This is a genomic window from Comamonas sp. A23 (genome assembly GCF_004522605.1).
Taxonomy (GTDB): domain Bacteria; phylum Pseudomonadota; class Gammaproteobacteria; order Burkholderiales; family Burkholderiaceae_C; genus Comamonas; species Comamonas thiooxydans.
In genome coordinates, this window is record NZ_RSDT01000001.1 from 452884 (window position 1) to 510325 (window position 57442).

Sequence of the window (57442 nt, forward strand, 5' to 3'; positions counted from 1 at the left end):
TTCAGCAAGATGCAGGTCTATGACGGCGAAAGTCTCAAGGACACTGATCCGCGCGCCAAGAGCTATCAGGAATACCGTGACTACGCGGGCGTGGACGAGGGCATGGAGGGCATCTCCACCCGCTTTGCCTTCAAGATACTGGCCAAGGTCTTCAATTACGACAGCACCGAAGTGGCGGCCAATCCCGTGCACCTGATGTATGTGCTGGAGCGGCAGATCGAGCGCGAGCAATTTCCGGCCGAGCTGGAGACCAAGTACATAGGTTTCATCAAGGAATATCTGTCCCAGCGCTATGCCGAGTTCATCGGCAAGGAAATCCAGACTGCCTATCTGGAGAGCTATAGCGAGTACGGTCAGAATATCTTTGACCGCTACGTCACCTACGCCGATTACTGGATTCAGGACAGCGAATACCGCGACACCGATACCGGCGAGGTGTTCGATCGCAATGCGCTCAATGCCGAGCTGGAGAAGGTGGAAAAGCCGGCCGGCATTGCGAACCCCAAGGACTTCCGCAACGAGATCGTCAACTTCGTGCTGCGGGCCAGGGCCAACAACCAGGGCAAGAACCCCAGCTGGACCAGTTACGAGAAGCTGCGCGTGGTGATCGAGAAGAAGATGTTCTCCAACACAGAGGAGTTGCTGCCGGTGATCAGCTTCAACGCCAAGGCCAGTGCCGAAGATGCGCGCAAGCATGAGGACTTCGTCACTCGCATGGAAGCCAAGGGCTATACGCCCAAGCAAGTGCGTCTGCTTTGCGAGTGGTATCTGCGCGTGCGCAAGAGCAGCTGACAGCGGTGTCGGTGGCCCGGCACGGCCACCGACAGGACGGTTGAGTTGAGAACAGCCCCTGGAGATGGGAGCACAGATGGCACTGCATATCATCGACCGCAGGCTCGCAGGCAAGAATAAATCGGTGGGCAACCGCGAGCGGTTTGTGCGGCGTTTCAAAGAGCAGATCGCGGAGGCGGTGCGCAAAGCCGTGTCTGCGCGCGACATCCGCCATATCGATCAGGCGGAAAGCATCACCATTCCGAAAAAGGACATTCAGGAGCCGGTCTTCAGGCATGGTCAGGGCGGTATCCGCGATATGGTGCTGCCTGGCAATCGCGAGCATGTGCGCGGTGACCGCATTGCCCGGCCGCCTGGTGGGGGCGGCGGTTCGGGGTCGCAGGCCAGTGATAGCGGTGAGGGGCAGGATGACTTCACTTTCACCTTGACCAAGGAAGAGTTCATGGAGCTTTTCTTTGAAGATCTGGCGCTGCCGCGCCTGCTGCGCAACCACATCGGCAATACCTTGCAATACAAGACAAGGCGCGCCGGCTACAGCCATGACGGCACGCCCAGCAATCTGGCGCTGGTGCGCACGATGCGCGGCGCCCTGGGGCGGCGCATTGCGCTGACCAAAGCTCCGCACCGTGAGCTCAAGGTACTGGAAGAACAGCTTGAAGCTCTGCTGGCGCAGGATGACGGCACCAGTGAGTCAGTCGCCGAGCTGCAACGCCGTATCGATACCTTGCGTGAGCGTATCGGCGCAGTGCCTTTCCTGGAGCAACTGGATCTGCGCTTTCGCAATCGCAGCAAGGTGCCCGTGCCCAGCAGCCAGGCCGTGATGTTCTGCGTGATGGACGTGTCCGGCTCCATGGATCAGGAGCGCAAGGAGCTGGCCAAGCGCTTTTTCATCCTGCTGTATCTGTTTCTCACAAGGCATTACGACAAGATCGAGATTGTTTTCATCCGCCACCACACCCAGGCGGCGGAAGTCACCGAAGACGAGTTCTTTCACTCCACGGAAAGCGGCGGCACGGTAGTCAGCAGCGCGCTGGTCCTGCTCGAACAGATCATCAGGGCCCGCTACCCGGTCAACGACTGGAATATCTATGTCGCCCAGGCCAGCGATGGCGACAACTTCAGCGACGACGGCGGCAAATGCCACAGCCTTCTGGCCGAAAGAATATTGCCGCTGGTGCGCTACTACGCTTACCTGCAAGTGGTGCTCGAGGAGCAGAGTCTCTGGGAAGAGTACAGCCGCCTGCTGCCGCTATTCCCCCATTTCGCCATGCGCAAGGTATCGGCGGCCAACGAGATCTACCCGGTGTTCCGCGATCTCTTCAAGAAGGATGGGGTATCGATATGAACCTCAATCTCTATCCCGTGCTGGATCTCAGCGCCAGCAGAAAGGCCGGAAATTCGCATGCCCAGGGGGAGCCGCGCTTTCGCGATGTGCCGCAGGCACCTTTGATGGCATCCCAGCGACCGGCGTCTCCCTTGCCCGACCCCAGCGACTGGACTTTCGAGCTGATCGAACAGTATCACGCGGCGATTGCTGCCACGGCTGAGCGCTACGGCCTGGATACCTATCCGAATCAGCTGGAGATCATCACGGCCGAGCAGATGATGGATGCCTATTCCAGCGTGGGCATGCCGGTCAATTACCGGCACTGGAGCTATGGCAAGGAGTTTCTGGCCACGGAGCGCCGCTACCGACGAGGCCATATGGGATTGGCCTATGAGATCGTCATCAATGCCAACCCCTGCATCAGCTATCTGATGGAGGAGAACAGCACGGCCATGCAGGCCCTGGTGATTGCGCATGCGGCCTATGGACACAACAGCTTTTTCAAGAACAATTATCTGTTTCGCATGTGGTCCGACGCGGGCAGCATCATCGACTATCTCGTCTATGCGCGCGACTATGTGGCGCAATGCGAGGAACGCTATGGCTTCGACACCGTGGAGCAGTTGCTGGATTCCTGCCATGCGTTGTCGAACTTTGGTGTGGACCGCTATTGCCGTCCCTCGCATAAAAGCCTGTCGCGCGAGCGCGCCGAGAGAGAGGCACGTGAAGCCTATGTGCAGCAACAGGTCAATGTGCTGTGGCGCACGCTTCCTGCCCGAAGGGACAAGGACAAGGACAGCACGACGCAAGGCAGCGAGCGCTTTCCCAGAGAGCCCGAAGAGAACATCCTCTATTTCATCGAGAAGAACGCTCCCTTGCTCGAACCCTGGCAACGAGAGATCGTGCGCATCGTGCGCAAGATCGCCCAGTATTTCTATCCGCAGCGCCAGACTCAGGTGATGAACGAGGGCTGGGCCACCTTCTGGCATTACACATTGCTCAACACTCTGTATGACGAGGGTTGGCTGACCGATGGCGTGATGCTGGAGTGGCTGTCATCGCATACCAATGTGATCTACCAGCCGCCCGCTGGCCACCGGGCCTTCAGCGGCATCAATCCTTATGCGCTGGGCTTTGCCATGTACCGTGATATTCGGCGGATCTGCGAAAAGCCGACCGAGGAAGATCGCCGCTGGTTTCCCGACATGGCTGGTACGCCCTGGCTGCCGGCGCTGCACCACGCCATGCGCAATTACAAGGACGAGAGCTTTGTCGGCCAGTTTCTGAGCCCGCACCTGATACGCGACATGCGTTTGTTCTCTCTGCACGATGACCCTGAGGAACGTGATGTTCTGGTCAGTGCCATTCACGATGAAGATGGCTACCGCACACTGCGCCAGTTGTTGTCTCAGCAATACGACCTGGGGACGCGCGAACCCAATATTCAGGCCTGGAGCGTGAATCTGCGCGGCGACCGCAGTCTTACTCTGCGGCATACCCAGTACCAGGGCAGGCCGCTGGCAGAAGATGCACAGGAGGTTCTCAAGCATGTGGCTCGCCTGTGGGGATTTGGCGTGCATCTGGAAAGCGTCAACGGCGATGGCGAGACACCGGTTTTGCTGCACTCGGTGCCTGCACCCTCGCATTGAGAAATCTCAAGTGGAAGTTGCTATAAACCCTTGCCTGTAAAGCGCTATAAGCTATCAAATCAAAAGAAAAAGCGCTGCAGAAGCAGCGCTTTTTTCTGAGTCAGGTCGTCAAGTGTGGCCGGCGGCCGGTTCTGTCCGGCCCCGGGGCCACAGCAGGTGCCTGTGCCCACCGTGCTCTTCGCAGCGCGACCGTCATCCCCTGTAGAGGATGGGGGGCACCAACATTTCTAAGGCCTTTGCGAATCAGAACGCGGGAACCACGGCGCCCTTGTACTTTTCCTGAATGAACTTCTTGGTGTCTGCAGAGTGCAGAGCGCTCATCAGCTTGGCAATGTCGGCGCCGTTGGCGCGATCCTTGCGGGCCACCACGATATTGGTGTAGGGCGAATCGGCACCTTCGATGAACAGGGCATCCTTGGTGGGGTTGAGCTTGGCTTCGATTGCGTAGTTGGTGTTGATCAGGGCCAGGTCGACATCAGCCAGTGCGCGGGGCAGCAAAGGCGCTTCCAGTTCCTTGAACTTCAGCTTCTTGGGGTTCTTGACGACGTCCAGAGCAGTGGGGGTCAGGCTCTTGGGATCCTTGAGCTCGATCAGACCATGCTTGGCCAGCAGAATCAGTGCACGGCCGCCGTTGGAGGGGTCGTTGGGAATGGCCACGGTAGCGCCATTCTTCAGATCCTTGATGTTCTTGATCTTGCTGGAGTAGGCACCGAAGGGCTCCACATGAACCTTGCCGTTGGGTACGGCCACCAGCGAGGTCTTGCGGTCCTTGTTGTAGCTGTCCAGATAGGGCTGGTGCTGGAAGAAGTTGGCATCCAGCTGCTTGTCTTCCACGGCAGCATTGGGCTGCACGTAGTCGCTGAACTCCTTGATTTCCAGATCGATGCCCTGAGCCTTCAGTGCGGGCTTGATGTGATTGAGGATTTCGGCGTGAGGAACGGCCGTGGCGCCCACCTTGAGCACGTCAGCAGCCTGGGCCGACAGCGCCAGAGTGGCAATAGCGATAGCAGAAAGAGCTTTCTTCAACATTGGTTCTGACCTTCTTCAGCAAGTTGCAATAAATTCCGGGCCTCATCTGGACCGCAGCGAACTAAGGTGCATAGTCTAGTGCCGTGTACCGACGTCTGCAGGACATTTTTCTTATTTGGTTATAAGAGCGTCGTTTTTTATACAAAATCTGATTTCGATTGACTGCCATGAATCCCGAAATGCTGGAGCGCCTGGTGCGCGTGCCTATGCCTTATGGCAAGTACAAGGGCCGTTTGATTGCCGATCTGCCCGGCAACTACCTCAACTGGTTTGCCCGCGAGGGCTTTCCCAAGGGCGAGATCGGTCAGTTGCTGGCCTTGATGCAGGAGCTTGACCACAACGGACTCAGCGCCTTGCTGGAGCCCATTCGCAAGGCTGCAGGGCTGCCGCCAAGAGCACAGGAATAGGCAAGAGAGGGCTGGCTGCGGTCGGCCAGATGAATATGCGGCAGGCGGGCCTGCAAAAGCCCTGGCAGTTTGCCTTTGGCCGGAAGCGGGTGACTGGCCCTTGGGCTTGGCCGACTGCGGCCAGGCCGCGAGTCTCCAAAATGACCTGCTTTGGCCTCGAAGGCGTTGTCAATCCTAGGCTCTGGATATGTATAGATGCAGCTGGTCGCAGGGTGCGGCCTCAAGCCTCGGAGTCCTGCGAGAGGTCCGAATGCTGAACAATGCGTCCCTTGCCTGCATGTTTGGCCGAGTACATGGCCTCGTCCGCACTCTGCATCAGGTTGGCCGAGGAACTATCTGCGGTGCTGATGGAGATACCGATGCTGCTGCCGACTTGCACCATCACTCCACCATTCAGTGCAATGGGCTGGCGCACGGCTTCCATGCAGCGCTTCATGACAGACATGGCCTCACCGGGAGTGTGCAAGCCCGATAGCAGCACCACGAACTCATCGCCGCCCAGGCGGGCAACGCAGTCGCCGGCACGGGCCTGGGCCGTCAGTCGGGCAGCTACCACACGTAAAACCTCATCGCCTGCGTCGTGACCCTGGGTGTCGTTGACCTGTTTGAAACCATCCAGATCCATGAAGCACACGGCAAGCATCTGGCCGTCTGCCAGCTCCTGGTTCAGCGTTTCCTCAAGTGCTCGGCGGTTCGCCAGACCCGTCAGAGCGTCGTGGTTGGCAAGGTGATTGGCGGCTTGTTCGCCTCGCTTGAGGGCGTCGATGTCCACCAGAATCCACAGCGACTCTTCGGCATTCAGCAGTGTGCCGGATGCATCCACCCACAAAAGCTTGCCCTCGGCATTCTGCACCTGGAACTGCGCGTGAAATTTGCCCCGAGCCAGCAAAGAGCCATAGGCTTTTTCGCCGATACGCCTGTAGGAGGCTTCGTCGGGGTAAAGCATGCGCGTGGATGCGCCCTGCAGTGCAGCTGCTGGCTGCTTGAGCAGACGGCGCATGGCGGGGTTGGTCCAGACGATCTTGCGCTCGCGCAGGCGAGCCATGCCGATCAGGTCATTGTTGATGACCAGTTCCTGCTCTTTGCGGATGCGGCGTTCACGCTGCTGCAGCCGGTACAGGGCTACCGAACCCAAAGCAATCAGGGCAATGCACAAGCCGGCGAGACCCCATGCACGCCAGGCGGAGGCGCGCCACATGACCATATAGGCTTCCGTACCCAGCCCGGTAAACACCGTCAGAGGATATCCGGGCAGCCGATGGTAGGCCGTGATGCGCTCCACGCCATCGATCAGGGTCGGTGTGATGTACCAGCCTTCCTCGCTGTTGCGGCTGATGGCCTGGTGATATTCGGACGAGACAGCGGCCTTGCCGATACCTGCGTCGGCATCCTGGCTTGCAGCCGGATAGCGCGCGACCAGCAGTGCCTGATCGGTGCGCAATGCCATGGCGCTGCTGGTGCCGAACGACTGGCGCTGGAATAGCTGGTGAAAATGTTCGGCCGCGACAATGGCATAGACGATGCCCTGAAACTGGCCGCCCTCGGCCTGAAGACGCCTTGCCAGCACGATAGACCATTTTCCGAAGGAGTGGCTGATCAGAGGCTCGGACACCACCATTCGGTCCGTTTCGCGGGCTTGAGCGAAATAGGCGCGTTCCGCCACTGAAAACGGCACATCAATTTCGCTGGGAGTGATGAGTACCTCGCCAGCACTGTCTGTGATGCGCAGGGCGGTGACAAAAGGAATCAGGGCACGCTGTTCCTGAAGCATTTCGTACAAGGCAAAGTTGGCCGCGGAAAGTCCGTCAAGGCTGCGTGCGCGGTAACGACTGGCAATCGATGACAGAGCGTTGTCCACCAGTCGCACCTCTGCAGCCAGCTCCAAGCTCAGGCTGCGCGCTTGGTGCCTGGTGACGGCTACTCCCAGGTCCATGTCCGCGCGGTAATTGGCATGCACGCCAAGCCAGGTGGCAAAGCACAGCAAGGCCGCTACCAGCAGGTTGCCGAGCACGATGCGATGCAAAAGCTTGTGAGAGCGAAAGCTTGTCATCTTGATTCTTGAGGTCCTTGAATACCAACCTGGGTCGGAAACGGCTCGGTTCCGGACACTTGCATCAACCACCTGCCGAGTAAAGCATCGCAGAGCTCAACAGCGCAATAGTCTTGCAATCATCCAGCAGGTGTCGGGAGCTTGCTGCGAGCATGCTCCCGAGAGGGGCGCCGCCTGCGCGAATGGCCAGAAGTGGGGCTCCAGGCATCGATGTGTTCCTGGTGCGTGATTGTGCAGGGGCGAGCCCTTTCTCCATGCTTGTCGCGGGCACAAGGCGATGCGTTCCGGCAGATGAGGGCTCTGAAGCATATGCGGAAATAGTGAAGGCCTTGAGAAAATCTGAAATGAGAATTGATATCATTTGAGGTCTTTTTGAGATCTATTCCCATTGCACCATGCCCGTTGTCGAAACAGCCTCCCATCGTGAAGTCGCAGCGCTTTACACAGATCATCACGGTTGGTTGCAGGGCTGGTTGCGCCGAAAGGTCGGCAATGCCTTTGACGCAGCAGATCTGACGCAAGACACTTTTGTCCGTATCCTGGGCGTGCGTGAGCCGCCGCGTCTAGAGTCGCCGCGTGCTTATCTGACCACCGTGGCCAAAGGGGTGCTTGTCAACTGGTGCCGGCGGCAGGCGCTGGAGCGTGCCTATCTGGAGGCTTTGGCCCTGTTGCCGGAACCTGAAGCACCGTCGCCGGAGCACCGGGCCCTGGTGCTGGAGGCCCTGCATGAGATAGATGCCATGCTTGATGCCTTGCCGCCGCTGGTACGGCGCACTTTTCTGCTTTCGCAGCTGGAGGACATGAAGTACGACGATATCGCCTCGCAGCTGGGCGTATCGCTGACCAGCGTCAAGCGCTACATGGCCCAGGCTTTCAGGCAGTGTCTGGCGTTGATGGAATGACTGCAATGGATGCACGTTTGCTGGACGAGGCTGCGGATTGGCTGGTCCGTCTGAACGATGAAGGCCTGACGGCTGCCGAACGCGTTGCCTTCGAGCGCTGGCGCCAGGCCAGTCCGGCCCATGAAGGTGCCTGGATGCGGGCCGAGCGGCTGATGGACAAGCTGGGCGGGTTGCCGCCGGCGCTGGCCATGCCGGCGCTGGGCCGATCACAGCGTCGCAGCCGACGGGCCGCTGTGGCCAGGCTGGCTGTTTTGCTGGCCGCCGTGCCTGGTGGCTGGATGAGCTGGCGTTTGGCACAGCAGCAGGGGTGGGCAGCCGACCTGCGTACTGTCGCGGGCGAGCAGCGCCTCGTGACATTGGCCGATGGCAGCCGTTTGCTGCTGGATACAGGAACGGCCGTCGATGTCCGGTTTGATGCTCATCAGCGCCTGATACATCTGCACCGGGGCTCGATCTTGCTGGAAACTGCTGCCGATCCCAGTGGCGTGGACCGGCCGTTGCTGGTGGCGACGGCCGTGGGGCGCCTTCGGGCGTTGGGCACACGCTTTTCGGTGCAGCAGAACAGCGAGGGCAAATTCGTGGATCTGGCCGTAACCCAGGGTGCGGTCGAAGTCACATTACTCGGAGCCTCTCAGCCCACGCTGGTGGTGCCCGCGGGCAACTGGGCGAGGTTGACTGCGCTGGGAGCAGGGGAGCTGCAGACGGTACGACCGCAGCAACTGGCCTGGGTGCACGGCATGCTGGTGGCGGACGCCATGCCCATGGCAGAAGTCTGCGCCCAGCTGTCGCGTTACCGGCCCGGCCTGCTGCACTGTGCCCCGGAGGTGGTGTCCATCAAAGTGTCGGGCGCGTACCCTTTGGCCGATACCGACCGGGCCTTGGCCATGCTGGCCGAAACCTACGCCGTGACGGTGCATCGGCGCTGGCAGGGTTACTGGGTCACGGTGGCGGCCCGCTGAGTTTACAAGCAAGGCATCTTCAAAAAAATGCACGAAGGTGAGACTTTCCGGGAAGTTGTTTGGCAAGCAAGGTGAACCACTCATTTTTGCTTCCAAAGGACTGTCTTTCATGCCTGCTTCCATGGCCTCCCGTTCTCTATCGAATCCTGTAATCAGCCCGGTTGCGCGCGCCGCCCAGCTTGCCTTGCTGGGCTGGGCGCTGGCGGCGACCACCGTGCAGGCTGCCGAGCCACCCGCAGCCGGGCAGGCTCAGGCTTACCGGATAGAAGCAGGGCCGCTGGGCCGGGTGTTGTCCGAGGTGGCAGCTACGGCCGGCATGGCACTGTCGTTCGATCCTGCGCTCACACAAGGTCGGCAAAGCCCGGTGCTTTCCGGCAGCTATACGCCGCGCGAGGCACTGCAGCGCCTGCTGGCTGGCAGCGGGCTGGAGCTGGTGTCGCGTCACGGCGGCAGCTACACCCTGCAAAGGCAGGCCGTGGCGCCCGTCTCGAGTGAGGAGGGCAGCACGCTGTCCGAAGTGCGCGTCACGGCTCAGGCCGAACGCAGCGGCACCACCGAAGGCACGGGCAGCTACACCCAGACGGGGCCCAGCCGCACGGCAACGGGTCTGGGCCTGACTCTGCGCGAGACGCCGCAGTCGGTAAGCGTGATGACACGCCAGCGCATGGATGACTTCAAGCTGGAGACGCTGGCCGATGTGCTGGAGCAGACGCCGGGCATTGGCGTCTATCGCCAGAACAACGCGACGGACTTTCAGGCCCGCGGCTCGGAGATGAATCTGCAGGTCGACGGCATGTCCCAGCTCAGCAACGGCTGGTACTTCGTCACCAGCACCATGTATGCACTGGACGATATGGCGGAGATGGACCGTGTCGAGGTGCTCAAGGGCTCGTCGGGACTGGTTGTCGGCAAGGGCGGCTATGGCGCCACCGTCAATCTGATCCGCAAGCGTCCCACGCGTGAGTTCCAGGCCAGCGTGCGCGCCAATGCCGGCAGCTGGGATACCTATCGAGCTCAGGCCGATATAGGCGGCTCGCTCAACGAGGCGGGGACGCTGCGCGGCCGCGTGGTTGCGTCCATGACGGATGCGGGCAGCTTTCGCGACAACGAAAAGAGCAACAGCAAGATGCTGTTCGGCACGCTGGAGGCGGATCTTACCCCCGATACCCTGCTGAACCTGGGCATCACGCTGCGCCAGCGTGAGGCACGCGGCTTCGGCACGACCCGACCCATCCAGCGCTACACCGCAGCGGGTGCCGAAGTGGGACTGATGCCACGCTCGTTCAACAACGGTGCGCCCTGGTCGGGCTATGAACAGGAAAGCACCGAGCTCTTCGGCAGCGTGGAGCAACGTCTGGCCCATGACTGGACGGCAAGCCTGAAGTTCTTCCATCAGAGCGTGAAGATGGACGACATGAAGCTGGGCTATCTCTGGAACAGCACAACCGCTGCCTATCTGCCATGGCAGGACGTGGAAAACCGCAACTGGTCGGTCAATCTCGACGTCAAAGGTCCTTTCACCCTGCTGGGCCGCACGCACGAGCTGCTGGCCGGCGTGGGCATGTCGCGCTACCACAGCGGCTTGCTCTACGGCAGCTCCAAGAACGTCCCGCTGGCCAACCTGGGCCTGAGTTACGCCCAGGGCGGCGGCGCGCTGGCCCAGCCCGACTTCGGCAACTGGAACTATGACCGGCATGTCTTCAACCAGCGCCAGCGCTATGCCTATGCGGCAGGGCGCTTCCGTCTCGCAGATCCGCTGCAGCTGATTGCCGGCATGCGTGTGACGCAGTACCGCCAGCATGATGTGACGCCCACCTGGTGGAATTACGATATGCGCGAAACCGTCACCACGCCTTATGCGGGCCTGGTCTATGAAGTGCACCCCCAGGTCTCGCTGTATGGCAGCTACGCGACCATCTTCAAGCCGCAAAGCGCCCAGGACGAGCAGGGGCGTACCCTCGATCCCGAGCAAGGCAAGACCTATGAGGTCGGGGCCAAAGGCGAGTTCTTCGACAAGCGGCTCAACGCCAGCATCGCCCACTTCTGGATGAAGACCGATAACTCGGCCGAGGAGACAGGCGGTTTCACCCCTGGCGGCGATATGGCCTACCGAGCTGTCAGCGGTGCCACGCGGCGTGGCTGGGAGCTGGAACTGTCGGGTGAGCTGGCACGCGGCTGGCAGGTGCAGGGCAGCCTGGTGCAGCAAAACAGTTCGCTGACCAGCTCCAGCCAGTATCCCAAATACCAGCTCAAGCTCGGCAGCACCTACCGCTTCGACGGCGGCTCGCTGCGCGGCCTGACGGTGGGAGCAGCCACTCGCTGGCAAAGCAAGACCTCGACCAGCGACAGCCGCAACACTCTGGCGCAGCAGTCCTATGCAGTGCTGGATCTGATGGCCCGCTACCAGGTCGACAAGCATCTGTCGCTGAGCCTGAACGTGAACAACCTGCTGGACAAGAAGTACTTTGCCGGCGTTAGCAGCCTGGGCGGCCTGTACTACACCTGGGGTGCGCCGCGCAGCGTGAATGTGGGCATGCGCTACGACTTCTGAGCGGAGGCAAGGGGCTATCAATAACCATAGCTATCATCGATTGATGCTATTACATTTCGGGTATTTTTATATCTGAAATCATATAGATGATGGTGAAGATAGCTATTGTTTTATTGCTCCAGTGCTAGAGCCTGCAATCTCTTGCGTTCCATATGCGCGGCTCATTCTGAGCGCAAAGTCCTGGGTGAAATGATGTTGTTGAGAATGATTCCTATTTATTGGAGTATGATCCACTTCCATGGAAATGACAGCCTCCTTCACCCGCGCGCTGCTCTCGGGCTTCGACCGGGCCTATGCGGACCTTTTGCGCGCAGCCACGCGCAGCACGGGCTGCCGCGAGGAGGCCGGCGATGCCGTGCACGACACCTGGTTGAGGCTGGCAGAGCATGCGCAGGCGGCTCAGGCTGAACAGACAGGGCCTGTCGACAGCAGCGGCGCGGCCCCGGGGCCGCGCGATGCGACCGCCTATCTGGTCGTCATGGCACAGAACATGGCCCTGGATGCACAACGCCGCCGCAGGCGTCATGGGCGTTACCTGGATGCCGAGGCCGTGCGCGAGCAGATGGCTCCCAGCCATGCGCCCGACGTGGCCGAGTCCGTCATGTACCGGCAGGCGCTGGCGGCGCTGGAAGCCGCGCTGGTCGCGCTGCCCGAGCGCAGCCGCAAGGCCTTTGTGGCTCATCGCGTGCATGGCGTGCGCCAGGCAGAGATCGCGGCGCGCCTGGGCGTGTCGCTGAACACTGTGGAGCGTGACCTTATCCAGGCCAATGCCTGCATCGAGGATGCGCTGCACCGCTGGCGCGGCAGCAGCCCGGCCGGTGCGCAGCGCGCGGGCCATGCGGGGCGGCGCCGCAGCCTGGGCGCCTTGCTGGGACTGGCGGGCGTGGGGATGGGCGGGGCTGCCGCCTGGCAGCAGTGGCTGCTGTATCGCCAGACCCATGTGCAGTGGCAGGCCAGCTGGAGCAGCGCACGCGGCCAGCAGGTGCGCCACGGCCTGCCCGACGGCTCGAACCTGCTGCTGGATGCGGCCAGCAGTGCCCGGGTGCAGTACTTCGTGGCGCGGCGCGCGGTCACGCTCGTCCAGGGGGCGGCCTTTTTCGAGGTGGCCCGCGACGAGCAGAGGCCTTTCACGGTCGAGGCCGCCGGCGTGCGGGTGACGGTGCTGGGCACGCGCTTCGGCGTGGACATCGAGGAGGGGGACCAGGGCGGACAGCGGGTTTCCGTGCAGGTGGCTTCCGGCCGGGTGCGGGTGCAGACGCTTGGCGCGGATGCCCGGTCCTGGCAGACGCATGAGCTGGGCGCGGGCCAGGGGCTGCGCCTGGAGAGAGGCGCGGTGGTGCGCACGCAGGCTGCATCCGGGGATGCGGCGGCCTGGCGCCATGGCGAGCTGGTGTTTGCCGACACCACGTTGGGCGAGGCGCTGCAGCGGCTGGGGCGCTATGCGCCTTTTGAGCTGCAGGCTACCCCCGAGGCCGCGCGCCTTCCCTTGAGCGGGCGCGTGCGCATCGCCCAGGCCCATGCCTGGGTCAGGGCCCTGCCGCGGGCTTTGCCGGTGCAGGTGCGCCAGCAACCCGGTGGCGGCCTGCTGCTGGCACTGGCTCCGTGAGCGGCCCCGCAACCGGCGCGGTGAGCGGACCAGTTTTTTTCAGGGTTGTTGCCGTGCCATACGTCAAGACAGTGGTCTCCGGGTATTGACCTCATCACTGATTCAAGGACGACTTGCATGCATCCGCCTCTCCCCCATTTTCGTTTCCATCCATTGGCCCGGGCCGCCGTCTGCCTGGGTCTGGCCATGCCGCTGCAGGCCGCCTGGGCCCAGGCGCCAGCGCAGGCCGTGCGTTTTGACATCGCTGCCCAGCCGCTGGGCGGTGCGCTGCACGAGCTGGCGCGCCAGGCCGGCCTGCAGCTGGCTCTCGATCTTGCGCTGGTGCGGGGCCGGCAGGCGCCCGCGGTGCAGGGCCACCGCGATGTGGGCGCGGCACTGGAGTCGCTGCTGCGCGGCAGTGGCCTGCAAGGGCATGTGGAGCAGGGCATGCTCACCGTACAGCCCGTGCCTGCGGCCACGGGCACGGAGCCGTCCACGCTGGCTGAGGTGAAGGTGGTGGCCAACCAGCTTGGCGAGATCACAGAAGGCTCGGGCCTGTACACGCCGGGGGCCATTGCCACGGCCACGCGGCTGGTGCTGACGCCGCGGGAGACGCCGCAGTCGGTGAGCGTGGTCACGCGCCAGAAGATGGACGACTTCCAGCTCAACTCCATTGACGAGGTGATGGAGCACACGCCAGGGGTGAGCGTGGTTACCTACGACAGCGAGCGCACGGTCTATTACGCGCGCGGTTTTGCCATCAACAATTTCCAGTACGACGGCATTCCCATGCTGCGCGACTCGGGCTATTCGGCGGGCAACACGCTCAGCGATACCTCCATCTACGACCGCATCGAGGTGCTCAAGGGCGCCACCGGTCTGCTCACGGGCAGTGGCGACCCGGGTGCCACCATCAATCTGGTGCGCAAGAAGCCCACGCGCGAGTTCCAGGGTCATGCGACACTAGGCGCGGGAAGCTGGGGCAGCTACCGAGGCGAGCTGGACCTGAGCGGCGCGCTCAATGAGGCGGGCAGCGTGCGCGGCCGGGTCATGGCGGCGCGTCAGGACCGGCACACGCAGCTGGACCATTACAGTCGCGATGCCTCGGTGTTCTACGGCATCCTCGAAGCCGACCTGGGGCCGCGCACGCTGCTGACCCTGGGCGCGGACTTCCAGAACAACAAACCCAGGGGCTCGACCTGGGGCGGTATACCGCTGCTCAACGCCAACGGGGACTTCAACGATATGCCGCGTTCGTTCAACAACGGCGCCCGCTGGAGCCGCTGGGAGCAGTACACCCGCACCGCGTTCGCCACGCTGGAGCATAGTTTCGACAGCGGCTGGGTGGCCAAGCTGCAGCTGAACCGGCAGATCAACGGCTACGACGCCAACCTGGGGTCGGCGGCCGCGGGCTTTCCCAATCCCGCCGACGGCTCGGGCGTCAGTATGTGGGCGGGGCAGTACATAGGCCGCACCACCAGCAATGCGGCCGACTTCTATGCCAGCGGCCCGTTCCGGCTGGGCGGGCGCGAGCACGAACTGGTGCTGGGAGGCAGTCTGACCAACCGGCACTGGAAGAACCGCGGCTGGTGGGATACCGGCAGCTATGACAAGACGGTGGACAACTACTATCTCTGGAGAGGCGATGTGGCCGCCCCGGCCTGGGGAGCTATGCCGGACTTCACCAACGACGAGACCACGCGCGAGCGCGGCCTGTATGCGACCGCACGCTGGAATCTGCGCGACGACCTGAAGCTGATCACCGGCGGGCGCTGGTCCAATTACACCAACCGCGCTCAGCAGCTCAGGGAGTCGGGCGTCTTCGTGCCCTATGTGGGGGCTGTGTACGACATCGACGACACCTACTCGGCCTATGCCAGCTATTCGGGCATCTTCAAGCCTCAGTCCGCCCAGGACGAGCAGGGGCGCACGCTGGAGCCGCTGCAGGGCAAGAACTACGAGCTAGGCGTCAAGGCAGCCTTCCTGGACGGCAGGGTCAATGCCTCGGCCGCGGTGTTCCAGCTGGAGCAGGACAACTACGCCCTGGAGACCGGCGGCGTGACCCCCACGGGCGCCACGGCCTACCGCGCGGTTCAGGGCGTGGAGACGCGCGGCTACGAGTTCGAGGTCTCGGGCCAGCTCACCCCGGCCTGGCAGCTGCAGGCGGGCTTTTCGCATGGCGTGGCGCGACAGCAGGGCGAACGCGTGTCCACGCTCACGCCGGCCAACCAGTTCAGCTTCTACAGCAGCTACCGGCTGGGCGGCAGCCTCAGCGGTCTAACCCTGGGCGGCGGCGTGCGTTGGCAGGACAAGACCTGGGGCGACATCTCCACGCCCGCCGGCGGCACCGTCACGCATACCGTCAAGGGCTACTGGATCGTGGATGCCATGGCGCGCTACGAGTTCAGCAAGCAGCTGTCGGCGTCGCTGTCGGTCAAGAACCTGCTGGACAAGCGCTACTACACCATCTTCAACTGGTACAACACCTACACATGGGGGACTCCGCGCAGCGTGAGCGTGAGCATGACCTACAAGTTCTGAGCCATGGGGCCGGCTGCCCTGGCGCATGGCGCCGGGCACCTGCTGCATCGCGGGGTGACCCTTTTGGGGTTTTCGTTTGTCATACAGGAAGAGAGGGCGCACGCGCCCGCTCCATCCCAGGAAAAACCGATAACTACCCAGGTCACCATCCCGATCTTCCTCCCATGATTCCATCCAACGCTGCCCCTGCGGGCGCTCACCTTCTTTCCCGGCTGCTGGCGGCCGTTGCCGGCGGCTATCTGCTGGCCAGTGCCCTGGCCGTATTCCTTGCCACGGTCTTGCCTGCATCGCGTGCCGAGGCCGTGCTCGCCGGCATGCTGTGGAGTTTTGCGCTGCACGTGCTGGCCGTGATCTGGGCGTTCTCGCCGGTGTCGCCCGGCCGCGTCTGGCTGGGCCTGCTGCTGCCGGCTGCCGTCATGGCAGCGGCATCGGCGTGGCTGGCAGGGGGAGGCTGAGCATGGCCGAGCAGAAAAAAACCTCCGGAGCCGGACAGGGCGGCTTTCGCCAGGCCCAGGCCTGGCTGCATACCTGGTGCGGACTGTGGTTCTCATGGCTGCTGTTCGCTGTGTTCCTGACGGGCACGCTGGCAGTCTTTGCGGAGCCTATTTCGCACTGGATGACGCCCGAGCACCATGCCGAGGAGGCCGAACATGCGCAGGCGGCAGCGACCGGCAAGCAAGGGGGCGACCTCGCGCAGCGGCTGGCATGGGGCTTGGCCTATATGGAAAAACACCATCCGGGCGCAGAAATGTGGGAACTATGGCCCTCGGATGCCCAGGGAGCCGGCGACCTGCGTGTGTACTGGTTCGATGAAAAGCGCCAGTACGCCTCGGCACAGCTGGATTCCGCTACCGGACAGCCGCTGCCAGCTCATGGCGTCGTGCGCGCCACCCAGGGCGGCCACCATTTTGTGGATTTCCACTATCGGCTGCATGCGGGGCAGGCGGGACTTTGGGTGGTCGGCATTGCTGGCATAGCCATGCTGGTGGCGTTGGTCAGCGGCGTCATCACGCACAGGCGCATCTTCAAGGATTTCTTCACCTTTCGTGCCCACAAAGGTCAGCGCAGCTGGCTGGATGCCCACAATGCGGTGGCTGTGCTGACGCTGCCGTTCCAGATCATGATTGCCTACACGGGCATTGCCATCTCCGCGTCAACATTCATGCCGGCCGGCATTGCGGCCTATTTCGGTACGGGCAGCCAGGGGCTGCACTCCTATGTGGTGGCGCTCAACGAGTCGGACAGGCCTGAGCGTTCGGGCCGGGCGATGGCTGTTCCGGGCCTGGAGCCGTTTGCTCTGCGCGGTCAGGCGCTGATGGGCCAGCCTGTACGGGCTGTGGTCGTGGACAGCCCCGGTGACGCGGCGGCGCGCATCGGTGTCTATGGCTGGAACAGCGACGAGGAAATGCAGCAGCGCCTGAGCCCCACGACTGGCATGGTGATGTTCTCGGCAGCAACCGCAGAAGTGCTGAAGCTGCGCCAGCCTGGCGATGTGGACGGTGCTGGCGCCTCCATGACCAAGTCGGTGATGGGCAGTTTGCACCAGGTGGAGTTCGGCGGGCAGCCGCTCAAATGGCTGTATTTCCTCTGCGGGCTGGCCGGTAGCGCCATGATGGCAACCGGGGCCATCCTGTTCATGGTCAAGCGTCGCAGCAAGCATCTGGGTCGACAGGCTGGCGAGTTCGGTAGCGCCACGGCGCGCGTGTACCGGCTCGTCGAAGGACTCAATGTGGCGGCCATCGCAGGTCTGAGTCTGGGCTGCATAGGCTATCTGTGGGCCAACCGCCTGGTTCCCGTCGGGCTGTCCCATAGAGCGGGTTGGGAGCTGGCGGTGTTTTTCGGGCTTTGGAGTCTGGCGCTGCTGCATGCCCTGGTGCGTGCGCCCGCCGCGGCATGGCAAGAGCAACTAGGCCTGCTGGCCCTGTTGTGTCTGCTGCTGCCGCTGCTGAACTGGATCACGGTAGCGGACAGCCTGCCGGCCCAGATTGCTCGCGGCGACTGGGAGAGTGCGGGTGTGGAGTTGTGTGCCGTGGCGCTGGGATTGCTTGCCGCCTGGGCCTGGGCTTATCTGAGGCGCCGCGGCGCCGATGCAGCGCGGCGTGTTCCTGCAGTCAAGATGGAGGTGGGAGCATGAATGCCTTGCAAGCTTCGGTGCTGGCTTTTGCGCTGGCCTTTGCCGGCATGGTGGCACTGGCTTTTGCCATGGAGCGTCATCATGAACAGCTCACGGGAGCCATGGAGATTTCTCGGGCTCGATCGCGGCTGCTGCGCTGCGCGGGAGTATTGCTGCTGGCGGTGGCCGTCATGCCCTGTCTGCGCGCCTGGGGCTTCTCCGTGGGATTCGTGGCCTGGCTGGGCTGGCTGTCGATAGGAGCGCTGCTCGCAGTTGCCCTGATCAGCGCCGCCGCCCGTGGGGCCGCTGCCGCTGGTTGCATTCTTTCGGTGGTGGCTCTGGCTTGGATCTTTAGCGTGTGACAGGATCTGGCGGAGCATCATCGCCAGGTGCGGTCGGCACAGACCGTGGTAGCGGTTTACCAGTGTCTGGCGGGGTGCTTTACGCTTGACATGTGCAGTCGTTCTGACCTCTCGCGCAGCCAGGAGTGTTCTCAGATGAGGGCCATCTGAATGCCGAGCGGATGAGTTTGCCGGCGGCTTTCGATTTTGCAGTCTGGCGCAAGGCAAGTCATGGAGTAGGGTCTGGCATTGCGCAACACCTCAGATGCAAAAAAGGGATGCGATTCGCATCCCTTTTTAAAAGAGGCCGGGAGATCTGAATTCCTGGCCGGCCTGTATTGAGGCCCGGTTGCGGGCTGATGATTACTTGGCGGCCGCGCGTGCGGCTTCCGCCTTGGCCTTGGCCTCGTCCAGCTTCTTTTGCAGAGCGGCGGCTTCCGCTTCAGCCTTCTTGGCCTCTTCTTCCTTGGCCTTCTTGGCTTCGGCTTCCTTGTCGCCGCCACCCATGGCGCCGGCAATGGCATTGCCAGCCATGGTGCCGGCCACGGCGCCAACGGCAGCGCCCGCCATGGTGCCCATCATGCCGGATCCGCGAGCAGCAGGAGCCGCTGCAGCAGCGGGAGCGGCCGCAGGAGCAGCCGCAGCGGCGGGGGCTGCGGGTGTGGCAGGTGCAGCAGCCTTGGGTGCGGCGGCGGCAGGAGCCACGGGGGCGGGCTGAGCGGGCGCCTTGCTGCCGATGCTGGCAGGGCGAACGGACTTGCTGCTGCCCATGCGCTTGGCCTGAGCCAGGGAAGGCACGGTCAGCGATGCGATGGCGATGGCAATCACGGAGGCAGCAGCACGGTACGAAGTCTTCACGAATTGGTTTCCAGTCATGGTTGTCATAGATGGCCGCCTGCTTTTCAAGGGTGCAGACAACCAGCGAGCCTTGCGACGCTTGTCGCATCAGGTTTGCTTGCTATGGTATTTAAAGTCAATGGTTGGATTTTCAAGGTGCTGAACTGAAACTGTCCGTAAAAGGACAGGGCTCAGACCCTGACGGCCGGATGTTGTGTGATGTATGAGGCCGCACGCTATTGTAGGAACACTCTGCATGCGCAAAAGTTCCATCAGTCTTCAATGCAGGGAAATAGTCATGAAGTGCCCCGCAGCGCCTGAAACGTGAGCGGGGCATGCTATCGAGCCAGAGGAAGATTGGTTTAGCGCTTCTGGTGCAACTGCACCCAGTCGAGAAAGCGTGTCATGTACTTGACGAGGAAGTCATGGCTGCCCTGGCTGATCTTGCCGTCGGCGTCGAGCAGCGTGTCGGACCAGCGCACAAAGCCCTCGGGCTGGGGCAGGGTGGGCATGTCCAGCGACACCAGCACATTGCGCAGGTGCTGCTGGGCCATGGCCGTGGCGGCCGCGCCGGGAGAGCTGCCGATCACGGCGGCCGGCAGTCCTGCCCAGACGGATTGGCCATAGGGGCGGCTCAGGCCGTCGAGCACGTTCTTGAGCGATGCGGGGATGGAGCGGTTGTATTCGGGCGTCACGAACAGAACGCCGTTGCAGCCGCGAATCAGGGGTTTGAGCTCGTCGAAAGGCTTGAAATCGGGGGTGTTGTCGAAGTCGCGGTTGTAGACCGGCAGGCGGCTGATATCGATGAATTCGAAGTCGGCCTTGTCCTGCATGAGTGCGGCCAGGCCCTGGCCGAGCTGGCGGTTGATGGACTGCTTGCTGAGGCTGCCCACGATGACGGCGATTCTGAGTTGGCTCATGCTCTGACCTTTTGACCGGGTTGGGGGAGATGCATGGCACTGTAGCAAAGCTGCCGGGGATTGCCGCGCCGCAGCGCACGCAAAAAAGCCGCGGTCCCCGGGAGCAGGGACCGCGGCTTGGTGCTGGGCTGGTCTGTTTCAGCCTATCGGAGCACTTCCAGCAGGCGATCCAGACCGCCCTCGTTGATGGCGACCTTGGCCTCGTTGCGCACGCGTGGCTTGGCGTGGAAGGCCACGGACAGGCCGGCCGCCTGCATCATGGGAATGTCGTTGCTGCCATCACCCACGGCAATGCACTGGCTGGCATCGATGCCGATCAGCGAGGCCACTTCCAGCAAGGTGCGGCGCTTTTCCGCGCCGTCGCAGATATCGCCCCAGGCCTGCTCGACCAGACCGCCGGTCAGTGCACCGTCCTTGATCTCCAGCACATTGGCGCGCACAAAGTCGATATCCAGCAGGCCGCGCACATGCTCGGCAAAGTAGGTAAAGCCGCCGGAGACCAGCAGCACCTTCAGGCCTGCGGCCTTGGCGGCCCTGACCAGCGTCTCGGCACCCGGCGAGAGTTTCAGGCGTTCGGCCAGAACGCGGGCCATGTCGGCCTCGGTCACTCCGACCAGCTTGCCTACGCGCTGGCGCAGGCTGTCCTTGAAGTCGGTGATTTCGCCGCGCATGGTGGCTTCGGTAATCGCCGCCACTTCGGCCTTCTTGCCTGTGGCGTCGGCGATCTCGTCGATGCACTCGATGGTGATCAGCGTCGAGTCCATATCAAAGGCGATGAGCTTGTAGTCCGCCAGCTTCTGGGGAGCGGTAAAGCCGCGGATCATCAGGCCGGGGGCGAATTCGGTGGCGTCGGTCATTGCGAGTCGTGCGAATGAGGAGGTAGCAGAAAGGGGAATGGCAGAGATCGGGTCTGCGCCATTCCTCAAGATGGCCGCCATTATCCGCTGTTGTGGCGGGCTTCGGCTGGCCATTCACTCAGGAGTCTGCCCCCTGGTGCTGCTTGGGGCGGCGCCTACTGCGGCTGAATGCCGGCGGCCTTGACCAGTTCTGCATGCAGTCTGATGTCCTGGGCCACGGTCTGCCTGAGCTGCTCGGGCGTCGATGGCGCGACTTCCATGCCGTTTTCACCCAGCTTGGTCTTGATCTCGCTGTCCAGTGCAACGCGCACGGCGCGGTTGAGCTTGTCGATCACGGGCTGCGGCGTCTTGGCCGGTGCGAACAGGCCGACCCAGGCAGAGAGGCTGAGGTCGGCAAAACCGCCTTCGGCCATGGTCGGGGTGTTGGGCAGCATGGCCGCGCGCCTGGGTGCCATCAGCGCCAGGGCATGCAGCTTGCCGGCCTGGATATGGGGCAGGGCTTCAGGCAGCACGGCAAACAGCATGTCCACATTGCCCGCCAGCGTATCGTTGACGGCTGGCGCGCCGCCTTTGTAGGGCACGTGCAGCATCTTGGCCTGGGTGCGCGTCTCGAACATCAGCGCGGCCAGGTGCTGGGGGCTGCCGTCGCCGGATGAGGCAAAGGTCAGCTTGCCCGGTGCGGCCTTGGCTGCCGCCACCACGGCAGCCACACTGGGGAATTTCTGCCTGTCCTTGACCACCAGCACCATGGGCTGGTTCACCAGCTTGCTGATGGGTGTGAAGTCGGTCTCGGGGTCATAGGGCAGGGATTTGAAAATGCTCTTGTTGGTGGTCAGGAATGAGGCCGGCGAGACCATCAGCGTATAGCCGTCCGGGGCCGAGCGTGCCACGGCCGGCGTGCCGATCTGGCCCGAGGCACCGGCGCGGTTGTCCACCACAAAAGGCTGCTTGAGTTCGCTGGCCAGCTTTTGACTCACGACTCGGGCAATCATGTCGGCGCTGCCTCCGGCGGGCAGGGCAACTATGACCTTGACCGCGCGCTCGGGATAGGCGTCCTGTGCCTGTGCCGTGACGGCAAAGCCTGCAGCCAGCGCGCAGGCCAGTGCAGGGCGGGTCATGGCATGAACGGCATGGCGAATTTTGCTGTGAGCGATATTGCGGACGGGTTGGAGCAGCATGCGATCCCTCTCTTTCTCAAGATATGCACCAGCTTGGTGATTGCCGCGGTGCGATAGCCCGATGATGAGCAAGCCTTGTGCCAAATGCCTTGGCGTTTTGCCGGATGGGAAAGATGCGGTTTGCGCAATCGTCCGGAAAGTGGCAGACCTTAATGCGCTTTGACTGCCTCAACTTTCAGGATTGCCAGGCGGCTGCAGGTATATGGCATCGGACCAGGTGGCCACCCACTGCGGGCGAAAGACCACGAATACCGCAGTCAGCATGCCGGTGGTCACGCCGTCGCTCCAGGCCATGAGCCAGCGGGCCATGCGCGAGAGCTCGTCGTTGACATTGGGCAGCACATGCCCCGCCCATTGGCCGAGCAGGGATGCGATGAACACGCACAGAACCGTGCCCAGGAAGCCGCGCAAGCAAATAAAGACAAAGATGTTGTGCCAGCACCAGCGGCGCACTGCAGCTCCCCAGAGCATGGCCAGCGTGGCCGGCACCAGCCCCTGCCAAACCGCCAGGCCCAGAGCGTCCTGCAGTCCGAGTGCGGGAGCCAATGCAAAGGCAATAGCGCTTGTCGCAATCAGTACGGGCACTGCAAGCGGCCAGCCGATCAGAAGCAGCACCAGCGGTGCACCAGACCAGTGCAGCTGCAAGGGCATTTTGTGCAGCGCAGGCAGTGCCCAGATCCAGGGCAGCAGCACCAGAATGGCCAGCAGCGGTGTGATCAGCGGCGACAGCACCGGGTCATGCATGCCGCCCGGGCCGGCCCGGCTGCCCAGCATGCGCCAGGGGCGGCAGAGCAGGGCCAGCAGCAGGGCCAGCAGGGCAATGGCGGCTTCAAGAAACATGGCGGTTCGGAAAATCAGGTTCCGTCGCCATCTTGCACTGTCTGCATCGGCCGGGGCTCAATAGCCCTGCTGGCTTTATCAGCAGCCCCGTCGTCAGGCATGAACGACAGCTTCGTTCTTGAGCGGCTGGCCCAGGCTGCGCAGCACATCGCGCACCATCTGGGCACGGTCCTTGGGGTTCTCCAGCTCTTTTTCGATACGCAGCTTTTCGTTGCCCGCCAGCTTGATGTGCTTGTTCTTCTGGATCAGGTGAATGATGTTCATGGGATCGATCGGCGGCTGGGGCTTGAAGCTGATGTTGATCACGCCAGGAGCGGCATCGACCTTCACAACACCATAGGGCTGGCTCAGCACGCGCAGGCGGTGCACGTCGATCAGGGTCTGCGCCTGGGGCGGCAGCTTGCCGAAGCGGTCCACGATTTCCTCCAGCAGGGTATCGATCTGATCGGCCGTCTTGGCTGTGGCCAGCTTCTTGTAGAACGACAGGCGCAGATGCACGTCACCGCAGTAGTCGTTGGGCAGCAGGGCCGGTGCGTGCAGATTGATGTCGGTGGAGGCCGACAGCGGCGATAGCAGATCGGGTTCCTTGCCGGCCTTGAGGCTGCGCACGGCTTCGGACAGCATCTCGTTATAGAGCTGAAAGCCCACTTCCATCATGTTGCCACTCTGGTTTTCACCCAGCACCTCGCCGGCGCCACGGATTTCCAGGTCGTGCATGGCCAGATAGAAGCCAGAGCCCAGCTCCTCCATCTGCTGGATGGCCTCCAGCCGCTGCTGGGCCTGCTTGGTCAGGCCGTCCAGGTCCGGCACCATCAGATAGGCATAGGCTTGATGGTGGCTGCGTCCCACGCGGCCACGCAGCTGGTGCAGCTGCGCCAGGCCGAACTTGTCGGCGCGGCTGATGAGAATGGTGTTGGCCGATGGCACGTCGATGCCGGTCTCGATGATGGTCGAGCACAGCAGGATGTTGTAGCGCTGGGCCACGAAATCGCGCATCACACGCTCCAGCTCGCGCTCGGGCATCTGGCCGTGGGCCACGGCGATGCGGGCCTCTGGCAGGATTTCCTCCAGCTTTTGCTTGCGGTTCTCTATGGTCTCGACCTCGTTGTGCAGGAAGTAGATCTGTCCGCCGCGCTTGAGCTCGCGCAGCACGGCTTCGCGAATCACGCCCGTGCCCTCGTTGCGCACAAAGGTCTTGATGGCCAGACGCCGCTGCGGCGCCGTGGCAATCACCGACAGATCGCGCAGCCCCTCCAGCGCCATGCCCATGGTGCGCGGAATCGGGGTGGCCGTCAGTGTCAGCACATCGACCTCGGCACGCATGGCCTTCATGGCCTCCTTGTGGCGCACGCCAAAGCGGTGTTCTTCGTCGATGATGAGCAGGCCCAGGTTCTTGAACTGCGTGGACTCGGACAGCAGCTTGTGCGTGCCGACCACGATATCCACCGTACCGTCCGAGATGCCCTTGATGGCCGCCGTGATCTCCTTGCCCGATCGGAAGCGCGACACCTCGGCCACCTTGATCGGCCATTTGGAGAAGCGGTCCACCAGGGTCTGGTAATGCTGCTCGGCCAGCAGCGTGGTGGGGGCGAGGAAGGCGACTTGCTTGCCGCCCATGGCTGCCACAAAGGCTGCACGCAGCGCGACCTCGGTCTTGCCGAAGCCCACATCGCCACAGACCAGCCGATCCATGGGCTGGGGGCTGATCATGTCCTGCACCACGGCGTGGATGGCGGCACGCTGGTCGGCCGTTTCCTCGAAGCCGAAGTCGGCCACAAACTGCTCGTAGTCGGCCGTGGGGAAGCGGAAGGCATGGCCCTGGCGCGCGGCGCGGCGGGCGTAGATATTGAGCAGCTCGGCAGCCGAGTCGCGCACCTGTTCGGCGGCCTTGCGCTTGGCTTTTTCCCATTGCGTGCCGCCCAGCTTGTGCAGCGGCGCATCGTCGGGCGAGACGCCGGTGTAGCGGCTGATCAGGTGCAACTGGCTGACGGGCACATAGAGCACGGCATCGGCCGCATATTCCAGATGCAGAAACTCCTGCAGTGCTGGCGTGCCGTCAGTGTTCTTCTGGCCCATGTCCATATTGATCAGCCCGCGATAGCGGCCTATGCCGTGGTCGGCATGAACGATGGGGTCTCCCACCTTGAGCTCGGACAGGTCCTTGATCAGGGCCTCCACATCGCTGACCTGCTCCTGGCGGCGGCGACGGCGGCCCGTGGGGCTGCTGGCAAACAGCTCGGTTTCGGTGACGAAGTCCAGGCCTTCCTCGACCCAGGCAAAGCCCGTCATCAGGCTGGAGGTGGCGATACCGACCTTTTCCGTGGCATCGGCCTGGAACTCGGCCAGCGAATCGAACACGGGCGGGTTGACACCCGAGGCACGGAAAAAGTCGAGCAGGCTCTCGCGCCTGCCATCGGATTCGGCCAGAAGCAAGACCCGGCTTGCACTGGATGCTATATGTTTTTGCAGCTTGGCCAGCGGGTCATCGGCTCCGCGCAGCACGGAAAGGTCTTCGAGCTTCTGGAAGATGGCGCTGTCGGCCACATCTTCGGTGCCCGGGCGCAAGGCCAGCTGGGCATGTTCCTTGCTGCGGGTATAGAACTGGTCGGCACTGAGAAACAGCGTCTCGGGCGGCAGCGCCGGGTGGTCGGGGTCGCCTTGCACCAGGCGGTAGCGGTCCTTGGTATCCTGCCAGAAGCGCTGGAAGGCCGGCTCCAGATCTCCATGCAGCACCACAGTGGCCTCATCGCCCAGGTAGTCAAAGACGGTGGCCGTCTCGTCAAAGAACAAAGGCAGGTAGTACTCGATGCCGGCCGTGGCAATACCGGCACCCATGTCCTTGTAGATGCGGCTGCGCGTGGGGTCGCCTTCGAGCAGCTCGCGCCAGCGGCTGCGGAACTTGGCGCGCGCCTCCTCGTCCATAGGGAATTCGCGGCCCGGCAGCAGGCGCACTTCGGGCACGGGGTAGAGGCTGCGTTGCGTGTCGGGGTCGAAGGTGCGGATGGAGTCGATCTCGTCGTCGAACAGATCCACGCGGTAGGGCTGGAGCGAGCCCATGGGGAACAGATCGATCAGGCCGCCGCGCACCGCGTATTCGCCATGGCTGACCACCTGGGACACATGCTGGTAGCCCGCCAGCGTGAGCTGGGCCTTGAGCTTGGCTTCGTCCAGCTTCTGGCCCTGCTTGAATTCAAAGGTATAGCCGGCCAGAAACGAGGGTGGAGCCAGACGATAAAGGGCCGTGGTGGCGGGCACGATGACCACATCGGCGCCATGCTGCTTGTCGCGCTGGTTGATGCGCCACAGCGTGGCCAGGCGCTCGCTGATCAGATCCTGGTGCGGCGAGAAGCTGTCGTAGGGCAGGGTTTCCCAGTCGGGGAACAATGCGCAGCGCAGCTCGGGGGCGAAGAAGGCCATCTCTTCCATGAGACGGTGGGCGTCGGCGGCATCGGCCGTGACGATGGCAGTGACCCGGCCGTCTTGCTTTTCGCGCTCGCCCAGCCTGGCCAGCAGCAGCGCGTCGGCGCTGCCAACTGGACGGGGCAGGTGAAAGCGTTTACCGGGGGTGAGCTTGGGCAGTTGCATGGTTTTTCACAGACGAACGCAGGCAGCGACGCACAGGAGCGGGCTGGATGCGAAAAAACGGGGACAGATTGAATGCGGGCGAGTCCGGCCATCAAAGGCAGGGCTCACAGCCCAATCAGCGCGGAGCTGATGGTTGGCGGCGCATTCACTCAAAATGGGGACACCTCAAGGCGATGCAAGCCGAAAGCAGGTCGTCGATGGATCTCAGGGGCTTTCGGACGAAATGGTGATTTTAAAATACTGTGCATGACAGATCGGTTTTTCTCGCCTGAGTCCATGACGGACGACAAGGCAAACGCTGCGGCGGCTTCATCGTCAGCATCTGCGCCCCGCTGCTGGGGGCTGATTCCCTGCGCGGGCGTCGGTCTGCGCGCCATTGCCGCAGACTCCCCGGCCCCCGAGCTGCCCAAGCAATACCAGAGTGTTGCGGGCCAGCCCATGGTCATACACACGCTGGCCGCCATGTTGGCGGTGCAGCGCATGCACTGTGTGCTGCTGGTGGTCTCTGCTTCCGATAGTTTCTGGCAGGAGCGCGCCACGGACGCCCGGCTCAGCATTGCTGCCTGTGGCGGAGCCACCCGTGCCGAGACCGTGAGCAACGGCCTGCAGGAGTTGCTGCGCATGGGAGCCAGCGCCGAGGACTGGGTGCTGGTGCATGACGCGGCGCGCTGTCTGGTCGCATCGGCGCAGGTCAATGCCTTGATCGATGCCTGCCTGCCGGATGCGGTGGGTGGGCTGCTGGCGCTGAAGCTGCCCGACACCCTCAAGCAGCAGGCTGCTGGTGCAGGCCCGGCACGTGTGGCGCAGACGGTGGAGCGTAGCGACAAATGGCTGGCTCAGACGCCGCAGATGTTCCGTATCGCAGCCTTGCTGGCTGCGCTGCAGGCGGCGGACGCTGCCGTGACCGATGAAGCCAGCGCCATGGAACTGGCCGGTCACTCACCGAGACTGGTGCCGGGCGGTGCGCAGAACTTCAAGGTGACCTACCCCGACGACTTCGCGCTGGCCGAGGCCGTGCTGCTGCAGCGCAAGGCGCGTGGCTAGACGGATTCGCCATCGACAGGGCTTGACGACGGGCAACGCCGTGCCCGACCCGGATTGGCACAGATAGCATTTAATTTGATAGCTGCTTGCGCTTCATGAGCAAGGGTTTGATAAGGATTTTTATGAATTTTCGTATTGGTGAAGGCTGGGATGTCCATGCCCTGGTTCCCGGACGCAAGCTGATTCTCGGCGGTGTCGAAGTGCCTCACAGCCTGGGCTTGCTCGGTCATTCGGATGCCGACGTGCTGCTGCACGCGATCACCGATGCCTTGTTCGGCGCAGCGGCACTGGGCGATATCGGCCGCCATTTCTCGGATACCGACGCGCAGTTCAAGGGGGCGGATTCCGCCGTGCTGCTGGCCGAGGCTGCCAGGCGTGTGCGCGCCAAGGGCTTCGAAATCGGCAATATCGACAGCACCATCGTGGCTCAGGCGCCCAAGCTGGCACCCCATATCGAGAAGATGCGCGAGCGCATTGCCCAGGTGCTGGAGCTGGATGTGGAGCAGGTCAACGTCAAGGCCAAGACGGCCGAGAAGCTGGGGCCTGTGGGTCAGCAGCAGGCCATGGAGGCTCGCGCAGTGGCCTTGCTGGTACGGACTGCCTAGCCACGTTTGGCGCAATGGCTGCTGCGAAAGCCGGTCATGAATCGCCGTAGAGGGCTTGCACCTCGGCTCCGGTCAGGGTCGGGGTGTCATTGGCCAGCGTGTAATAGTCGGGCTTCTCGTCGATATAGATCTGCTGTGCCAGTGTCAGTCCCTGGGCGTCCTGAAACAGCCCGGCAGACAGAAAATGCTCGTTGCTTGCCAGCAGGCGGTAGAAGAGGTGGGTGCCGCAGCTGCTGCAAAAAGCCCGCTCCGCCCAGGGCGAGGAGGCATAGCGCGTGACGGGGCCGCTGGTCTGCACCGCCGTGCCGCCATGCAGGGTGAAGGCTGGGCCTTCTCCCCAGCGCCGGCACATGCTGCAGTGGCAGACATGAACTTCTTGGGTGTCGGGCGCGGTGACGAGAACGGCTTTGCACAGGCATCGGGCTTGCATGGTGAGCTCTCCGGCAGATGGTTGAAAGGCGATGCCGATTGTGCAATGAGGCGGGCAGATTCAGTCTTCCATGGTCTCATCGTCTTTCTTGTCGCGCGGCAGATTGCGCTTGACCTGGGGGCGCTGCAGGCGCTGTTCGGGCGCCGCACCGGCCGTCACACCCATGGCGCGCTGCAGCTGCAGATGGGCGACCAGGCCGCCCGTCGATGAGTTGGAAAGGGCAAACATGCCGCCCATGCGCTGCACCGTCTTGTCCACGATGGACAGACCCAGGCCCGCACCTGCGGCTGCCGTGCGCGCCGTGTCGCCGCGGAAGAAGGGCTGGGTCAGGTTGGCCAGCTGCTCGGCCGGCACCCCCTTGCCATGGTCGCGGATGCGGATAACCACCCATTTCTCGCTTTCCTTGGCAACCACGTCCACCTCGGTGGTGTCGGTGGACGGGGTCTTGCCATAGCGGCGTGCGTTCTCGAAGAGGTTGGAGATCACGCGTGCCAGCTCCACCTCGTCGGCCATGACGTAGAGGTCTTCGGGCACGTTCATGGTGATCTGCAGCTCACGGTGGTCCTGCACGGCATAGACGCAGGAGGCAACCACGGCGTGCAGATCCACGGGGCTGAGCATGACGCGATGATCGGGGCGGGCGTAATCCAGGAACTTGTCGATGGTGGCGTCCAGCTGCACGATGTCGGCCACCATATGCTCGCGCGCCACATCGTCATAGACGCTCATCTCGGTTTCCAGACGCAGCCGCGCCAGCGGCGTGCGCAGGTCGTGGGAGATGCCGGCCAGCATCACGGCGCGGTCCTGCTCCAGCTTGGCCAGCTTCTGCGCCATGCGGTTGAAGCCGATATTGACTTCGCGGATTTCGCTGGTCACAGCCTCCTCGTCAAGCTGGCTGGCGTCGAAGTCCCCCTCCCGCACGCGATTGGCTGCATAGGACAGTTGTTTGAGCGGCCGGTTGATCAGGCGGGCGATGGCGGCCGCGCCGATGAGCGAGAGCAGGGCGGCCGTGATCAGCCAGATTAGCCAGGTCTGGCCGCTGGCGGGAGTGAAGCGCGACTGGTCCATCAGCATCCAGTTGCGATCGCCGTTGATGGTGAAGCCAACCCACAGGCCGGGCTCTCCGTTGACGCTGCGCGCCACCACGGTGCCGTAGCCCAGGCGGGTGGTCAGCTCCTCGGTCAGCTTCTGGCCAAGGGCGTTTTGCTCCAGCAGTTCGAAGGAGTCGCCGGGCTCGCGGGGCAGAATGCGCACGCCTTCCTGGTCGGCCATGGTCTTGATCAGGGAGACGCGGTTGATCGCATCCGAATGCTCGAGGGCAGCGCGGCTCAGATTGACCAAAGAGGCCACTTGCTTGGCCGTCTGCAGCGTGCGCGGCTCGAAATCCAGTGCCCGCAATGTCTGCAGCCAGGCCAGAATGCTGCCCACCAGCAGCAGGGCCAGCAGGCAGAAAGTTCGCCAGAACAGATTCAGCCCCACAGGGGAGCGTGCTGTGCTGCGCCGCTCGTACTCCAGAGGTACGGGGCTGGTGGCGTCGGGCGGCGGATGGTGAAAAGCGCTCATGAACAGCAATGCGGAAATAACTGGACCCGAGGGTACGCCCAATATGGGCGACGCGGGTTACGGTTTGTCCAAAAAGTGTCTATCTACTGGTGATTGTTGAAAGAGCTTGACTTATGGGCCCTATGGGCCGGTACCCAAGCGCAACAAGCCGCGCAGCGGGCGGCTTGTTGCGATGGAGGCGGGCAGAATCAGTTCATGCCATCGGGTACGAACACATAGCCCACGCCCCAGACGGTCTGGATATAGCGTGGTGCGGCAGCGTCTTCCTCGATCAGCTTGCGCAGGCGGGAAACCTGCACGTCCAGGCTGCGGTCGAACGGCTCGAATTCGCGGCCACGGGCCAGCAGGGCCAGCTTTTCGCGAGACAGAGGCTGGCGCGGGTGGCGCACCAGGGCCTTGAGCATGGCGAATTCGCCGGTGGTGAGTGGCAACTCCTCGCCATTCTTTTGCAGCACGCGAGTGCCCAGGTCGAAGGTGAAGGGGCCAAAGGTCACCACCTCGTTGTCGCCAGAAGGCGCGCCCGGTGCTTCCTGAGGCGGGCGGCGGCGCAGCACGGCATGAATGCGGGCCAGCAGTTCGCGGGGGTTGAAGGGCTTGCCCAGATAGTCGTCGGCGCCCACTTCCAGACCCACGATGCGGTCCACATCCTCGCCCTTGGCGGTCAGCATGATGATGGGCGTGCGGTCATTGGCGGAGCGCAGGCGGCGGCAGATGGACAGGCCATCCTCGCCGGGCATCATCAGATCCAGCACGATCAGGTCGACAGTCTCGCGCAGCAGGATGCGGTTGAGCGCCTTGCCGTCCTCGGCAATCATGATCTCGAAGCCTTCCTGCGTCAGATAGCGGCGCAGCAGGTCGCGGATGCGTGCATCGTCATCCACCACGAGGATCTTGTCAGTACGGTTGTTCGTCGTTGCCATGATCGTCCTTGTCGATTTATTTGTAACTGGCCCATTGTTATCGCTAGATCAAAAAAATCCAGCAAAACAAGCTCAAGTCTTGCTACTTGTTACGATTGTTGCGTTTATTAATGGAACAATAAATGTTTCATGAGGAACTTTTCAAGAGTATTTTGCACTATTGTTTCAGTGTTTGTTCTGTTGGTGTGTCGAATGTGGAGTATTCGTACATAAAGTCACACTCTGGGCTGACATGCTGCGCTGCAGCGACTTTGCGCAATGGTGAAATGCATGTGTATCTGCATGGCCTGATTTACTTACAAGGGTGAACCGCATGAATCAATTTTCCAAGTCTTCCTCTTCCTCTCGCGCCGCGGCTGCCGCACTTGCGCTGGCTGCGGCCTGCGCTGGCGGTAATGTATGGGCCCAGGGCGCCGCTCGCGACATGCAAAGACCTGCCAATGTGGTGCAGCTGTCGGCTCAGGGAACGGTGGAGGTCAAGCAGGACTGGATGACGGCGACGCTGTCGGCCAGCAAGGATGGCCGCGATGCCGCGTCCGTTCAGACCCAGCTGCAAAAGATCGTGGAGTCCGCCATGACCACGCTGCGTAACGAAGCGCAAGGCCGGCAGATGGAGCTGAGCACCGGTAATTTCTCCATCTCGCCGCGTTATGGCAACAACGGCAAGATCGAAGGCTGGCAGGGCCAGGCAGAGATCGTGCTGCAGGGGCGCGACTTCGTGCGCATCACTCAGGCAGCGGCCAAGGTGCAGGACATGACGCTGGCCAGCATGAGCTTCGGCCTCTCGCGCGAAGCGCGGGAAAAGGTGGAGGGCGAAGCCCAGGCCAAGGCGATCGAGAGCTTCCGCCAGCGTGCTGCGGCCATCTCCAAGAGCTTCGGTTTTGCGGGCTACAGTCTGCGCGAGGTCAATGTGAGCAGCAGCGGCGGCGGCGGGCATCCCATGCCTCGCCCGCGCATGATGAGCATGGCCAAGGCCAGCTATGCGGATGCCGCGCCCGTGCCGGTGGAGGCGGATCGCACCGAGGTGACGGTCAGCGTCGGTGGCTCGATTCAGATGCAGTGATCGGATTTGCGCGACGCATATAAAAAAGGAGCAGCTTGCGCTGCTCCTTTTTGATTTTCATCATGACTTGATGCTGAATATGTTTTCTGGAAAGCGCTAGATGCTATCTAATTGATAGGCGCATGCGCTGGAGCCAAGCGGCTTTTATTGTGCGGCCCAGCCGCCGTCCATATTCCATGCCACGCCGCGCACATTGTTGGCTGCGGCCGAGCAGAAGAAGACGGCCAACTCGCCCAGCTCTTCGGGTGTGGTGAACTGCATCGAAGGCTCTTTCTCTCCCAGCAGCTGCCTGGTGGCGTCTTCATTGCTGATGCCTTGGGCGGCAGCCTTCGCGTCCACCTGCTTTTGTACCAGCGGCGTCAGCACCCAGCCGGGGCAGATTGCGTTGCAGGTCACGCCGGTGGTGGCGTTTTCCAGCGCCGTCACCTTGGTCAGGCCGACGATGCCGTGCTTGGCGGCGACATAAGCCGATTTTTCGGCCGAGCCGACCAGCCCGTGTACCGAGGCCACATTGATGATGCGGCCCCAGTTGGCCTGCTGCATGGCGGGCAGGGCCAGGCGCGTGGTGTGGAAGGCGCTGCTCAGGTTGATGGCGAGAATGGCATCCCACTTCTCCACGGGGAAGTCCTGCACCTTGGCCACATGCTGAATGCCGGCGTTGTTGACCAGGATGTCGACGCGGCCGAATTCGGCGGCGGCGTATTTCATCATGGCTTCAATGTCGGCGGCCTTGCTCATGTCCGCTCCGTGGTAGCCGACTTCGATACCGGCTGCTTTGCCGGCATCAAGCACCTGGGTGCGTGGTGCTTCGACATCGCCAAAGCCGTTGAGCACGATATTGGCACCCTGGCGTGCCAGAGCGATTGCGATACCTAGGCCGATTCCGCTGGTCGATCCCGTCACGAGAGCGGTTTTGCCTTTCAACATGGACATACAAGGTCTCCGAATGAATTACGATGCGACGACAGCCATTATCGGCCCCGGTCTTGAAAACGCGTTCTCCATGAATCAACCTACGCTGAATTACGTATCGTGTCCCGGAGCCTCTGCAACGGCTCCCACCTGGGCCAGTGCTCAGCGCCGCCAACAGGTCGAGGCGCAGCCCGAGGGAACACACCGCATGGCGTACTGGGAATGGAACCATACCGGCAATCCAAGACATCCTCATGTCATCGTCTGCGTGCACGGCCTCTCACGCCAGGGGCGAGACTTTGATGTGCTGGCAACCGAGCTCAGCCGCTTTGCCCGCGTGATCTGCCCCGATGTGGTGGGGCGCGGCGAAAGCGACTGGCTGGCCGACCCCATGGGCTATCAGCTGTCGCTGTATGCGGCCGATATGTTGGCGCTGCTGGCCCAGTTGCATGCTCAGGCGCCGATTGAAACCCTGGACTGGGTCGGTACCAGCATGGGGGGCTTGATCGGGATGGGGGTCGTGGGGCAGCCCGGTCTGCCGCTGCCGGTGCCTGTGCGGCGGCTGGTGCTCAACGACGTAGGGCCGGCGATTGAATGGGAGTCGCTGGAACGAATCGGCTCCTATGTCGGAAAAGGCTTGCAGTTTCCCAACTTTGAGAGCGCTGCTGCTGCCATGCGCTTGATTTCCGAGGGATTCGGCCCACATAGCGATGAGCAATGGAGCCGGCTCTCGCAAGCCATGATCAAGCCAGATGCCCAAGGGGGTGTGGTGCTGCATTACGACCCCCGTATTGCAATGCCCATGGCACAGATGACGCGCGAGACTGCTCAGGCCGGTGAGGCCTTGCTCTGGCAGCTTTACGACCAGATCAAGGCACAGGTATTGCTTATCCGAGGGGCCGAGTCCGATCTGCTTTCCAGCCGTACCGCCAAGGCCATGACCGAACGTGGCCCCAGGGCGCATTGCACGGAACTGCAGGGCGTGGGACATGCCCCGACGTTGGTAGTGCCGGGGCAAGTGGCGTTGATACAAAAGTTTTTACAAGGGGATAAGGGTTTGCCTGCGAACATCAGTCTTGCGCAGCAGGCCCAAGAGGAAGCTGCATGAAGACCAGCGATACCGTAACCACAGTCTCTGACGCCGCACCCAAGCTCACGGAGCCTACGCCGCATCTGATTACCGCCACATCCGAGGTTTTGCCCGATCAAGTCAATGCGCTGGCGCGCGCCCGTGCCTTTGCAGAACCTCTGATTGCCGGCGAAGTCATGGAGACCGGTGAAAACACCCTGACCCACGCCGACGCCGTTGCCGCCATCCTCAAGAAAATCGGTGGCTCGGAAACCATGCAGGCGGCCATTTATCTGGTGCACGCCAGCGTGCACCTGAACAAGCCGCAGGAAGTGATTGCCAAGGCGTTTGGCGATAATTTTGCGACCCTGGCGGTCGAAACCATCAAACTCATCCGGGTGCAGCAGCAGGCGCGAGACGCCGAGCTGAGCAGCCAGCATGTCGATGGCGTGGCCACCCAGACCGAGAACGTGCGCAAGATGCTGCTGGGCTTTTCGCGCGATCTGCGCGTGGTGCTGCTGCGCCTGGCGTCGCGCCTGCAGACGCTGCGCTACTACGCGGCCGAGAAGAGCCCGGTTTCACCCAGCATCGCGCGCGAAGCGCTCTATGTCTTTGCGCCACTGGCCAACCGTCTGGGAATCTGGCAGATCAAATGGGAGCTCGAAGATCTGGCTTTCCGTTTTCTGGAGCCCGATACCTACCGCCAGATTGCGCGTCTGCTCGACGAAAAGCGGGTCGAGCGCGAAGCCTATATGGAGCAGATGCGTGCGAGGCTCGAGGCCGATTTGCGCGCCCACAGCATCAGCGCCTCCGTTCAAGGGCGTCCCAAGCATATCTACAGCATCGTCAAGAAGATGCGCGGCAAGTCGCTGAGCTTTGACCAGCTGTTCGATATCCGTGCCATGCGCGTCATCGTGCCTACGGTCAAGGACTGCTATGCAGCCCTGTCCTGGGTGCATGAGCAGTTCACGCCGCTGGAAAAGGAGTTCGACGACTACATCGCCAAACCCAAGCCCAACGGTTATCAGTCGCTGCACACGGTGGTGCGCGATGAAACCGGCCGCACCATAGAGATCCAGATCCGCACCCAGGCCATGCACGACCATGCCGAGCATGGCGTGGCCGCGCACTGGGCTTACAAGGAAGCTGGTACCAAGGGCTATGCGGGCGTGTCTGCGTCCAGCGAATATGACGCCAAGATCGCCGTGCTGCGCCAGTTGCTGGCCTGGGGTAGCGACCTGACGGGCTCGGCCCAGCGTGGTCTGTTTGAAGACCGCATCTATGTGCTGACTCCCGATGCGGCCGTGATCGAGCTGCCGCAAGGGGCCACGCCGGTGGACTTCGCCTACTCGGTGCATACCAGCCTGGGCCATCGTTGCCGCGGCGCGCGTGTGGACGGAGCCATGGTGCCGCTGAACACCGCTCTGGAAAGCGGCCAGACGGTAGAAATCAACACGGCCAAGGAAGACCGCCCCTCCCGCGACTGGCTCAATGCCGAGCTGGGTTATCTGGTCAGCAACCGCGCCAAGGCCAAGGTGCGCGCCTGGTTCAATGCCCAGGCCACGCACGAAACCGTCTCGCGCGGGCGCGAGGCCGTTGAAAAGCTGCTGCAGCGCGAGGGCAAGACGGCGATCAAGCTCGAAGAGCTGGCTGCACAACTGGGCTTCAAGTCTGCCGATGCACTGTTTGAGGTCGTGGGCAAGGACGAGTATTCACTGCGCAATATCGAGGTCGTGCTGCGTCCCAGTGAAGAAACGCCAGAGGAAGATGCATTCACGCCGGTGCGCAAGGCGCGCGGCCATGACTCTTCGCGCGGCGGGGTGCTGGTGGTGGGCGTCGATTCGCTCATGACCCAGCTCGCCAAATGCTGCAAGCCGGCTCCTCCGGACGAGATCGGCGGCTTTGTGACTCGTGGCAAGGGTGTGAGCGTGCACCGCTGCGATTGCTCCAATTTTCGCGAGATGATGGCCAAGAGCCCCGAGCGTGTCATCGAAGTCGACTGGGGCACTCCCAAGCATGTGGACAAGGGTGGACCGGTTTACCCTGTGGACGTTGCGGTGGAGGCGGCCGACCGTCAAGGCTTGCTGCGCGATATCTCGGACGTGTTTGCACGCGAGAAGACCAATGTCATCGGGGTGCAGACCCAGTCCGTCAAGGGGACGGCGTGGATGACGTTCACGGTGGAGGTGGCAGATTCGGGTCGCCTCAACAAGGTGCTAGGCATCGTCGCCAGTGTGTCCGGCGTTCGCTCGGCCAGAAGGCGCTGATGTAAGTCCCAATTGCGCCTGACAGTGCTCGATGACAAGAAAATGTTAGCTCTCAAAAAATGAGTGAAAAACCCGTGCTACAATTGCTTCATCGAACAGAACAACAGGCGCGTAGCTCAGCTGGTTAGAGCACCACCTTGACATGGTGGGGGTCGTTGGTTCGAGTCCAATCGCGCCTACCAAACGTGCAGACGAAACCAGAGTCTGCAGCAAAAAATGCCCGCTGAGAAGCGGGCATTTTTGTTTTGTCGGTATGAAGCCGTTAGCGGGAAACGGTACTCAAGCAGGCATTTTTAGGCACAAAGTTGTACTTTCGCTCCAGATAGCAGAACCGGACAATCGTGGGTGATGCTGGGTTCTGCGGTGAAGCCGTCAACCATAAACGTGTAGAGCATCCTCATGATGCGGGCGAGACTGCAACTGAGAAAACGCAAGCGCACGAATATCCCAGTGGCACATCGCTGCAGCTTGGACAGACCAATCACTGTCTATCAGGTATGGTCCATTAACTTTGTATTTGGGCGCACTACTGAGGGATGATGCATCAGAAGCCTTACCGTGATTGATGGCTCGACCCATGAAGCTGTGGAATTCGGCCAGAGCGAGCTTTGAGCGGTTAGCACCTAGTGAGAGTTCTGGATTAGCTTATCGATACGAGGGCTTCCCTGAAGCCAATCGGCCAACTTTTCCTAGGTTGCCCCGGTAGTTAAACTTATTGGCGCCTATATAGTGAATACTATTCGCTCTGAAGATGGCCTTTGCCATGTGGTTTCTACGTTAGTCAGTGCAACCGCCTCTGCATCAACCTGCAATCCGGCGGGTTCTATCGCATGCATCAGTTTTCCAACTACCTGGACGATTTTCTGGGGCGAAACACTACCTAATCCACTGCCCAATAATTCCAAGCCAGAGCTACGAAGCGTGCCAGGATTCAGTGGAATACTTGTCCCAGCTAGCATGCCGATGTTGACGAAGCGCACGCGCGGAGAAGCTTCGCGATGACCATGAGTGCCAACTGCATTGATGATGCAGGCAGCTGGAGAGCCCCACAAATAGTCGAGCACAATATCGATGCCGTTCCTTTCGAACTCATCGCGCAATGCGGCAGTGAGTTTGTCTGCCGGTTGATCCAGGCTAATGAAGCTATCGGCCCCTAATGCATGTAGCTCCGTTTCCATGGCAGGATTGCGCGCGGTAGCAACCACTCGCGAAGCTCCCAAGAACTTTGCCACTTGAATGGCCAAACGGCCAGACGTACCAGCCGCGCCATTAATTAGCACGCGCTCGCCTGCTCGAAAGCGTGCACGCTCCTGGAGGGCCGCCCACGATGACATACCAGGAAGCGCAATCGCCGCTGCAGTGACATCGTCAAGGGAGTCAGGAACGATTACGCAACAATCGGTTTTCACAGCAACTATCTCTGCCATTGCTCCAATGGGAGCACGTGGAAATGCAAAATACACCCGTCTGCCATCTGCCAAAGTCGCTATGCCGTCGGCGCCTGGTACCACGGGCAAATTCTTGCCGCTGCTGTAATGCGAGCCGTTTGCTTGAGCACGCACTAACTGGCTCAGCGCTGCAGCGCGAACTTGTACCAACACTTCTCCTTCGATTGCCACAGGAGCCTCAATGCTGCCATAGCGTGGTGGGCTGTCAAAAGAATGAACTATCGCGGCTTTCATCGTTAAAGACTCCGATATAGAAAGATATACGGGCGTGAGCCCACTTGCTCGCTTATTAGGTGCGCTCACGCTTTTTTGCATTGGCCCTCAGTGACGAGGACTCTCAAAATGCGTGATTGATGCCGAACTGAACGCCTTGCGAGTTCTGCCCAGAAGCTCCTTCAGGGGAGACATCGGCGGTTACATAGGCCGAGTTGCCTTTGTTGCTGATGTGGGAGTAGGCCGTGTAGAGAGTAGTGCGTTTGCTCAGTTGGTGGGTATAGCCCACGGCGATCTGATTCGCCTTGTCATCGGTCCCCGATACCTTGGACTGGGCTACGGATGCTTTGACAGTGCCTACACTGCTGACAGGCAGAGCAGCACCGATCAGCACGTTGGTCTGTTTGTAGCTGTTGAGCTTTTGCTGGAAATAGTTCGCATAGGCCTTGACAACGCCGAAATCGTAGGTCCCGCCAAGGGTGACAGTCTTATAGTCGCCCGCAGTCATTTTGGTCTGTCCATATGCTGCCGCAATGTTGAGCGGTCCGCTTGCATAGCCAATGCGGCCGCCAAGGTACTTGGCACCATCCACGTTCTCACCTGCTGCATACGAGAGCTGACCGTATATCCCGAGTTGCATTTTGGGCAGAAAGTAGCCGATTGAATTGCTCGCGCGTGACAAAGTCTTAGCGCCATTTGATCCCAGTGGCCAGCCATCAATGAGGTTGCTGCTGCCGCCTACCCCTACGGTGCCAAAAGGTGAAAACTGAGAGATGTTCCAGAAGGCTGGGGTGTAATCACGGCCAAGACGAATCTCGCCAAACTGCTGGCTGGTCAGGCTTACTGTGGAGCGACGACCAAAAAAAGCACTTTGTGTCGTCCCTGTATCTGGCAGAACTGCGGCTTCTAACCAGAATCCTGCGGAGAGTCCTCCTCCTAGATCTTCCGTGCCGCGAAAGCCAATGCGGCTGGGGAGCATATAGCCGCCTTGATCCATACCAGTAACATGTCTGCTACCAGCTTTTGCGTAAGTGACATTAAGGTCAAGACTGCCAAAGACTGTGACGTTGGATTGTGCGTGGGTCACAAAAGCCGAAGTCAAACCAAGCACTGCAAATATGGTGTTTCTCATGCGAAAAGCTCTTGAATTTGGACTCCCTGTTCAGCATCGCAGAACAGGGAGAGGTGATACGGGGATACAACCAGCGGGGCGAGCGGCAGGTTAGGAGTCCAAGCGAATACCTGCTTGTTTTATGAGGGCGGCTGTGGCGACGTATTCGTCTTTGACAAACCTCGCGAACTCTGGCTGAGGCATAGGTGATGCATCCACTCCAAGCTTTTCAAAGCGAGAGAGAGTTTCAGGGGATTTCAGAGCCTTGACTGCCTCAGTGTTCAGTCGGGTAATGACTTCCTGAGGCGTTTTCGCCGGTGCGAACATGCCGACCCAAAACAGTTGATCCGCATCGCGGATGCCGCATTCCGTTGTGGTAGGCACATCGGGTAGCAAGGCTGAGCGTTTGGAGGCTCCAATGGAGAGGGCATTGAGCTTGCCGGCCTTGACCAGTGGTACGGCCAGCGCAAGCGGCAGCAGAAACCAATCAAGGCGCCCGCCGATGACGTCATTCACGCTTTCTGGGGTTCCGCGATAGGGCACATGCAGCACGTCCAGACCAGCGGCCATGCGAAATTTCTCGCCTGCAATATGCGCACCACTTCCACTGCCAGATGATCCATAGCTGTACTTGCCTGGAGATTTCTTGACTTTAGCGATGAGGTCTTGCAACGATGCAAAGCCCTTTTGTGGGGAGACGACAAATACATTGGGCATCGACGCCAGCATTGCGACCGGTGCAAAGTCCCTCAATGTGTCGTATTTCAGCATGGGGTACAGCGATGCATTGGCAACATGTCCTGCTGAGTGAATCAGCAAAGTTTGGCCGTCTCCTGCAGCAGTGGCTACCTGGGTCGCGCCGAGCGTTCCACCTGCACCAGGTCGGTTGTCAACTACAAATGGTTGTCCAAGGTATTTGTCCAGCCGTTCTCCAACAATGCGACTAATCACGTCGGTAGTGGACCCCGCCGTGAAAGGAACCACCACCCTGACAGGACCACTTGGGTAATGAAGCGGTTGTGAAAAGGCTCGAGAGGGTATTGCGGCCGCACCGCAAGCGGCTGCAGCCCACTGAAATAGTTGTCTGCGATCGATGTTCATCGTTTGTCTCCTTAGGGTGTTGTCTTACTGTTTTCTTGAGGCACTTCTTTGGTGCCTTCTGGCTCTGTGGACGATTTGCAGAAAGGGGCCGAAAGACTTTTTAGAGGACGTGTTCAGCCCCCGTCTCATATGCCAAGACGGTTTGATCTAGGTGTGCAGTTGCACGCTGCTTTTTCCTGGCGAAGGCGCTATGGGCCTATCAGAAGCTGTAGTGAGCCTGACTATTACGGTAGAGGAGGGGTTGGAAGGCGTGTCTCACCTGGCTCCAGACACAGCTCTACATCCAGATGGAAATGTCCTTGGCTATCCGGCTGGAAGTCGCGCAGCAAAGAGCCCACAGCGCCGAATGCAGCATCGCTGAATGCAAAGGGGTCACGAGAGTCAAAGATTTGGGTTGTGAGGACCTTGTGCCCTGGCGCGATGGCGATGAAGTGCAGGTGTGCAGGGCGCATGTGATTGCGACCTTGCAGTGCCAGCAGCTCCCCGCAGGGACCATCAATGGGGACGCCATATCCTGATGGCCGCACACTCTCGAACCAGAACCGTCCATTAGCATCAGTCTCGAACACGGCTCGCAGGTTCATGTCTTCCTGCTCTGGATCCTGGTTTTCATACAGCCCTCCAGGGGCTGCTTGCCAAGTCTCGATCCGTGCTCCGACGATAGGCTTGCCATCGGTGGAGACAACTTTGCCCTGCACGAACAAAGGGGAGCCGACGGTGTCTTCAGAGGCAATGCGAACACCGTTGGACATCAGAGGTTGATTGGCTCGCCAGAATGGTCCGATCAATGCGGGCTCTGTACCTCCCGCGGCAAGAATGGCCTTGGCATCCAGCAAAAGGACGTGGGTCGCGAGGCCAAGGATGTCAGCCAGCAAAATCCCTTCGTGCTTCTCAGGTCCTGTGGCCTGTCCCACTCTCACCATGAAATCGAGCCCCTTGTGCAGCTCGTCATAAGTCAGCTTTACCTCGGAGGCAAAGGCATGGATGTGCCGGATCAGGGCATCGAGAACCTCACGTGTACGTGGGTCTTTCGTGCCTTGATTGGCCTGCAACACAGCTTGCAACAGAGCTTGAGGATTAGCGGGAATTGCCTGCTGTACTTGCTTGTCTGCTCTTGGACGTTCTACTGCGGTGATCGACATATGTTTCCTTGGATTTTTTGGAGAGGCTGCTTGAAGGTCAGTCAGCCCGGATATGGCCTGTAGCTGCAACTTTGGCCCAGCGAGGGACTTCTTCAGCGACTCTGGTGGCGAGCTCGGACGAAAGACTTCCCACTGCGGTGAAGCCCATATCACGCAAGCGCTCTGCAACGTCCGGAATCTTGAGGATTCGACGCACCTCGGCATTGATGCGCTCTATGGCCGCTGACGGTGTGCCCGCTGGAGCAAACAGCGCTTGCATGGTCTCGGAGCGATACCCCGGAAAGCCACTCTCTGCAATGGTCGGCACCTGAGGTAGGTCAGGCCATCGCTGGAGACTGCCCACCGTCAATGCACGCAGCAAGCCACCTTCAATCTGCGGGCTGGCAACCGGGAGTGCCACAAGTGCGCAGTCCACCTGCCCGCTCAAAACCGCCTGGACGGCAGGAGCAGAGCCGGAGTACGGCACATGCAGTAGATTGACCTTGGCTCGTTGCCATAGCAGCTCTCCGCCCAGATGAACACTGTTGCCTTTGCCGGGCGTTGCATAGTTCAGGGCGCCATCCTTGGCTTTTGCTAGAGATAGAAGGTCAGAGAGCTTGGTAAGGGGGCTCTTGGCCGAAACGACAATGACATCTGGCGAAGTGACGACCAACGAGATAGGGGTGAATTGCCTGACAGGGTCGTATGGCCGCTTGTCAGGATAGAGCGCAGGATTCGTGACGAATGATGACGATGCCAGTAGCAGGGTTTGACCGTCTGGCGTGGCTCGTGCAACACCGGAAATCCCAATATTGCCGCCTGCGCCTGCCCGATTTTCGACGATGACTGCCTGACCAAGCACATGCGCCAAGTGTGTTGCCAGCAGACGTGCCACGATGTCAGAGGTACCGCCAGCAGCAAACGGAACGACGATACGCACAGGTACCTTGGGCGACCAAGTGTCCGCTGCGTGTGCTGCGGACGGTCGCGCCAATACCGGCACCATGGCTGTGGTTCCGGCCCAGGACACTGCCATTTGCAGCATCCGGCGCCGGCTCCATGCATCTGAATGATTGCCATGTGTCATGACTATGTCCTCAGTAGGCGTTGCGTGCGGCTGAAAGCAGGTCTGCTGGACACGCATCACTTTTGCGCGGCTGCTGGCGCGGGAGTTTCGGCGATATAGCCGTCTTGGCCGTAAACCAGACCCGTGGCTTCAGCTGCTTTGACGACGTCGGGGTGCCATGCGATACGGCCGCATTCTTCGTCAGTCCCTCCCACTACCGAATACACCACGAGGGCATGGTCGTTAGGGTTGCGAAAACCTCGCATGGTGCCAATTGGGCAGGAGATCACGTCCCATTGGTTGAGCATCACCGAGTACTGCCCCTTCTCGCCCCAGATCACTTCCATCTGACCATTGAGAGGACAAAACACTTCCTCCGTCTTGTGTGCATGCAGGCTTGCACCCTGTCCGACGGGGATCTCAATGAATGTCACGCCAAAGCGGTGATTGCCGGGAATCGCAGGTTGAACGCCTTTGTTCTCCAGCACGCCACGATTCATGATCTTGTAGATGTTCTTCTTCATGCCGGGCAAACGGCTTTCGATGAAGGTTTCTCGGTAAGGCTCTACCTTGCCCCAGCGGGCAATGCGGGTTGCTTCCATTTCTTGAGGGTTGATATCCATTTCGATTCCTTAATGCGATTGATGATTGAATGAACAGAAAGCCTATGAATTTCTCTCTGTAGGTAGGACTTTAGGAATTTGACTCAATGCAGTCCAAGACCATTTATCGACTGACTCAATAACATTTCGGCATCAAGAATTGATTGCATACTTTGAGCAAGGATTTCAAGGGGCATGATGGACTTGCGACAACTTCGATACTTCGTGGTTCTGGCTACTCAGCAGCATTACGGACGTGCGGCCAGTGTTTTGCATGTAGCGCAACCCGCGCTAAGCCGCCAGATTCAGCTTCTGGAGGACGAACTGGGCGTGCAGCTCTTTGAGCGGCACGCGCGAGGGGCAACTCCAACTGCAGAAGCCCTGTTCTTGCTGGAGCGAGCGTCATTTCTGCTTCGCTACGCTGAGCAGATGAAGCAAGACATGACAGCACTTCAACGCGATGCGCGAGGGCCAGTGGTTATAGGTATGTCGCCCGGCCTGGCCCAATTGCTTGCGGTTCCTTTGACGAAGGCCGTACATCAGAATCTGCCAGGTGTCCGGTTGAGAGTCGAAGAAGGATTCTCACCAGCACTGCACTCCATGCTGCTGCAAGGTGCCTTGGATATCGCTGTACTCAACGGCCCAGTGCAGCTCTCAAACCTGGTCAGCTTCCCCTTGCTAAACGAAGGGATCTGTCTCATCGGACGTAGCGATGACCCTGTCTTAAGGTCACGAAAAATCTCCATCCAAAAACTTGAAGGAGTGCCTTTGGTGATGACGGGACTAGCTAAGTCTGGTGTACGTCTGGAGCTGGAGGCTGGCGCTGCACACGCAGGTGTGACTCTGAACCAGGTAGTTGAAGTCAACACGATGGAGGTGGCGAAGCGCTTGATCTTGGAGAAGGTCGGGCTAACGGTGCACTTTGCTGCGGCTGTAAAACAGGAGCTAGAACTGGGTGTACTGGCTGCAGTCCCCATTGAGGGACTACGACTTCGCCGTATTCTTGCCAGAGTTGCCGACAGGCCGCCCTCTAAAGCGACCGAGGAACTCATTCGCATCTTTCACGATGTGGTTCGCCAAGAGGTGCAAAACGGCCATTGGCCGAATGCATCTCTTTTATGAAGCTATCTCCTGCCGGGTGATCTCACTGCAAGCTGCGACTGGCTATCCAGCCAGCCTTGCCCATGCACAACACGTCCTCCGAGTAAAGTCAGCAGTGCCTGCGTGCAATGTAATTGGCTTGCAGGAACATGCAAGGGATCCTGATTGAGTACAGCGAGGTCGGCGAGCTTGCCAGCCGTCAGGCTGCCGCGTGTGTGCTCTGCGAATGCCAGCCATGCCGCATTGGTTGTATATAGGGTCAGAGCCTGCTCAGGTGTCAACAGCAGATCAGTGCGGCGCTGCACGGCGCCCCCCAGCGAGCGTCCCGTGACTTGGTACTCAATGGCTTGCCAGACGCCTGCCACTCCAATGCGTGTGGCATCAGTTCCCCCTGCGACCATCATCCCCATATCCATGGCAATCTTGGTCGGTGGTGTTCGCTCAGCGATCTCACGCCCATTCGCTGCAAGAATGGCTGGTGCTTCGAAATATGGGCCCATCTGCACGCTATAGGATAGCCCCAGGGCATGCATGCGTCGCAGTGTTTGGACAGAGCCCGTGTTCAGATGCGCGAGTGACCATCGCAAGTCCTTGATCGGATGCACGCGCGCGACGTCTTCGATCGCGTCGAGAATAGATCGCGCACTGTCATCCGTGTAGGCATGCAACTCCAATGGGATACGTCGTTGGGCTGCAAAACTCAGTACTTTGCGCATCTCTTGCTGATCGCCCTGCGCAGAGGTAAAACCTGGCTCCATCCGCACGGCATCGTTCATTGCTGAGACTAGGTTTTCTCCCAGACCCAGAAAGGCCAAATAGCCATCGTCTTGAACCGGAGGGCGAAACTCCATACGCGTCTGTACCCATGCCGTTTCGTTACCACCCGGCGGAGCAAACAGGCGGTAGCCCACACGAACACTCAGTTCCTTGTTTTGATGCAGTGCGAACAAGGGCTCGAATGCGGACGGACCTCCCGCTGAAGGGTCGATAAATCCCGTCACTCCGTGTACGTTTAGGTCATGAAAGAAGGCTCGAAGGTTCGCTTGCCGATCCAGCCCCTGGCTGATTTGGGCAAAGAGCATATTGAATGGACCGATGCCGCCTAGCAGCTTACCTGTCGCTTTGCCTGCTCGGTCACGCTCCACAATGACTCCTGCCGGAACAATTGGCTGAGTTGAATCGAGTGCCAGCACTTCGATGCCGCGGCGGTTCACCAGGGCATAGTCGTAAAGTGACTGCACATACGCCGGATGATCGGGGATCGAACGACTGAGATCGGATACCGTGGGCGCACGCTTTTCGACAAACTGCTCGGGTATCCACGAACCGACTACAGCGACCCATTGATCTGCAGTTCGTTTTTTTGCGGCTTGCTGTAAGCGCTGCAGGCCCTCTTGTAAGCTCGAGGCGTCGTACCAGTATGTTTCGAACAGGTAGCTCTGACCACCACGAATTCCATGCAGGTGAGCATCGATCAGACCAGGAATCACAACTCGCCCTTTCACATCAAGAATGCGAGTGTTTGGGCCAATATACGGCTGAACATCGGCGTCGGAGCCGATTGCGCTCAAATACTCTCCTCTTACCGCGATCGAGGTAGCACGTGGCTGCGCTGGATCCATGGTCAAGACCTGAGCGTTGCGAATGATGAGGTCGGCCGCAGGACTAGTGGATGATGCCTTGATCGTCTCGGGTCTGGGTTGTGAGTGCACCAGGGTACTGCAAAAGCCGCATGCTGCCAAAATCGCCTGTAGTGCAAGACGGCGCGGAACAGAATGGTTGATGACGTTTTTCATATTGGAGGAAATCGTCCTGACAAAGCGGCGCTTTCAAAGGTTTGGACGAGGCAGAGGCACCCGCAGCAGCCAGGCTGAGTTGTTCTGAGACAGGGTGTTACGACCAGCTTTGTGAGCAGCACGAACCATGTTGCACAGCATGGCCGCTAGGCGCTAGGTCAATTAGGTTTCAAGGGGGCGTGATCGATCCAGCACCATGGAGTCCGGTTAAGAGGTTGGATTGGGCTTTCGGAACTCTGATTCCGTCGATGGTGATCTGAGCTTCATGAACGAAGTCATACAAATCACACCCATCGGCGAAGGACTGATCTATCGAAAAAATCTTTGCTGTGCCGCTACCATGCACCGCGCACACCTTTACAAGGTCTGGTACACCTTGGACGTTTTGCACGGTAGCGGTACTTGGTTGTCGAGTTACTTGCGCTGCGAGTCGAGTTGCTCGTTCTTTTGAACAACCTCTTGCGCTTTGGCATAGCTCTCGATCAGCAGCTGATAGTTGGGGAAGATGCCCGTGTAAGCCTTGGCCCATTCGGCGGCATCATCACGGTTCCATGTCTTCTGCAGTTCGGAGGCTACGGCTGCGGTGTCAATGGGCACCACACCAGCCTGCATCATGCGAGCCAGAGTGATTTCTTCTGCCATCTTAGAGTAGGTCCCGGAGGCGTCGACCACTGCGAAAACCTGGTATCCATCAGCCACGGCAGCGATCGATGGAAAAGCCATGCAAACACTGGTAATGGTGCCTGCAATGATCAGTTGCCTCTTGCCGGTTTCTTTTACGGCCTGTACGAAATCTGGATTGTCCCAAGCATTTATTTCTCCCTTGCGGGCGACATATCTGGCGTGTGGAGCGTTCTCATGAATCTCGGGGATCAGCGGACCATTTGGGCCTTGCGGTACAGAAGCAGTAGTGATTACTGGGATTTTGGATAGAGTCGCGATTTTGGCCAGCGTAGCCGCAAGGCGGCGCAGCGTGGTAAAGGGCATGTCGTGTACCGTCTGGAACAGGCCGCTTTGGTGATCAATCAACAACATTGCAACGTTACCAGGATCAATGACTGGCTTTGCACCGTTGAAATTTGCAGGGATAGCTACTTGACTGTTCATGATGGAGGCTCCTGAAGAAGTGACTGCATCCTGTCGGCTCAGCCGTACTGGTCACGCTTGGCGACTGGTTGCCGAAGCACTTTAGCCCGCACAAATAACAGGCGGTAGTCCTTGATTTGACGTAGGAGCGTTCTATTTCAGGAACACTGACGCAGAGCTGCTGCATCCATGTCAAACCGTTCGGCTAAGAAATCAAGAAACTTACGCACCGCGGGCTGTAGACCTCGCCTGGTTGGAAAAACAGCATGAATGAGAGCTCCCTTGGAGCTCCATTCGGGTAAAAGCCGTACTAACTCTCCACGCTCCAGTTCTCCCTCAAGAATCATTGAAGGTAGGTGAACAACCCCCATGCCGGCAATTGCAGCTGCTCGAAGTGAATACATATCATCTGTGACGAAGCGTGGTCTATGGGCGATTGACGCAACAACTCCACCTGGTCCAATAAGGTGCCATTTATGATCACGCTCATCACTCAGGCTAGGCAGGTCAGCGAGGTCGGCTGGAACAGTCGGTATGGGGAAGTGTTGGCAGAAACTTGGGCTCGCTACGAGGCACCAATCGCGTTGTGCGAGCTTTCGCATTGCTAGGCTACTGTCCTCTAATGGAGGCGTACGCGCCCGGATTGCTATGTCATAGCCTTCTGCGACGAGATCGACAGGCCGATTGATGCCTTTCAAATGAACTTCAACCTTCGGGTTCAATGACATGAACTCAACCACAATGCTTGTGACTCGCGAGTGAAGCAGAGCGATTGGACAGCAGACGCGAATGACTCCACATGGCTCACTAAAGACCTGTTCCACTTCTTCCTGAGCTGCCTTGGCGTTCAGCAGCATTGCTTTACAGTGACGGTAATAACTCGCACCGATATCCGTCACGGAGAAATGTCGGGTGGAGCGATGAAGTAGCCTGACGCCAAGACGCGCCTCCAACGATGCAATACGTCTACTAAGCTTGGACTTAGGCTCGCCCAGCGCTCGTGAGGCTGGAGCAAAGCCTCCGTGGTCGACCACATGAGCGAAGTACATGAGATCGTTGAGGTCTTGTTGCATACTTTTCGGCACTTTTGAACTGCCCCCGAAGTTCTGGGAAATTTCATGACTTGAGCCGGTCGACCAACGCGGTTTTCTGGCTTACTGCGCATCGATAGTAGTTGCGCACGACTTCTGACGGCAGGATTTAACCGCTGGATGCGAGCAGACAAGTACGGTTACACCACGCACTCATTCGAGTGTCGTGAGCTTCTCGGCCTTCTTCGTTTTGTATGGCCGTTCGGTTGCTAGTGAGTAGGCTTCGTTGGCCTCTTTGATGAAGGCGTTGTTGCAACAATCAATTGGAAGTCCGCCTTAGCGTAAGCGAGCATTTTTTCTAAAGAGCGATGAGAGCGCTTCTATGTGGAGACTGGCTTCATTTTGCAAATGCATTGCGTTGTTGGCTTGAACATGCGTGCACGGCAATTCAGCAGTCTCATCACCCGTACCAGCGTACAACAGCGAACGATAAGGACTGGCACATGCAGGTCTTGGCCGAGATGGCGGTGCTGATGAAGGGAGGACGTGTTCCCGACCACAGACCGTTTCACAGAACTGCAAGGTGGGTTCATGCTATTTGCTGGATTGGATGATGCGCCACAATGCGGAATCATCATGTGCGGCAGATTTGCCGTGGTTCTTTGATTCGTTACCACCCATGCGCGACCTCAATGATTTGTACTACTTCGTCCAGGTAGTGGACCATGGTGGCTTTGCACCGGCTGGCCGAGCTCTGGGCATGCCCAAGTCCAAACTCAGCCGCCGTATTGCCCTGCTCGAGGAGTCCTTGGATGTACGGTTGCTGCAGCGTTCAAGTAGGCGCTTTGCTGTGACAGATATTGGCCAAGAGTATTACCAGCGCTGTCAGGCCATGCTCGTGGAGGCAGAGTCTGCGCAGGAAGTCATTGATCGAACCCACGAGGATCCTCAAGGCATCGTGCGTCTAAGCTGCCCACTGGCGCTGCTGGACTACCAAGTTGGTGACATGTTGGCACGCTTCATGGTGCAGCATCCACGTATTCAACTTCAGGTGGATAGCACAAACCGTCGGGTAGATGTGATTCGTGAGGGGCTGGACCTGGCTCTGCGTGTACGTTTTCCGCCGCTCGAAGACAGTGAGTTGGTAATGAAGACTTTAGGTGAGAGCACGCAGTTTTTGGTGGCTAGCCCCAAGCTTGTGAGCGCAATGGGCGGGATGCCGCAACTGGCAGATCTTTCGCAGTGGCCAAGTTTGGGCGACGGTCGGCTGCAACGTAGTGAAAGCTGGCAGTTGCAGGGGCCGCAGGGCGCAACGGCAGAGGTGCATTACCAGCCACGTATGGTCTGCGAAGACCGTATCGCCTTGCTGCAAGCGGCATTGCATGGGGTTGGCGTAGTGCAGTTGCCGGCCATGATGATTCTGGATGATTTGCGTAAGGGGTGCTTGGTCGATGTCATGCCCGGCTGGAAGCCTCGTGCGGGCATCGTTCACGCCGTGTTCCCGTCTCGCCGTGGGCTGCTGCCTTCGGTAAGGTTGCTGCTCGACTTTCTTGGGGTGGAGTTCACCGCTTTGCAGGCTCAAATCAAGCAGGCATGACGTCTAGGCCCAGCTGGGAGTGGGCAATGCACTATCGTTCTAATTAATGAACGCTGGTGGCAAGAATTCCAGTCTATTCAGCGCTCGTGTGCGTCTCTACAGTTACTTCTAACCCGTTCGCAAGTCCTACGTTCTTGCGCACTTCAGGAGAAGTAAATGCAAAAGACCATTCAAGGAATTTACAGCGCACCTCAGCAGCACTGGGTAGGCGATGGGTTCCCCGTGCGCTCTCTGTTTCACTACAGCCAGCACGGAACTCAACTAAGTCCTTTTCTGCTGCTGGACCATGCTGGTCCATACAACTTTGCTCCCTCCACCAAGCGTAGAGGCGTGGGTCAACATCCGCATCGTGGATTTGAGACAGTAACAATCGTCTACGACGGTGAGGTCGAGCATCGTGATTCCACGGGGGCGGGTGGCGTCATAGGCCCCGGCGACGTGCAGTGGATGACCGCTGCTAGCGGCATCCTGCATGAGGAATTTCATTCATCTGCCTATGCAACGCGTGGCGGCCCCTTCCACATGGTTCAGTTGTGGGTCAATCTGCCGTCCAGCGCCAAGATGGCCGAGCCTGGTTATCAGTCGATCACTAATGCAGAAATTCCCGATGTCCCGCTTCCCAGCAACGCCGGGCAAGTGCGAGTCATTGCCGGAAACCATCAAGGACATATAGGTCCGGCACACACCTATACACCCATCAACGTCTGGGATGTACGGATGACAGCTGGCAAGTCCGCAATGCTGCATATGCCGGAAGGGCACACACTGGCTGTGGTGATGCTGCATGGCTCGGTGCTGATCAACGGCCGGGATGCTGTTCGTACCGACCAAGTGGCACATCTGAGTGTGGACGGTACGCAGGTGTTGCTGGAGGCGAACAACGACAGCTCGTTGCTTGTGCTCAGCGGGATACCGATCGCGGAGCCCATTGTTGGATATGGCCCGTTTGTGATGAATAGCGAGGACGAAATTCGCATGGCCGTCACAGACCTCAACAGCGGCAGATTTGGCCAGATCCATACGTCTGCCTCCTAGATCGCACGGTGCATGAAATCAGCCAATGGCTGATGTTATTGCTACCTCTTTCTCAATCCTTGTCAGCCGTCTTTCGTCTTCAACTTCGAGGCGTGGGAGAGCCGCGCCTTTATCTGGGATAAAAAATGAACGCCAAACTTTCAGCTGCAGCCGCAGCCATTCTCTGGGGATTCACCTATGTGCTGACCACCACGTGGCTGCCTCCGCATCCCCTGTTCCTCGCTGCATTTCGTGCTTTGGGAGGAGCGCTGGTCTTGCTGGCCATTGTTCGCTGCGTGCCCCCGCGTGTCTGGTGGGGACGACTGGCGGTGCTGGGAACGTTGAACGCAGGGCTTTTCTTCGGCTTGTTCTTTGTGGCTGCAACCCGCTTGCCTGGCGGTGTCGCTGCAATCTTCCAGGCCCTGACGCCATTGGCGGTGATTTTCATTGCCTGGGGCGTTCTCGGCGCACGTCCTACAGCCACCAAGATTGGTTCAGTTTTGCTGGGTGCTTTGGGGGTTTCACTGGTCGTTCTATCAAGTAATGCGCAGCTTGATTCGCTGGGTATTGCGGCCGCCATTGGAAGCATGCTTTCCATCGCTGCTGGTGGGGTGCTGCTGAACAAGTGGGGGCAGCCGCCCATGCCTTTGCTTGGCTTTACAGGATGGCAGTTGTTGATTGCCGGTGTGGAGTTGTCTCTTGTTGCCGCCATCGCTCAAGATGTGCCAGCGCAACTAAATGCGGCCAATGTTTTGGGCTTGGGCCTACTGGCTGTGGCGCTGACTGCCGTTCCGTTTGCTTTGTGGTTCGGAGCCATTGAGCGCGCTGGTGCGGTGGCGGTTGCTCCTTTCATGCTGTTGGTGCCGGTCACAGCCTTCGTGCTTGACGCTCTGGTCAAAGGGGTTCAGCCCACGGGCTTGCAAGTAGCTGGAGCCGTACTGGTCATGGGGGGCCTGATGCTGAGCCAAAAAGCGGCCGGTAAGCCAGGTAACAAATCCACACGTCATGTGCGCAACACCGTGGCGCAAGATTAAATAAAACCGTTATCAGTTTGGAGCTTGCCATGAATGCCTTGATTGACGGCGTGCTGCGTTCCCGGTTTTTCTACCTGCTGGCCACTGCCTTGCTGACCTACATCTTTTGGTTGAGTGGCTTGAACAAAGTTTTTGACTTTCAAGCTGCCATCGGTGAGATGGAGCACTTCGGTCTTCAGCCCGCCGCGCTGTTTGCAATAGTCACCATTGCAGTGCAGCTTGTGGCCTCGCTGGCGATCATTACCTGCAGCCGCTGGGCATGGCTGGGCGCCGCAGCGTTGGCGGGCTTCACTTTGGCCACGATTCCCATTGCCCACCGCTTCTGGGAGATGAATGGCATGGAAGGCTTTCTCGAAAAAGCTCTAGTGCAGGACCACATGAGCGTCATAGGCGGGCTGGCGGTGGCGGCCATCCTGGCTCACCAGCGACGTCAGTCTTTGACTAAAAACTGAGCCGCTTCCCCTGCGTTTCAACCATCGGTTTCATCCTGACCTCGAAAGGGCCAGGCTTCCCCGCCCGCCTGGGCATCCATGCTCTCCTAGGAGATTTCCATGAGCAACAAACCTTATGTCCGCCTCGACAAGAACAACGCTGCCGTGCTGATGGTCGACCACCAGACCGGTCTGCTGTCCCTGGTACGCGATATCGACCCCGATAAGTTCAAGAACAACGTGCTGACCCTGGCCGATATGGCCAAATACTTCAAGCTGCCCACAATTCTGACCACCAGTTTCGAGAACGGCCCCAACGGGCCTCTGGTGCCTGAACTGAAGGAGATGTTTCCTGATGCTCCATATATTGCCCGTCCCGGCCAGATCAATGCCTGGGACAACGAGGACTTCGTCAAGGCCGTCAAGGCCACGGGCAAGAAGCAGCTCATCGTGGCCGGCGTGGTGACTGAGGTCTGCGTGGCCTTCCCAGTGCTGTCTGCCCTGGCCGAAGGCTTCGAGGTATTCGTGATCGCCGATGCCTCGGGCACCTTCAACAGCATGACCCAGCAGGCTGCCTGGAGCCGCATGGAGCAGGCTGGAGCCCAGCTCATGACCTGGTTCGGCGCGGCCTGCGAGCTGCACCGCGACTGGCGCAACGACATTGAAGGTTTGGGGACTCTGTTCTCCAATCACATCCCTGACTACCGCAACTTGATCACCAGCTACAACACGCTGACGAGCGCCAAGTAAAGCTGTTTGACGCCTCGCTTTGACAATGCTGTCGAGCGGGGCGATTCGGCATGATTAATCAACAGAGCGCTATGCAGAACACTATTGAGTTTGTGAACTCGCTGGGCGATGTGATCTTGCGCACTGCCGATGGAAGTTATGTGCTGGCTCAGCAGATTGACGCTAAGCCGTTGAGGGCAGCGCAGGTTCTAGAAGGTGTGCTGAATACCGTCGGTATCGAGGTTGCAACAGATACAGAAAATGGAACCGCATACGAGTTTTTCATCGCAGCCTACGGCCTGTCGCGTGATGCTGCGTTCGATGGCTTTTCATGAAGCCAGATGAACTATGCCAAATATATAGTTGCAGGTGCTGTGGCTTACTAGATGCCTTGTCATTTTGTGCTGAAGCGCGGAAGCTATTGCCACCATCGACATCAAGGAGACCGTCATGACTCAGTGGATCGAAGCCATCAAGCTCACCGAACTTCCAGAGGGCTCTATGCGCGCCATCAACGTTGGAGGTGTGGAGATTTTGCTGACCCATGTTGACGGTTCCATCCATGCGATGGGCAACCGATGTGGGCATATGAATGCGTCACTGGCCGAAGGCGCGCTGGTTGGTCAGGTTGTGACCTGCGCATTCCACTCTGCACGATTTGACGTAACGACGGGTAAGAAGGTTTCGGATGCTGTTGTTCTTCCTCCCCCTGCAATCGATAAAGCCCCTGCGGAAATGCTGCCGTATTTGCAAAAGGCTGGACGCCTCTCTGCACCGATCAGGACTCATGACTGCCCACTCTATGACGTTATGGTGGATGGCGAAATGATCAAGGTGCAAATCGAGTAGTCAATGGGTATTTCTCTCGCGGCAACTTCTATGTTACCTAACAAAGCTGTGGGAATGAAGGCGAGCAAGCTCACGAACAATCCTGGCCTCGAGATGTTTTTGTCCTTACTAACAATTGATATCTATGTCCGATAATTTCTTTCGCTTTCACGATTTGTTTGCTCAATTGGGTCTTCCCAATTCGCCTGATGCCATCGCAGCTTTCCTCAACCAGCACCGACCATTGCCCAATGACGTGCTTTTGGCAGATGCTGATTTTTGGGATGAATCACAAGCACAGTTCATTCGTGAAAAAAAGCTCGAAGACTCGCCGGAGTGGACTCAACTGATCGACCAGCTCAGTGAAGCGCTTCGGGAAAATTCGGGTAACCGGAACATGTTCGGATCCTGTCGCGTACTAGCTCTTTCGGGAAGTTTGCGTCATTCATCATTCAATACTGCCTTGGCCCGTGCAGCGCAGGCAATGGCACCACAAGGTATGAATGTCGAAGTCGCAACTTTGCACGGCATTCCGCTCTACGACGCGGACCTGGAAGCCAGTGACGGCATTCCGGCTGCGGTACTCAAATTGAAAGAACAGATTCTGGGAGCAGACGCTTTGCTGATGGTCACTCCTGAGTACAACAACGGTGTTCCTGGTGTCTTCAAAAATGGCATTGACTGGCTTTCGCGCGCAGATATGAAAGCCATTTTTTCCAAACGTCCAACAGGCATGATCGGCGCATCCATGGGCGGTTTTGGCACTTTGTCTTCTCAGGCCGCTTGGTTGCCTACTCTTAAAATGTTGGGCGTCACGTTGTACAGCGGCAGCTCCGTGTTGGTATCTCGTGCGCAAAGTGCATTCGGTGCTCAAGGCGAGTTGTTGGATGAGTCGAGCCGCAAAAATCTGAGCGCTTATCTCGATGGTTTCAACGAATTTGTGCAACTCATCAAAATTGCTCATCTGAAATCCAGGTAAGGGGTGCACTGGGTTACGGCAGGCTCGTTCCTGAAGTGTGACGCCCAGCCCTAGAAGCAACGCTTACCATGCCTATAACTGGCGCGCAGGTCGCTCGACCTGCGATGCAGATCTCATTTGGTAGGTAGGGTATCTGTCTCTATTTTGGATAGCGATCCTTAGTGGACCTTATCCATGACGAGCCTGAAACCTACGTTGTTGCTTGCACTCCATGGATCCTGTCCTTGCCGGGCGCTGACTCGGTAGCCTTCGCAATAGTCTTCATTGCACAAGAAGGAGCCTCCACGGATTACACGTTTGGGAGCATCGCTGCGCAGACCGTCGGGGTCGAAAGAGTTGCTAGGGCCCTGGGGGTTGCTGATGTTCTGCATGCGAGCTTGTATGCTGAAGGCGTCATAGCGGTACCAGTCTGCCGCCCATTGCCAAGCATTGCCAGCCATATCGAATAGACCATATCCATTGGGCTCGTAGTTGGCGACAGGCTCTGTTCCCGGAAGGATCTTGGGCTGGGCTTGAGGGAAGCTGGCTGTTCGACTTTTCCAGATGCTGGCCATGACGTTGCCATTTGGCTCCGCAAGGGTTCCCCAGGCATAGTGTTGTTGATTCAGTCCACCTCGGGCCGCATATTCCCATTCGGCTTCAGTCGGCAAACGCTTGCCGATCCAGCGTGCGTAGGCTTGGGCGTCTTCATAGGAAACTTGAACGACCGGGTGATCGTCCTTGCCTTCAATACTGGAGTTGGGGCCGGAAGGATGGCGCCAGTCGGCGCCACCGACGTACCGCCACCACTGCATGTAGTCGCGCAGAGAAACGGGTTGTCGCGTCCCAACGAACACCGATGCGCCTGGTATCAACACTGATGAATCGGGCCGAGGTGTGCCTACTGGTAGCTGGGCCTGCAGGCTTTGCCAGTCGGGAGTCTTCTCCGCAGTGGTTACATAGCCTGTCGCATGAACGAACTCCGAGAATTGGCGGTTGGTCACATGGGTCTTGTCCATCCAAAAACCCTGGAGCTCTACCTTGTGACCCGGCATTTCGTTGGGGAGTGCCTTGCTGCTGGTGTTGCCCATGAGGAAATGGCCCGATGGTATCCAGACCATGTTTTTTGGAGCACGCAGACCATCGCCCAAGGTGCCGGCATCAGGCTCACTGGGTAATAGCTGCCAGACGGTGGTCGCTCCTATGAGTAGCAGACTGGCCGCCACCACAATGCGGCGACCATGATGCGAGGAGCGGAGCTTTTGCCGAATTTGCATTGCCGTGTCGCTGTCCGTTCAATCTTGCTCAGGATTGAGAATTTGGTGAGGGGTGCGTTTGCGCCAGTCAAAGTAACCAAATAGCTGATCATCCAGGTACTTGTAATCCCAGGTCATGACACGGTTGTTCTTGGCCCACTGGTCGTATCGTGCGGCCATGTCAGCCACACGCTGTGGGTACTGTTGCGCCAGGTCATGGGTTTCGCCGCGATCGGCATCGGTGTCAAATAGTTGCCAGCGCTCCTCCCCGTAAGGCTTGGGCAACCAGGAGATTTTCCAGCGTCCTTGACGATAGGCTTTGTTGCCGAAGAGCTCTTCGCCGCGCTCAAAGTCAGGCTTGCGCGCACTCTTGCTTGCTCCCAGCAAGACAGAGGCAAACGAATATCCCTTGAGTGGCTCCAGTGGTACGCCGTTTCGGTCATTGCCGCGCTGAGTGCGTGTGAGATCGGCAATGGTTGGCAGGATGTCTTCGACGCCCAGAAAGCCGTCATTGATCTTGCCCCCTGAGTTGACTGTGGGGCCTCGCACGATCATGGGAGAGATGGTTCCCCCCTCAGTCCCGACCATTTTGAACAATTTGAATGGTGCCGCACTGGCGCTAGCCCAGCCGGGGCCTACGCCTGCAAACGACAGGGGTTGGCCTACTTTGGAGCTGGTGGTATCGAAGGTTTTCTGAATCCACTTCCCGTCGGCATTACCGGGATACAGATCCATGTAGGCCGCTGAGGGGCCGTTGTCCGAGAAGAAGAAAATCACCGTGTTGTCGTAGGCACCGCTGCGCTTGAGTGAGTCGACAACACGGCCGATATTCCAGTCCATATTGTCCAGCATGGCAGCATAGACCTCCATGAGCCGCTCCTGGCGCTTGCGCTCCGCCGGATCGAGCTGCACCCATGGCTTGAACAGTGGGGCCGTGGTGTGCATCTTTGTGCCTGCTGGAATCACTCCCATTTTTTGCATGCGTGCGAAGATCTTTTCGCGTGCCTCGTCGTAGCCGCCGGAGAACTTGCCGCGGTATTTCTTAATGAAGTCTTCTGGTGCATGCAGAGGGTCATGTACTGCCTGGAAGGCCAGATAGCCAAAAAATGGCCTGTCATTGCGCTGGGCTTCAGACAGGTAACCCAGGAACCTGTCGGTATAGATGTTGGAGGAAAATTCGCCGGTATCACGGGCAATGGGCTTGTCATCCTCTGTGAAGACCAGTTTGGGATTCACCCCCAGCAAGCCGTTGTCATCCCAATGGCTACCGCCAGGGCCGACCAGCACATAGGAGCGTTGAAATCCACGTGCTTTGGGCAATTGTTCTGGCTTGCCGCCCAGGTGCCACTTGCCCGCCATGAAGGTGGAGTAGCCCTGTTCCTGAAGCATCTCGGCAATGGTCTTAACCCTATTGTTTAAAGAGCCGATATAGCTGCCAGGGTACTTGTCCATCTCCGGCGTGCGGTATTCGCCCATGGAGCCCATGCCGGCCAGATGGTTGTCGACACCTGTGAGCAATTGAGCACGGGTGGGGGAACAGGTGGCGTGGACATGGAAATTGGTAAAGCGCATGCCCTCTTGGG

The 57442-nt window shown here is 59.7% G+C and carries 49 protein-coding genes and 1 tRNA gene (2 of these 50 running past the window's edge); 27 read left to right on the forward strand and 23 right to left on the reverse strand.

What is annotated here, in order from left to right; genetic code table 11:
- The 3 genes from EIC84_RS02155 to EIC84_RS02165 all read left to right on the forward strand — a co-directional run.
- On the forward strand, positions 1-792 hold the 3' end of the coding sequence (locus EIC84_RS02155) for a PrkA family serine protein kinase (protein ID WP_003062956.1). It extends 1131 nt beyond the left edge of the window; 792 of the gene's 1923 nt are visible here — the last part of the coding sequence; its start codon lies beyond the left edge, outside the window; it ends in the stop codon at positions 790-792.
- Positions 793-868: 76 nt separating this feature from the next.
- Positions 869-2137: a YeaH/YhbH family protein gene (locus EIC84_RS02160; RefSeq protein WP_003062953.1), complete on the forward strand. Its 1269-nt coding sequence runs from the start codon at positions 869-871 to the stop codon at positions 2135-2137.
- Positions 2134-3768 carry a SpoVR family protein gene (locus tag EIC84_RS02165; protein WP_003062951.1) on the forward strand — a complete coding sequence of 545 codons (1635 nt, stop codon included), beginning with the start codon at positions 2134-2136 and terminating at the stop codon, positions 3766-3768. Before EIC84_RS02160 ends, EIC84_RS02165 begins: the two co-directional genes overlap by 4 nt.
- A gap of 243 nt (positions 3769-4011) precedes the next feature.
- On the opposite strand, the gene EIC84_RS02170 is transcribed toward EIC84_RS02165, so the two are convergent.
- Positions 4012-4797: a MetQ/NlpA family ABC transporter substrate-binding protein gene (locus EIC84_RS02170; RefSeq protein ID WP_003055852.1), complete on the reverse strand. Its 786-nt coding sequence runs from the start codon at positions 4795-4797 to the stop codon at positions 4012-4014.
- 167 nt (positions 4798-4964) lie between these two features.
- Between EIC84_RS02170 and EIC84_RS02175 the strand changes: the two genes are divergently transcribed.
- Complete coding sequence (locus tag EIC84_RS02175) at positions 4965-5204, forward strand: DUF3820 family protein (RefSeq protein WP_003062948.1); 240 nt, start codon at positions 4965-4967, stop codon at positions 5202-5204.
- 220 nt (positions 5205-5424) lie between these two features.
- On the opposite strand, the gene EIC84_RS02180 is transcribed toward EIC84_RS02175, so the two are convergent.
- Complete coding sequence (locus EIC84_RS02180) at positions 5425-7254, reverse strand: sensor domain-containing diguanylate cyclase (RefSeq protein WP_003062947.1); 1830 nt, start codon at positions 7252-7254, stop codon at positions 5425-5427.
- 395 nt (positions 7255-7649) lie between these two features.
- On the opposite strand from EIC84_RS02180, the gene EIC84_RS02185 reads away from it, so the two are divergent.
- From EIC84_RS02185 to EIC84_RS02220, 8 genes are all read left to right on the forward strand, one after another.
- Positions 7650-8156: a sigma-70 family RNA polymerase sigma factor gene (locus tag EIC84_RS02185; protein WP_034361556.1), complete on the forward strand. Its 507-nt coding sequence runs from the start codon at positions 7650-7652 to the stop codon at positions 8154-8156.
- A 5-nt stretch (positions 8157-8161) separates the two neighbouring features.
- The gene (locus EIC84_RS02190) at positions 8162-9115 is read left to right on the forward strand and encodes a FecR domain-containing protein (protein ID WP_003062943.1); all 954 of its coding nucleotides are present in this window, start codon (positions 8162-8164) and stop codon (positions 9113-9115) included.
- 109 nt (positions 9116-9224) lie between these two features.
- Positions 9225-11666, forward strand: a complete 2442-nt coding sequence (locus EIC84_RS02195) for a TonB-dependent siderophore receptor (RefSeq protein ID WP_034361603.1) — start codon at positions 9225-9227, stop codon at positions 11664-11666.
- A gap of 238 nt (positions 11667-11904) precedes the next feature.
- Entirely contained in the window at positions 11905-13272 is a 1368-nt protein-coding gene (locus EIC84_RS02200; RefSeq protein ID WP_134737292.1) for a sigma-70 family RNA polymerase sigma factor, read from the forward strand.
- Positions 13273-13389: 117 nt separating this feature from the next.
- On the forward strand, positions 13390-15792 hold the full coding sequence (locus EIC84_RS02205) for a TonB-dependent siderophore receptor (protein WP_003070311.1): 2403 nt from the start codon (positions 13390-13392) through the stop codon (positions 15790-15792).
- Between the two features lie 164 nt (positions 15793-15956).
- On the forward strand, positions 15957-16247 hold the full coding sequence (locus tag EIC84_RS02210) for a DUF3649 domain-containing protein (protein ID WP_003070308.1): 291 nt from the start codon (positions 15957-15959) through the stop codon (positions 16245-16247).
- Between the two features lie 2 nt (positions 16248-16249).
- On the forward strand, positions 16250-17926 hold the full coding sequence (locus EIC84_RS02215) for a PepSY domain-containing protein (protein ID WP_003070306.1): 1677 nt from the start codon (positions 16250-16252) through the stop codon (positions 17924-17926).
- Entirely contained in the window at positions 17923-18267 is a 345-nt protein-coding gene (locus EIC84_RS02220) for a DUF3325 domain-containing protein (RefSeq protein ID WP_003070304.1), read from the forward strand. Before EIC84_RS02215 ends, EIC84_RS02220 begins: the two co-directional genes overlap by 4 nt.
- Positions 18268-18609: 342 nt before the next feature.
- Here the strand turns inward: EIC84_RS02220 and EIC84_RS02225 are convergent, their stop codons facing one another.
- From EIC84_RS02225 to mfd, 6 genes are all read right to left on the reverse strand, one after another.
- Positions 18610-19131: a hypothetical protein gene (locus EIC84_RS02225; protein ID WP_034351899.1), complete on the reverse strand. Its 522-nt coding sequence runs from the start codon at positions 19129-19131 to the stop codon at positions 18610-18612.
- 314 nt (positions 19132-19445) lie between these two features.
- Positions 19446-20003, reverse strand: coding sequence for an NADPH-dependent FMN reductase (locus tag EIC84_RS02230; RefSeq protein ID WP_003070300.1), 558 nt, complete (start codon positions 20001-20003; stop codon positions 19446-19448).
- Between the two features lie 143 nt (positions 20004-20146).
- Complete coding sequence (gene serB / locus EIC84_RS02235) at positions 20147-20860, reverse strand: phosphoserine phosphatase SerB (RefSeq protein ID WP_003070298.1); 714 nt, start codon at positions 20858-20860, stop codon at positions 20147-20149.
- A 155-nt stretch (positions 20861-21015) separates the two neighbouring features.
- A complete protein-coding gene (locus EIC84_RS02240; protein ID WP_003070296.1) occupies positions 21016-22038 on the reverse strand; it encodes a tripartite tricarboxylate transporter substrate binding protein in 1023 nt (340 codons plus the stop codon).
- A gap of 168 nt (positions 22039-22206) precedes the next feature.
- A complete protein-coding gene (locus EIC84_RS02245; protein WP_003070292.1) occupies positions 22207-22878 on the reverse strand; it encodes a hypothetical protein in 672 nt (223 codons plus the stop codon).
- A gap of 93 nt (positions 22879-22971) precedes the next feature.
- Positions 22972-26463 carry a transcription-repair coupling factor gene (gene mfd / locus EIC84_RS02250; RefSeq protein WP_003070290.1) on the reverse strand — a complete coding sequence of 1164 codons (3492 nt, stop codon included), beginning with the start codon at positions 26461-26463 and terminating at the stop codon, positions 22972-22974.
- A gap of 276 nt (positions 26464-26739) precedes the next feature.
- Here mfd and ispD point away from each other — a divergent pair, with 276 nt between their 5' ends.
- Together ispD and ispF are read left to right on the forward strand one after the other, a co-directional pair.
- Positions 26740-27507 carry a 2-C-methyl-D-erythritol 4-phosphate cytidylyltransferase gene (gene ispD / locus EIC84_RS02255; protein WP_034363287.1) on the forward strand — a complete coding sequence of 256 codons (768 nt, stop codon included), beginning with the start codon at positions 26740-26742 and terminating at the stop codon, positions 27505-27507.
- A gap of 122 nt (positions 27508-27629) precedes the next feature.
- On the forward strand, positions 27630-28112 hold the full coding sequence (gene ispF / locus EIC84_RS02260; protein WP_003070287.1) for a 2-C-methyl-D-erythritol 2,4-cyclodiphosphate synthase: 483 nt from the start codon (positions 27630-27632) through the stop codon (positions 28110-28112).
- A gap of 34 nt (positions 28113-28146) precedes the next feature.
- Here the strand turns inward: ispF and EIC84_RS02265 are convergent, their stop codons facing one another.
- From EIC84_RS02265 to ompR, 3 genes are all read right to left on the reverse strand, one after another.
- Positions 28147-28542, reverse strand: a complete 396-nt coding sequence (locus EIC84_RS02265) for a GFA family protein (RefSeq protein ID WP_003070286.1) — start codon at positions 28540-28542, stop codon at positions 28147-28149.
- A 60-nt stretch (positions 28543-28602) separates the two neighbouring features.
- Positions 28603-30105, reverse strand: a complete 1503-nt coding sequence (locus EIC84_RS02270) for a sensor histidine kinase (RefSeq protein WP_034363318.1) — start codon at positions 30103-30105, stop codon at positions 28603-28605.
- 188 nt (positions 30106-30293) lie between these two features.
- Positions 30294-31025 carry a two-component system response regulator OmpR gene (gene ompR / locus EIC84_RS02275; protein WP_003055820.1) on the reverse strand — a complete coding sequence of 244 codons (732 nt, stop codon included), beginning with the start codon at positions 31023-31025 and terminating at the stop codon, positions 30294-30296.
- Between the two features lie 313 nt (positions 31026-31338).
- Here ompR and EIC84_RS02280 point away from each other — a divergent pair, with 313 nt between their 5' ends.
- A complete protein-coding gene (locus tag EIC84_RS02280) occupies positions 31339-32088 on the forward strand; it encodes an SIMPL domain-containing protein (RefSeq protein WP_003070281.1) in 750 nt (249 codons plus the stop codon).
- A gap of 144 nt (positions 32089-32232) precedes the next feature.
- Here the strand turns inward: EIC84_RS02280 and EIC84_RS02285 are convergent, their stop codons facing one another.
- Positions 32233-33015: a 3-hydroxybutyrate dehydrogenase gene (locus EIC84_RS02285; protein ID WP_003070279.1), complete on the reverse strand. Its 783-nt coding sequence runs from the start codon at positions 33013-33015 to the stop codon at positions 32233-32235.
- 76 nt (positions 33016-33091) lie between these two features.
- Here EIC84_RS02285 and EIC84_RS02290 point away from each other — a divergent pair, with 76 nt between their 5' ends.
- The 3 genes from EIC84_RS02290 to EIC84_RS02300 all read left to right on the forward strand — a co-directional run bounded on the left by EIC84_RS02290 (position 33092) and on the right by EIC84_RS02300 (position 36518).
- On the forward strand, positions 33092-34108 hold the full coding sequence (locus tag EIC84_RS02290; RefSeq protein ID WP_192810467.1) for an alpha/beta fold hydrolase: 1017 nt from the start codon (positions 33092-33094) through the stop codon (positions 34106-34108).
- Positions 34105-36336: a bifunctional (p)ppGpp synthetase/guanosine-3',5'-bis(diphosphate) 3'-pyrophosphohydrolase gene (locus EIC84_RS02295; protein ID WP_003070275.1), complete on the forward strand. Its 2232-nt coding sequence runs from the start codon at positions 34105-34107 to the stop codon at positions 36334-36336. The genes EIC84_RS02290 and EIC84_RS02295 overlap by 4 nt, the downstream gene beginning before the upstream one ends.
- A 105-nt stretch (positions 36337-36441) precedes the next feature.
- A tRNA-Val gene (locus tag EIC84_RS02300) sits at positions 36442-36518 on the forward strand.
- Between the two features lie 540 nt (positions 36519-37058).
- Here EIC84_RS02300 and EIC84_RS02305 read toward each other — a convergent pair.
- The 6 genes from EIC84_RS02305 to EIC84_RS02330 form a co-directional block, all read right to left on the reverse strand.
- The gene (locus EIC84_RS02305; protein ID WP_237704518.1) at positions 37059-38099 is read right to left on the reverse strand and encodes a zinc-binding alcohol dehydrogenase family protein; all 1041 of its coding nucleotides are present in this window, start codon (positions 38097-38099) and stop codon (positions 37059-37061) included.
- Positions 38100-38121: 22 nt separating this feature from the next.
- Positions 38122-39129: a porin gene (locus EIC84_RS02310; protein WP_034363284.1), complete on the reverse strand. Its 1008-nt coding sequence runs from the start codon at positions 39127-39129 to the stop codon at positions 38122-38124.
- Positions 39130-39219: 90 nt separating this feature from the next.
- Positions 39220-40209, reverse strand: coding sequence for a tripartite tricarboxylate transporter substrate binding protein (locus tag EIC84_RS02315; protein ID WP_034363281.1), 990 nt, complete (start codon positions 40207-40209; stop codon positions 39220-39222).
- 224 nt (positions 40210-40433) lie between these two features.
- Entirely contained in the window at positions 40434-41351 is a 918-nt protein-coding gene (locus tag EIC84_RS02320; protein WP_003070268.1) for a dioxygenase, read from the reverse strand.
- Positions 41352-41388: 37 nt separating this feature from the next.
- Positions 41389-42417, reverse strand: a complete 1029-nt coding sequence (locus EIC84_RS02325; protein WP_100086439.1) for a tripartite tricarboxylate transporter substrate binding protein — start codon at positions 42415-42417, stop codon at positions 41389-41391.
- Between the two features lie 56 nt (positions 42418-42473).
- On the reverse strand, positions 42474-43019 hold the full coding sequence (locus EIC84_RS02330; protein ID WP_003070264.1) for a hypothetical protein: 546 nt from the start codon (positions 43017-43019) through the stop codon (positions 42474-42476).
- A gap of 177 nt (positions 43020-43196) precedes the next feature.
- Here EIC84_RS02330 and EIC84_RS02335 point away from each other — a divergent pair, with 177 nt between their 5' ends.
- Entirely contained in the window at positions 43197-44120 is a 924-nt protein-coding gene (locus EIC84_RS02335) for a LysR family transcriptional regulator (RefSeq protein WP_034363311.1), read from the forward strand.
- Between the two features lie 2 nt (positions 44121-44122).
- Here the strand turns inward: EIC84_RS02335 and EIC84_RS02340 are convergent, their stop codons facing one another.
- The 3 genes from EIC84_RS02340 to EIC84_RS02350 all read right to left on the reverse strand — a co-directional run bounded on the left by EIC84_RS02340 (position 44123) and on the right by EIC84_RS02350 (position 48054).
- Positions 44123-45895 (reverse strand): amidohydrolase, encoded by a 1773-nt coding sequence (locus EIC84_RS02340; RefSeq protein WP_080554253.1) that lies wholly within the window; start codon positions 45893-45895, stop codon positions 44123-44125.
- 414 nt (positions 45896-46309) lie between these two features.
- Positions 46310-47002, reverse strand: coding sequence for an isochorismatase family protein (locus EIC84_RS02345; RefSeq protein ID WP_003070256.1), 693 nt, complete (start codon positions 47000-47002; stop codon positions 46310-46312).
- A gap of 137 nt (positions 47003-47139) precedes the next feature.
- A complete protein-coding gene (locus EIC84_RS02350; protein ID WP_003070254.1) occupies positions 47140-48054 on the reverse strand; it encodes a LysR substrate-binding domain-containing protein in 915 nt (304 codons plus the stop codon).
- 637 nt (positions 48055-48691) lie between these two features.
- Here EIC84_RS02350 and EIC84_RS02355 point away from each other — a divergent pair.
- The 8 genes from EIC84_RS02355 to EIC84_RS02390 all read left to right on the forward strand — a co-directional run bounded on the left by EIC84_RS02355 (position 48692) and on the right by EIC84_RS02390 (position 54624).
- Positions 48692-49609, forward strand: coding sequence for a LysR family transcriptional regulator (locus tag EIC84_RS02355; protein ID WP_003070252.1), 918 nt, complete (start codon positions 48692-48694; stop codon positions 49607-49609).
- Between the two features lie 156 nt (positions 49610-49765).
- Complete coding sequence (locus EIC84_RS02360; RefSeq protein WP_003070250.1) at positions 49766-50644, forward strand: pirin family protein; 879 nt, start codon at positions 49766-49768, stop codon at positions 50642-50644.
- Between the two features lie 125 nt (positions 50645-50769).
- Complete coding sequence (locus tag EIC84_RS02365) at positions 50770-51657, forward strand: DMT family transporter (RefSeq protein WP_003070248.1); 888 nt, start codon at positions 50770-50772, stop codon at positions 51655-51657.
- Positions 51658-51686: 29 nt separating this feature from the next.
- Positions 51687-52109 (forward strand): DoxX family protein, encoded by a 423-nt coding sequence (locus EIC84_RS02370; protein WP_003070246.1) that lies wholly within the window; start codon positions 51687-51689, stop codon positions 52107-52109.
- A 99-nt stretch (positions 52110-52208) separates the two neighbouring features.
- Entirely contained in the window at positions 52209-52838 is a 630-nt protein-coding gene (ycaC, locus tag EIC84_RS02375) for an isochorismate family cysteine hydrolase YcaC (RefSeq protein ID WP_003070244.1), read from the forward strand.
- Positions 52839-52888: 50 nt separating this feature from the next.
- The gene (locus tag EIC84_RS02380) at positions 52889-53152 is read left to right on the forward strand and encodes a hypothetical protein (RefSeq protein WP_131361387.1); all 264 of its coding nucleotides are present in this window, start codon (positions 52889-52891) and stop codon (positions 53150-53152) included.
- A 115-nt stretch (positions 53153-53267) separates the two neighbouring features.
- A complete protein-coding gene (locus EIC84_RS02385; protein WP_003070240.1) occupies positions 53268-53666 on the forward strand; it encodes a Rieske 2Fe-2S domain-containing protein in 399 nt (132 codons plus the stop codon).
- A 124-nt stretch (positions 53667-53790) separates the two neighbouring features.
- Positions 53791-54624: a DUF2789 family protein gene (locus EIC84_RS02390; protein ID WP_003070236.1), complete on the forward strand. Its 834-nt coding sequence runs from the start codon at positions 53791-53793 to the stop codon at positions 54622-54624.
- Between the two features lie 158 nt (positions 54625-54782).
- Here the strand turns inward: EIC84_RS02390 and EIC84_RS02395 are convergent, their stop codons facing one another.
- Positions 54783-55880 carry a formylglycine-generating enzyme family protein gene (locus EIC84_RS02395; RefSeq protein ID WP_003070234.1) on the reverse strand — a complete coding sequence of 366 codons (1098 nt, stop codon included), beginning with the start codon at positions 55878-55880 and terminating at the stop codon, positions 54783-54785.
- 18 nt (positions 55881-55898) lie between these two features.
- Positions 55899-57442: the 3' portion of an arylsulfatase gene (locus EIC84_RS02400; protein ID WP_034363276.1), read on the reverse strand. 250 nt of this gene lie beyond the right edge of the window; 1544 of the gene's 1794 nt are visible here — the last part of the coding sequence; its start codon lies beyond the right edge, outside the window — the gene reads right to left on this strand; the stop codon is at positions 55899-55901.

Coding starts and splice junctions, on each gene's coding strand:
- EIC84_RS02160 (WP_003062953.1), top strand. CDS start 869: ATGGCACTGCATATCATCGACCGCAGGCTCGCAGGCAAGAATAAATCG.
- EIC84_RS02165 (WP_003062951.1), top strand. CDS start 2,134: ATGAACCTCAATCTCTATCCCGTGCTGGATCTCAGCGCCAGCAGAAAG.
- EIC84_RS02170 (WP_003055852.1), bottom strand. CDS start 4,797: ATGTTGAAGAAAGCTCTTTCTGCTATCGCTATTGCCACTCTGGCGCTG.
- EIC84_RS02175 (WP_003062948.1), top strand. CDS start 4,965: ATGAATCCCGAAATGCTGGAGCGCCTGGTGCGCGTGCCTATGCCTTAT.
- EIC84_RS02180 (WP_003062947.1), bottom strand. CDS start 7,254: ATGACAAGCTTTCGCTCTCACAAGCTTTTGCATCGCATCGTGCTCGGC.
- EIC84_RS02185 (WP_034361556.1), top strand. CDS start 7,650: ATGCCCGTTGTCGAAACAGCCTCCCATCGTGAAGTCGCAGCGCTTTAC.
- EIC84_RS02190 (WP_003062943.1), top strand. CDS start 8,162: ATGGATGCACGTTTGCTGGACGAGGCTGCGGATTGGCTGGTCCGTCTG.
- EIC84_RS02195 (WP_034361603.1), top strand. CDS start 9,225: ATGCCTGCTTCCATGGCCTCCCGTTCTCTATCGAATCCTGTAATCAGC.
- EIC84_RS02200 (WP_134737292.1), top strand. CDS start 11,905: ATGGAAATGACAGCCTCCTTCACCCGCGCGCTGCTCTCGGGCTTCGAC.
- EIC84_RS02205 (WP_003070311.1), top strand. CDS start 13,390: ATGCATCCGCCTCTCCCCCATTTTCGTTTCCATCCATTGGCCCGGGCC.
- EIC84_RS02210 (WP_003070308.1), top strand. CDS start 15,957: ATGATTCCATCCAACGCTGCCCCTGCGGGCGCTCACCTTCTTTCCCGG.
- EIC84_RS02215 (WP_003070306.1), top strand. CDS start 16,250: ATGGCCGAGCAGAAAAAAACCTCCGGAGCCGGACAGGGCGGCTTTCGC.
- EIC84_RS02220 (WP_003070304.1), top strand. CDS start 17,923: ATGAATGCCTTGCAAGCTTCGGTGCTGGCTTTTGCGCTGGCCTTTGCC.
- EIC84_RS02225 (WP_034351899.1), bottom strand. CDS start 19,131: ATGACAACCATGACTGGAAACCAATTCGTGAAGACTTCGTACCGTGCT.
- EIC84_RS02230 (WP_003070300.1), bottom strand. CDS start 20,003: ATGAGCCAACTCAGAATCGCCGTCATCGTGGGCAGCCTCAGCAAGCAG.
- serB (WP_003070298.1), bottom strand. CDS start 20,860: ATGACCGACGCCACCGAATTCGCCCCCGGCCTGATGATCCGCGGCTTT.
- EIC84_RS02240 (WP_003070296.1), bottom strand. CDS start 22,038: ATGCTGCTCCAACCCGTCCGCAATATCGCTCACAGCAAAATTCGCCAT.
- EIC84_RS02245 (WP_003070292.1), bottom strand. CDS start 22,878: ATGTTTCTTGAAGCCGCCATTGCCCTGCTGGCCCTGCTGCTGGCCCTG.
- mfd (WP_003070290.1), bottom strand. CDS start 26,463: ATGCAACTGCCCAAGCTCACCCCCGGTAAACGCTTTCACCTGCCCCGT.
- ispD (WP_034363287.1), top strand. CDS start 26,740: ATGACGGACGACAAGGCAAACGCTGCGGCGGCTTCATCGTCAGCATCT.
- ispF (WP_003070287.1), top strand. CDS start 27,630: ATGAATTTTCGTATTGGTGAAGGCTGGGATGTCCATGCCCTGGTTCCC.
- EIC84_RS02265 (WP_003070286.1), bottom strand. CDS start 28,542: ATGCAAGCCCGATGCCTGTGCAAAGCCGTTCTCGTCACCGCGCCCGAC.
- EIC84_RS02270 (WP_034363318.1), bottom strand. CDS start 30,105: ATGAGCGCTTTTCACCATCCGCCGCCCGACGCCACCAGCCCCGTACCT.
- ompR (WP_003055820.1), bottom strand. CDS start 31,025: ATGGCAACGACGAACAACCGTACTGACAAGATCCTCGTGGTGGATGAC.
- EIC84_RS02280 (WP_003070281.1), top strand. CDS start 31,339: ATGAATCAATTTTCCAAGTCTTCCTCTTCCTCTCGCGCCGCGGCTGCC.
- EIC84_RS02285 (WP_003070279.1), bottom strand. CDS start 33,015: ATGTTGAAAGGCAAAACCGCTCTCGTGACGGGATCGACCAGCGGAATC.
- EIC84_RS02290 (WP_192810467.1), top strand. CDS start 33,092: ATGAATCAACCTACGCTGAATTACGTATCGTGTCCCGGAGCCTCTGCA.
- EIC84_RS02295 (WP_003070275.1), top strand. CDS start 34,105: ATGAAGACCAGCGATACCGTAACCACAGTCTCTGACGCCGCACCCAAG.
- EIC84_RS02305 (WP_237704518.1), bottom strand. CDS start 38,099: ATGCAAAAAAGCGTGAGCGCACCTAATAAGCGAGCAAGTGGGCTCACG.
- EIC84_RS02310 (WP_034363284.1), bottom strand. CDS start 39,129: ATGAGAAACACCATATTTGCAGTGCTTGGTTTGACTTCGGCTTTTGTG.
- EIC84_RS02315 (WP_034363281.1), bottom strand. CDS start 40,209: ATGAACATCGATCGCAGACAACTATTTCAGTGGGCTGCAGCCGCTTGC.
- EIC84_RS02320 (WP_003070268.1), bottom strand. CDS start 41,351: ATGTCGATCACCGCAGTAGAACGTCCAAGAGCAGACAAGCAAGTACAG.
- EIC84_RS02325 (WP_100086439.1), bottom strand. CDS start 42,417: ATGACACATGGCAATCATTCAGATGCATGGAGCCGGCGCCGGATGCTG.
- EIC84_RS02330 (WP_003070264.1), bottom strand. CDS start 43,019: ATGGATATCAACCCTCAAGAAATGGAAGCAACCCGCATTGCCCGCTGG.
- EIC84_RS02335 (WP_034363311.1), top strand. CDS start 43,197: ATGGACTTGCGACAACTTCGATACTTCGTGGTTCTGGCTACTCAGCAG.
- EIC84_RS02340 (WP_080554253.1), bottom strand. CDS start 45,895: ATGAAAAACGTCATCAACCATTCTGTTCCGCGCCGTCTTGCACTACAG.
- EIC84_RS02345 (WP_003070256.1), bottom strand. CDS start 47,002: ATGAACAGTCAAGTAGCTATCCCTGCAAATTTCAACGGTGCAAAGCCA.
- EIC84_RS02350 (WP_003070254.1), bottom strand. CDS start 48,054: ATGCAACAAGACCTCAACGATCTCATGTACTTCGCTCATGTGGTCGAC.
- EIC84_RS02355 (WP_003070252.1), top strand. CDS start 48,692: ATGCGCGACCTCAATGATTTGTACTACTTCGTCCAGGTAGTGGACCAT.
- EIC84_RS02360 (WP_003070250.1), top strand. CDS start 49,766: ATGCAAAAGACCATTCAAGGAATTTACAGCGCACCTCAGCAGCACTGG.
- EIC84_RS02365 (WP_003070248.1), top strand. CDS start 50,770: ATGAACGCCAAACTTTCAGCTGCAGCCGCAGCCATTCTCTGGGGATTC.
- EIC84_RS02370 (WP_003070246.1), top strand. CDS start 51,687: ATGAATGCCTTGATTGACGGCGTGCTGCGTTCCCGGTTTTTCTACCTG.
- ycaC (WP_003070244.1), top strand. CDS start 52,209: ATGAGCAACAAACCTTATGTCCGCCTCGACAAGAACAACGCTGCCGTG.
- EIC84_RS02380 (WP_131361387.1), top strand. CDS start 52,889: ATGATTAATCAACAGAGCGCTATGCAGAACACTATTGAGTTTGTGAAC.
- EIC84_RS02385 (WP_003070240.1), top strand. CDS start 53,268: ATGACTCAGTGGATCGAAGCCATCAAGCTCACCGAACTTCCAGAGGGC.
- EIC84_RS02390 (WP_003070236.1), top strand. CDS start 53,791: ATGTCCGATAATTTCTTTCGCTTTCACGATTTGTTTGCTCAATTGGGT.
- EIC84_RS02395 (WP_003070234.1), bottom strand. CDS start 55,880: ATGCAAATTCGGCAAAAGCTCCGCTCCTCGCATCATGGTCGCCGCATT.